The following is a 57,671-nucleotide window of genomic DNA, read 5'->3' on the forward strand; positions in this document are numbered from 1 at the left end:
TTATTTTTTTATAATCCGCTATTTCTTAAATAAAGATGAGATTGATGAAATCTACAAAAGAGTAGGTACTTTTATTTAAAGTAGGTTAAACTAGCTATCGTTGAAATAGATTAATGAAAAATTAAGAGGGGATGAGGTTTAGTCAGATATTTTTTGCAATGTCCAACTTGTTTAAGGTATTTGAGTCTGATTTAATAAGGAGAGTATATATAGTCAATATAACCCATGTAAAACACCAATTTTACCATCCAGTTGCCCCTATATTGACGGTGACTGGATTTTTTTATTCAATTCTCAATATGCACTTTTTTTGTGCAGATTGATAGATACCTTGATATTGAGAATCTTCTACGAAAAATTCGGGGAACCTTATTGATGTCCTAAACTTAACTTAGGGCGGATTGTTGCCATTACTAATACTTAAACAATTTCAGTATTAGGCTACTAAGTTAAGCTTAGTACGTTTAAATGGTGGGATTTCCTACATTTCTGTGTGTGTGAATATCAAACGAAATGGGTGTCATCAAGTGTAACCCTAAGAGAATATCAAATTGTAATGTCGTCACTATTCCGTGTCACCAAGTGACACGATTCCTACTCCGCGAAATCGCGGAAAATTCATTCATGAGTGAGGGAGTAAAATTGTGCTGTCTCACTTTTATTCTTCGCTGGACAGAATTGTCAATGTAACGATGTCGTTACAACTTAATGTCTGGTGAAATTAAAGTTTAGATTGGTCGCTGGTATTAAGCTAACGAGCAGGATAACGAGAAGAAAGGAATTAACCCAAATATGTCGAATACGATTGATTAAGAAAATGAAAGGGGGATTTACTATGTGGTTTTACAGTTACAGAAAACCAATAAGAATCCGTCACCTCACTCAATATTAAAAAAATTGAGGAGGATTACAATGAAAATAAATGATGATTATTTGAAGGAACAATTAAAGAATGTATATTGGTTAAATGGTGGTTGTTGTGCAGGGAAGTCCACAATGACAAAGAAATTTGTTAAAGAGTTAGGATTTCTAACACTGGAAGATAACGTGATGAATTACAGACCATTCACAAATCCAGTTGATTACCCTGCCCTAAGTATCCTCATTCGAGTTTAGATTGGGATAAATGGTTCAATAAACCCAATGATGAACATGTTCATTGGCTTTTTCAAATTGTCGAAGAGATGATGGAGTTTTTTGTTACGGATTTGTTAAAAATGCCTACTGATAAACCAATTATTATAGACTTAGGAATTATGCCCGAGCGTATATTACCCTTTATTCCAAAAGAAAGAATGATTTGCCTTTATACTTCTGACGAAGAAATAGAAAGGCTATATTTCTTTAGAGAAGACCATAAGATGATTTTGGATGTTATTAATCTTACATCAAATCCAGCGGCAACAATAGCAAATGGCAATAAAAACATGGTTAGATTTTCTCATGATGTAAGAAGTGCCTGCATTCGAAATGGCATCAAAACACTGGAAAGAACACCCGAATTGAGTGCTGAAGAACAGTTTAAATTAGTTCGTGAGCATTTTGGATTATGAGATAAAAAAAACAATTGTTGATTTCATTGGTAGGTAACATAATACAGGCTGCCCTTGGTTGGCAGCCTGTTGAACTAATGGGAAACATTAGTTTAATAAAAAAGCAGCAGTTTAGGACTTTATTCTCTTCGGACGCTTGATTCATTCAACGTAAAATTGCGTTCAATCGGGGTACAAAAACAAGCCTAGATGATTAAACATATCTAGGCTCTTTGCCGTGTCTATGTAGGTGATGATTATAGTAATCTGTAGATTTATTCTCCTGTTTCTTCTGCTATCTCGAACAACTCCCCTAAACCGATACCTAAATAACCACAAATGTTAGCCATCATTGAGGTAGAAAGACGAGAGTTATCAAGATCTTGATTATTTACTAATTTATAGATTGTTCCGATTCTTTCACCAGTCTCCTTCGATAATTTATAGGGGGTAATGTCTTTTTCTTTAAGTATCTTATCTAGATTACATGTAAGTGTGAATTTAGGCTTCATTATTTTCCTCCTAAATATGCTTAAATAAAACTATTGACATCAAACGTCTATAGTCGTATATTGTTTATATAGTCATTAAATGATTATAACCACTAAACGATTATACCATTATTGAGAAGAAATGTATATACATTTCCTTAGCTTTGATATTGCCGTTTTATCAATTTCTCAAGGAGGAAGATACATATATGTTCACTACTACCAACAAAGGGGTACATGATATGGACACTGCACTACAAAAGGTTATGACTGAACTCGAAATCTCACCTAAAGCAACGATCATTATTGACTTGATGAAGTTTCACCTTAAAACGATTAATAGACTGAATGAGTTTGTTGAACGGTTACTGTTTGAAACTAGCGGTAGCGTACCTGAATTGTCATTGCTTGCTAAAATGAGAAAAGAGGACATTGATTCCTACAGCTACACCGACAAAACAACTTTCGTTTACGATTATTATCGCGATAAACAAACTGCACTAGAAAAGTTATTTCAGGAACCAATGAAGGCGGTCAAGATTAGACGTTTTAAAACGGACAACCCTGAGCTTATCTATGATGTCTATTTTAATTGCGGCAAGTATTCTTCATCGCTAACTGTGGCATTATCCATCTAATTCAAATAATACATAGCAGGGCAGGTTGCAATTACATATTCATTATAGGTCATATTTGTCCTGTTAAAGCGCATAACAACTAATTAATAATATTTATGGGGTGTGGTTATGAATAATAATTTGCATAAATCATTATATGAAAAATTCATAAAAGAGCATAATGGTGCAGCTATGTTAGTTGTCTACATGTTCCAAGTTGTCAGCAGGTACGAAGAAAAAAGGTTTGATCCACTCGTCGATGTAATAGACAAGAACAAGCCTGTAAACAGCCCTGAACTTAATTTGCTTGATAGTAGTATCGCTGAATCATTTAAGCTTGCTGTTAAACATGCATTAGTTGACTTGGAGATTGAAAAGAAACAGAAGGAAATTGAAGAACTCCAATCAATGTAAAATTACTATTTCATCATAACATCGTACTGTAACAGGCTGCATTCTACTGGAATAAGCACTGTAGCGTGACACTACATTCTATAAAATCAAGGAGCGATAACCAATGTATAGATGCGGACGACTCATTAAAGGAAAACTTTTCCTACAGGCTTGGGATGGTCAATTAATCAGTTTGAAAGTGCTGGCTCAAGCCAATAGGTAGGGAGGATGCCAAAGGAAGCTGAAATAAGAAGGAGATGCCGTATTATCACCCCTTTGATGTGTAACCAAGCGCCTAGCAATAGGTGTTTTTTGTTACTATAGACCCATTACCCAAGACATGGTAAACTATTGGTATAATTTGAGAGTTGGAGGATTATAAATGAAAATTTGTCCGAATTGTAGTAATCAACTAGAGGAGGAAAGTCATTTTTGTAACAAATGTGGTACAAATTTGGCTGATAGTGGAGTTCCTGCAATTAAAAAGCCACGAAAAAGTAAGCTTAAAAAGGTTATGTTCATACTAACTACATTAATTCTGATTGTGGGATTAACAGGTGGGGTCCTTATTTACAAAGATCATCAACATAAAGTTGCTTTGAATACCTACAAAGAGAATGTTGACAAAGCAGCAACTCAGATAGTTGCATATTCATTGGCTTCAGAAAAGGTTTGTGATTTATATTCAGATGTTTGGAGACGTGCAATTGATGCAGATTATTGGATCGAGGTAGACGGAAAGAAAGCCTATGATTTTAATGAGGCTATACAATATCAACGTGAAGCTTTGGAATCCAAAAATGTTTTATCGGAAATTGAAAAAGGAACAAAATCAGTAGACGATTTAATGAGTAAGTTGAAAAATCCTCCAACTGAGTTTCAGGCTTCATATGAAAAACTGGTGGAATTATATGGACTTTATACACAATACGCAGATCAAGCAGATTCCCCTTCTGGGAGCCTAATTGAATTCAACAAGAAGACAGATGAGCTATCGTCAGAAATCGGCAAGGAATATAACCAGCTAAAAACTATCATCCCAGAAATTAAAGAAGGCAGCATTAAAGGTTATATATCGCAATTCAACATCTAGTACTATAATAGTCAATAGTCACATCAATATGGTATAATATCCCTACAACAGAAAGGCTTAGATGGGCGGTCGGCTAGTCTCCTGAAAAGGAGGTGATGCCTGTGGAGGTTAAAGATGCTCTGACATTAATGATGATGTTCGGTACGCTGATTGTAGCGTTGATCGGATTAATCGTCACAATTGTTATTGCATTGAACCAAAACAAAAAGAAATAGACCGCCCTGTGCAAAGGTAAACGGTCTATTTCGTTGAACCAAAACACTGCCGACCGCTCTTCAAGGCGGCTGTTGTAAAAGAGTTAGGATGTATGCGCATCCTGCTCTTTTTTAGTATATACATCTTGACTATATTTTATCACAGTATAAGAGCCAAAGAAAGTACTTAAGTAAAACGATGATTTCATACAGAAGGCGGTGGAACTAAAATGAATGAGAACAAGAAACGCGAAATTGTAATGTTTGTAATCAGAGAATTAAGGGAGTATTCCTGTTATTGTGGTAGAGGAAATATGAGTTTTCAAAAATTACAATGACTACTGGACTAATGTTGATATAAAATGCAAAACAAATACTTGTAATCATACAAGGACAGTTAAATGTATTATCCAGATGAATTATGTCCTAATTATTGGGCTAGATAAAATAACACTTTTACTAGGAAACGAGGTGTAGCAAATGGATTCTCAATCAAAATATAACTGAAGTATGATGGATTACAACAATTTAAGAGATAGCAATAATTCATCAGGATATTTTTTAGAGCAAATAAGGAAAGGTGAAATAGTAAGAGCAGTGAATTTGTTTGTTGGGGGTCACTATGTTGTTTCACCATTGAATTTTCTGAAGATCAAACACAGAGATAGAAGGTGTGTTATAGCTGAATTTGAATTAGATGAGTTGGATAATCCCATAAGGGCTAAAGTTCGTTTTGATGACAATAATCGATCAGGTATGGTTGATTTGCACGATTTAGATATTATTCAAAGTAGCTGATAAAGCAATTCTTTTATAGGAGATGTCTATATGAAGTTGTATATTGCTGGGATCAATCACAATGACCCTGTTTCAAGAACAGGGCTAATTCAATGGTTACATGAGATTAAAGCTGGAAACAAAACTGAACCCGACTTTATTGCTTCAGAATGGGACGAGGAGGTATATACAAAGGTAGCCGCCCAAAGGTCATATCTTTCGCAATTAATAGAAAAGGAGTGGCCAGATTTAAATCAAAGACAAATTGAATCTATCTCAAAAACATTGGCTTTTGAAGGGGATAGCCACAAAGGTATCTTTGATAATGTAAATGTTCTATGGCTTGACCATTCGAGAGATGTAGATCAAGAAGCTGTTGGTAAATTTGCGATTTTGAGACTTCAGACTTTGAAAATGCATTGTAACAACGATGCGAAGTTTAACTTTATTGAAGAACTGAGTCGAAATCTAAAAAAGAGCGAATGCATTGTTAAGCATTTTTGATTTCATTATTTGCAGATCAGATCAGTCTTTCATGAGGTGGCGGGGATAATTGAATAACGAATGGGAAAATGATGTTAATTGGAAAGTTCATACTGACAACAAAAAAGTTTACATAATGAGAGATCATAATTGGGCTTTCGCAGCATGGGAGTTAGCAAAACTTGATGAACGAATAAAGGGACAATCCTTAGTTGTTCATGTTGATGCACACCTAGATGATGTTCCTGATGGTGTTTTAGTTAAAAACCTATTGGAAGCTAAAACAGAAAGTGAAATATTAAGCTTAAGCAAAGGCCATGACTACACGACTGGTTCTTTATCATCTGAGTCGTATTTAATGCGAATTGACAACTTTATTTGGGCATCTCTTGCTCGTAAAACCATTGAAGAAGTAATTTATGTTTCAAGATACAGAGACGACATTTTTAAGCTGGAAGAACTGAGAGAAGAAGAAACCCAACTAAGCAAATTGATACGCTCTAAATTACCCATAAACTTTAACTATAAGCACCAGAGATTTAGAGAAATTGATGATTTTCTTCATGCATTTGATCAGGACTCTTTTAGTAAAAAGTCGGTAACAGATCTGCTATCCTAGATCTTGATTTAGATGTGTTTAATGAAGTTGACGATACAATAGAACCAGTTATTAGCCCCTTATTTGAAGTAAGAGACCAGGTCGAGAGGTTACTAAATTTATATCCTTGGGATCTTATAACAATTGCAATATCTCCAATATACTGCGGAGGACACTCAGAAGCAGAATTATTGCTAGATAATGTATTAAAGGTCATGAATATAGAGATAACGGATTTATCTAAATGGCAGTAAAACGAATCTTTGATTTGGGTAGCATCAATTAAAGGAGAGGGTTCCATGAAAAAAGGCATAAAAATTAGCGGAGCAGTTTTTGCTACTGAAGGAAACGTTGATCCCGATGAATTTATTGATAAGTTTATAGAGTTTGTTGAATCTAATGGCTGGGAATTTGGTGGAGGAAGTAGATTAATAGATGAAGATGGAAATGATATTAAAGAATAGCTAGCTAATAAAGTAGCTCTCAAGAAACTGGACGTTCTCTCGTTACTGTGTAATTAACGAACAAATGATTATGTAAGAAAGGATAAAACTCATGAGTTATCACGAACTAGCTGTTGAGAGAATTAAGAATATTGACGCGAAACAATACATTGGAGTTTCTAATAAAAGGTATTCTGAATTCAGATCGAGAGGTGAATACGAAGTAGATGCTAGGTTGATTGCTGAGTATTACCGAAGAGTTGGTGCTTATTTACAGTTTATCTCCAAAGAAGTCACAAGTATCTATGCAGGAATGGATATGTTAATAGGCTATAAAATGGTCGATAATGAATGGGATGAACTATTGGTAAAGTGTCCAAACTTTGTAGAAATTGATTGTATGCTTATGAAATTAATAAGCATACACTATCTACGATGGTGCACTTTGCTTGATAACAGCAACAATATTGCACTTCAGTTTCTAGACATATATGAACCGATGATAATATTGTTTGAAAGAGGTGGTGGACGGATTAGTACGCATCATCATGAGTTGGTTGGTGGATTTGGAGCTTTTTCTCGTTCAATTGATGCAAAAAGAGGGGACAAGAAACCTATTGATATTAGTGATAATGCTCTTAAAACAATAATTGAAGAGATAGAACTAGCAGAGGCTTATCTGGTAGAGCATAAAAAAGGAAATCTAACAGAAAAATACTGCATTCGCTGTGGGAATAGATTAATCATCCATTATAACAATAAATTTGGTCAACAATGGTACAAAATTAAGTGTGAAACCAAAGATTGTTTTGACAACAATTTTTCATGATGTATATAAAAAAACGAGTCTTTTATCAAAAAGAGAAAAAGGAGAGCAAGTGCAATGAGGGAAGGATTAGTACTACTAGAATTGTATGAGAACAAATTGATTTTTTTTGAATTCAAGAAAAAAGCCGTCACTCTGGTACCTGATATTATTCGCGCGGAATTCAAGGATGCACAAGTGATTAATGAACACAACAGTAAAGAAAAAGTGATTTATCAGGTATACCTTATTGAAAACCACGTTGAATTTACCATTCGAATTATCACTTCATATTTGAATGATTCCGTCACTATTGTTGCTGACGAGGCGAGTATAACAATCAGAGCTTATCAAGCCTTGCATAGAAAACTTGCAAATGACGCATTAGATTAAAAGAAGACTAATTTGGACTAAATACATTAAACGATTGGTGAAAGTGCTAGATTACTACGTCAATATTTAAACGCCATCTCAATAATTTTTCCTTTTGATGGTAAGACATGTTCAATCGACATAGATAGAAGTAGCCTGAATAATTTCTTAGGGTATAAAATCGAAAGTTTCAGCACCGAGGACAGATCTTGGAACGACAATTCTCTGATCCATATATCTATGATAAATGCAATCGGCAAAAATTCTTTGACACATTCGTTAAAATTAATTAATTGTAAGGGCGTGGGTCAACCGCGTCTTTTTTGTTTCCTATTTATAGTATAATGAACGTTATAAGATAGACTAAAGGAGCAGCTTCATATATAATCTAAACCAGTATTATACTATGACTTACACGCTAAATAGCGTTATTAAAGGAAGTGTAAACCTATCCACCAAACAAATACAGGACTGGATAGAATCTTATCGTGTTGGGAGTAAATATGTAACCACAGTTGGTAAAGAATACTTCGGATTGAATCCTGAGCTAGTTGCAGATTTTAAAGTACATAATGAATTTTCCGAGCAAAGGGAATATGTAGCAGCAATAGAGCAACCAGTAGTAGCGAGTAAGAGTAAAGAGCAATTAGCAGATGCATATAGTCAGCACAAGGTATTGATTCAGGTAGAGTGTAAATGTGGAGCTTCCTATATAGAAGAGTCAGCGTACAAGAGGAATAAATGGGGCTGTGAAGAGTGTGGTGATATTGTGTTCTTGGATAATAAGAAGGGTATGGTGGAAACTGTTAAGGGTAAGGCTTGGTATATGACTAATAGGTATTTTGTTGAGAGGTGAGGAGGCTTCTTTTAATTTTGAAATAACCCTCTACATGCAAAAGATTCAGCTTTCCTCAAGTTGGAGAAACCTTTATATACAGGCATGATACATAAGAAAATCAGCTACAGGTTTGTGACAAACTTTCATAACCCTTGATGATATGACTAGGTTTAACGTAGTGTTAAACAGTTGTACGGTGCGTATAACTGTTGGACAACGTCCAACTTTTGGGTGTCACCTAATGTCACCAAGTGACAAGATTGTTTGGGAATATCAATAATAGTGTGACACCGTGTAACGCTATTAAACATGACTCGTGTCCGAGATGAACACAAGTTTGGATATCCCAAAATGGGAAAGCTGAAAACTCAATTGTGTTTATATGTGAGTCGAATTTGGATGTCGCAAATCCCGACAACTGAATTTAAATCTTTCGTTTTAGTAAGGTTTGAACATTATTCGGACATGGTGAATCGCCATATCTAAGTATCAAATCGTTCAGGACGAAATTTCCTCCCATATATATCATTAGAGTTGAGTCCCAATTTTAACTTAGTGCTGAGTCAAATAATTTTACTCACCAATTTTATTTAAAATATCTTCCTGAGTTTTTGCCAGAGCAAAATTATTTTGGTCTGCCTCTTTGTCTTTGGATGGGAAATTGTTTCCTATCCTCTCATTATGATGCTTGCTTCCATGTTTAATACTGAATCAATTTAGTATAGAGGTCGATTGGGTTCATGATGAGTTAGATTTTAGTTTCTTCTATTATATATATGAGATGAACCAACTTGATAGAGTGAAAAAACATGAAAATAACACTTCCACTCCGCGATTCTTGTTACGATTTATGATTCGATTGAGCTACGATACAAAACATAGATAAATAAAGGTTTTTTTAAAAATTTAAATTTTGAATAAATCAATTGCTAAAAATAAAAAAATCCATTGATTCATTAGCCTTTTAGCGAATTTCCTTCCAATTCGTACGATTGAATCTACGATTCCAACTATTCTCACAAAAAATCCTTCATTTATCTATGTTTTAGCTATTGTCTCGATACGGCAACGATGTAAATATATTATGGTACAATTTTGAACTACAATGACTCAAAAAACCATATAGAATATAGTATTTATGCACATATTATCAATTTTGACGATTGAGGTTCGATACGGGTGTCGATATAGGATATCTCTACAGTGTCTCCAAAGTTGGTGATACCCTCATATGGTTGACACAGCGTCAACTTCCTATCCTCATTACTGATAACGTCAAAATATTACTTTCAAACTATGATTACAAATGTATTGAAAAAAGAGTTGAGCAATTTGACTTTTGTTGAATTCATGCATACAATTTGAATATATTGGTTATGAATACATATAAATTGTTAAAATATGTATGGAAATGGATATGCAATTAATTAATGAAGGGTGAGGAAAGAAGTGAAGGCTAAATTAAAATTTTTAGGGTTGGCTGCCCTTACTGTTACGTTTGCTGTAGTTATTAGTAATAATGTTTTTGCTAGTGATGATACTTCTGAAGAAATGAAAGACGTTACAAAAGAAATAGTCCCTGATAGTGTATTAGAAGGACTTAATCATCCTGATAAAATTTATACTAAAGATGCATTATTTATAAAAAAAACGCAATCTCTCCATGATGAAGATAAATTCAATCAAAATGAAGTAGTCTACGACGTTTCAAAGGCTACTGATGAAACTAAAGCGATCATTCAATATGAAGCTACTTATATCAAGGAAGAAGACAGTAAATAGATTTGCGTACTAAAGCATTTGAAAAGTTAATTTGTATAATTGGAATATCTAGGGCGACTTCGGTTGCCCTTTTTATTATGCTCAATTTAGCCAAGGCCTTTTTCAACACCATGTCATATAGTATACCTTTTGCAATAGTAGTCTAGTGTGTGTCATAAGTGGTTATGATGCATGTCAAATAGTATATAAATTATTTTGAAACTTTTCATATATATTGATATACATTTTGACATAGTGTTGTTATAATATAATCAATGACATAGCAAAGGATGATCCATATGAGTGAGATTAGACACTATGGTTACATAAGGGTATCGACGAAAGACCAGAACGAAGCTCGACAATTGGAAGCAATGCAAGATTTAGGTATCATGGAACGTGATTATTTCATTGATAAGAAAAGCGGCAAGAATTTTGACAGACCACAATATCAAGCATTGAAGAGTGTGCTTAGGAAAGGCGACATTCTGTTCATCAAGGACCTGGACAGACTTGGACGGAATGCAGAAGAAATCAAACGTAAATGGCAAGATATTACGCACGAGATAGGCGCACACATCGTTATTCTTGATATGCCAATTCTTGACACTAGACAATATCATAATGGCTTGGAGAAAGTTATATCCAGTATTGTGCTTGAATTACTCAGCTACATGGCAGAACGTGAACGTGAGAAGATAAACGGTAGACAATCTGAAGGTATAGCAGCAGCTAAGAACAATGGCGTTGTGTTTGGTCGTCCTAAACAGGCAATAAGCGATGACTTCATTATGGTATATGAGGAATGGAAGCAAGGTGGAATAACAGCAGTGGAAGCCATGAGACGTATAGAAATGAAGCCTAACACGTTCTATCGTAGGGTAAAGGAATATGAGCAACAGCAACAGGTAGGATAAAATAATATTCATGTGTACACTACGTACACACTCACAAGCCTAGTGTAAGCGAGCTAGGTTTCTTTATTTTTAATAACCATATATTGGTGTGTAATTTGAAGAAGGGGGATAGTTTACACCCAAAGCGCCTATTAAATTTCCAAATAATGCAGTAGCACATCTACCTGCACGCTGAAGTTATTTTATGAACTGATTTTGCTTCTATAGATACCCGGCGGTAGTTAAAATCAATTGACCATTCACTTTCTACAAATATACCCCTAGCACCTCTACTCCCCGACTCAGCCCAATTTATAGTCGATACCATCCCTAATATCATTAAGGTTGCTTCTATGCTATACATCCAATCTAAGCTCAAATCATAGATTAATTACAAGGGAATATGAACATAACTATTAATCAGGTAACTTTGTATTGGATGAGTTGTATTCTGATTTTCCCAATAAACTATACATCAATATGAGGATGATACTTTTAATTATAAAATCCTCGAAAACTATCCCAAAAGGTATCTAAAGTACATATATGAAAGGTATATGATTTTATGCCAAAAGATGGTATGATCAAGATCATTAGAATATTTTACTACTTGTTTCACAACTACATAATAATTTTAACTATGCATAGTATTGTTAGTCTACGTTGAAAGGGTGGTTTATCGATGAATATTACACCCACGATTAGAGCAGAATTGGAACAATTTCTACAACAAGAGGACTTAACATTATCGCAATTTGGACAAATTGCAGGGATGAATAGGGGAATAATAAGTAGCATTGTAACAGGTAATAAATCTATGTCTATTAATCAGCTTGATCGAATTACTGAAGCTATGGGTTTACCAGAAGGGTATTTTTACGATCTGTTTATAGATAACTATATCATCGACACTCCCCCGAATATGAGACGAATAGAACCATTTTTGTATCGCTGTGCGGAGTTGGATAAGCTGGATGCGATCCGTCGAGTGGTGGGGGCCATCATGGACAATCTTCTCTACTCACCCAAACTATTTGAAATTGCAGAAGGATTGTTGGCACAGGGACGACTAGGAGCGGCATTGATACTCTATGAGGGAGTTGCAGAAGCGGAGAAGTACCAGCACTCGGAACGGTTAGCCATCTGTCAATATCGTATATTTAAAATCCAGATTGGAGACGACCAAAGTAAAAACCTTAGTGCAGCTACGATTTTTGAAGTTTTTGTTGAGCGCCTTAATGAAGTAGACCAACTTGACGCATTAAAGGATTTGGCAAACGTATACAGGTCTTTACGTAAATGGGATAAGGTTGAGGAAATAGCTAAAAAAATGAGAGCTAAAGCTGAAATCCAATATACACTGAAACATAAACAGAACAGTCGAGAACGTGATGAATCTACTAAAAATCTAACTCGTCCCTTGTTTGTATACATTTCCTATGCTGACCTGTTGTGTGCAAGTGTCTGTGAAGCCCAAGGCGATTATCAGCAAGCTTTACAATATACTTACGCCTACGCGGATTTAGAATGGGTTAAAGAGGATGACGAGGATACCCAGCACTGGATTGGTTTATACAAGCAATGGTCAGAAGGTAATACTCACGTTAACAAACTCCTGTCTGGAGATACAAGTGTGCTTACGGAATATGTTGAATACATTGCCTCAACAAATGTAACGGATAAAGAAATGGTCACCAAACTGTTAAATGTTATGATGGCTGCTAATCGTTATCAGATTGATGTAGATAACATACTTCAGCGCTTTGAAGTTGAAATTGATTCTTTTACTCAGCAGGGACATCCATCATCTGATATGTACACTAATCAGGTAATACCAGAACAATTCGCACGTTTGAGTTATGAATTAGCTTATTATCAATTACATCGAGGTACATATGATGATGGCTTCAAATTCTTGATGTATTCAATGGTAAGTTATCATACACTAAATAATGAGACTTATTTCATTAATTGTATGGGGCTATTTTTACATTTTAGGGATCATGCAGTTCCTGAAATCAAAGTCGGTTTTTTAAATTTTATTGAAAAGGTGTGGATGAACAATGTCGAAAAAAGTGGTAATGCTGATCATCGCGGCTAGTTTTTTGTTAATTGTTACTGTGCCTATTCAGTCACATGTTGCAGAAATCCATCTTTACGATCAAATCGGAGGTTCTTAAACGTGTATTAAATTTCTGAAAAAGGCGTTAAATAATGCACCCCTAAAACAGTTATTGGAGAGAACCAGCAAGTTCAACCAATAAAAAATGGGGGTGCATTTTATATTTAATTAATCAATACAAAGATAAAAGTGCTGAGCAAAATAATTTTGGTCACCAAAAAATACAAACCAATATTGCTGATGATTTAAACATTACGACTCAGCAACTTAGAAACTATAAAAAAACTCTTAACGCTTATCCCTGAGTTGCAAGATATGGTTGAGGGACGAAGTTTAGGGCTAATAGTGCCACGTTGATAAATGTATCTTATAACAAAGGATTATAATACTTTAGACATAGTAAATCTGTTTAGCTCAGTTCAAAGGTCACATGGATTAAAAGGGAATATCAGGATAGTAGATGGGTTTTCCTAAATCATCCCTTCTGATAAGATTATTTCCATCAAAATTAAAGTGGGCGTGGTAGAATGGGGAGAATATTAGTTCCACCTGACAAACTGATGGAAGTTGCTGATCAGTTCTTACACGGAAAGCATGAATTGGAACGTATGCTGAATCATTTGAGTGGACGAATTGATTTTGTGCAACAAGGCTGGTCTGGAGCCACCCAAGAGAGATTTTTTCAGGAATTTCAGGTTTCTCGACAATCCATGAGCGTGACGCTTGAACGACTATCTATGGTTGCACAAGAACTCATCTTTATTTCAAAAAGTTTTACACAGGTAGATGGAGAGAAAGTGGTACTGGATGTGCCGTGGCTTGGCACCCCTGTTAAAACGGCATCCACAGGTGAAGGTTGGTTACATAAAATCTTTGAACAGATTGGAAAAGCGGAGATCACCAAGGCTGAAGCCCAGATGGAAGCTAGCAAACTTCAAGGAGAAATCCTCTGGGATACTGCACAGGGAGCAAAAAGTGCTATTCAGGAAGATTTAAGCTTAGGGATGTTACCTGATAAAGAACGGGATTATGATCATCCCATGGCAGCTAAAGTAGGTGAAATTCTCGGTCATGCAGCTACAACATTGCAGGGAGCTGGTGAGGTAGTAGCTGGATTAGGTGGAGAAGGATTATCAGTTGCAGTTTCATCTACAGGTGTAGGGAGTATAATCGGAGTACCAGGATTAATTGGATCTGCAGCTTTGACGGCGCATGGAGCTACAACGGCGGTTAAAAGTGCAAGTGGAGTAGGAGAAAAAACAGCGGAATTGTGGCAGATGGCGAGAGGAGAAGGTGGAGGCTCATCAAAATCCACTTCTTCTTCGGGAGCTAAGCCAGAGAGTACGCCTCATGCTCTTGAGGGGGGGGCGGAGGTGGAAATTATGCTAAACCCTATGACGGAACACGTAATCCAGAAGTGGATTTTATGAATGGTAAAGGTAAAAGTACATTAGATAGACATGTCAATAAGTACGATTATGATTCACCAGAAAAATATTTACATGATGCAAGAGAATTTTTAGAAAAACGCCCAACGTCAACAACTCAGACTTTTGTCTCAAACGAAGGAACATACTTCAGATATGATTCTGCTACAAATGAATTTGGGATAATTAATAAGTACGGAGGAATCTCAACTTATTTCAAGCCTGAAGATGGGTTGGAATACTGGTTAGAGCAAATTAGTTTATATAGTCCAAAATAAAGAGAGGCAATTAAAATGGATACGAAAAAATGCCCATGTTGCGGTAATTTTACAGTTGAAGAGGATTTTGATATTTGTGAAGTTTGTTATTGGCAGTATGATACTGTTGCGCACAATAATCCTGATATAGTCATGGGAGCAAATAAGATTTCTTTGAACATGGCGCAAAAAAATTATAAAACTTTTGGGGCTTCTGAAGAGAGATTCATAGATAAGGTCAGAAAACCAGTATCGGAAGAACTTCCAGAAAACAATACTGAGAGTGATTAATATAAAAGTGAGAGTCTTAGAGGATGAGATAGGTTTGGTGAGGATTACTATTACGGAATTTGGTGGATTCTAAGTGAAGTATGGAAAATCCCCTCTCCCAGGGTAATGGTAGGAATCATTTGTTTTTTAAGAGAGTACTGTGCAACAGCTAAATTCTGTGAAATAAGGTTATATAGAAGAAATGAATGGAACCCAATTGAAATATATCCTCTACTAGAAGATGAATATTATTCATAAATATGTAAAATATATGAAAAAAGTAAGGAAACAAACTCTGTAGAAGAATTAGCAGAACAGATTCATTTTGTATTTGCACAATCTTTTAAAAAGGAATTCGATAAAGGTATTGAAAAGTGTCGGTTAATTGCTGAAAAGATAATTAATGTTACAAAATAATTTATTTGTGAGCTTGCTCCTTTAACAATAAAAATGGGAGTAAGCTTTCTCCATCTGAGTTTGCTACAAGCAACTCCTATAACGGATAGAGCGCACAAATTAAAATAGAAAGAAAGTATTTGGGTACTGACGGGAATTTGTATAGGAACAATCAGCAAAATATTACCCATATACCAGTGGATCTTGGGAGGTAAACATGAATTTGAATGAAATTAAACAATTGCCTGATGTTATGTCAAAAGAACAGTTAGAGTCATATATTATTCAATATTTAGACTCCATTGAAAATTTAGAGAAATTAAATATTCTTGAAACGTTAGAATGTTTTTCGGAATTTGCTGACAGGAAGACTTATACTTACGAATTGTTAAGTGATTTGTTGAGAAAAAGATTAAATAGCTTTCTCCAGAAAATATGGAATGATACATCTACAGAGATAGTAGATGTATATTCTTCAGTTGTTGTTAATCTGAACTTAAAAAATAGCTATAACTTGATGAAAGAATCTTTAAACAAAGATTTGAATGAAGATGTAAGGGAAATCATCGAGGAAACTGTAGATGAAATTGGTGAAGATATAGAGGTTCCATTTAAAATGAACTAATATGTGAGAGTTCAGAGCTAAGTTCCAAATGCTTGCAAATAGAATGACTATAAAGATTGCTATTCCATGTTTCTTCATAACTATCTCCTTGTTTAGATTAAAAAAGTTTCTACTATAATCATTCTAACGCTTCCCTAGAAATATCATGATAATAAAAATAAGACATATTGCCTATTCCCTTCATTTGTCTTATGATAATTGTACTATTACCAGACAAGGGGATACATATGAAGAAAGCAATTCTACAATTATTAATGATTGTTGTTTTAATTCCATCACAAGTATTGGCAGCAACATCTACAAAAGCAATGTCAACAAGCGAAGTCGAAAAATTATAATTACAAAGATCGTGTAAAAGAAATTAAAGTTGCACAAAAAAAACTTAATGTTGCTCTGGGGGCAGAAGTTCGTGAGCTGACTCAGAGATTAAACCAAGCCTCTGCACGTTATAAAAATGAAGTGAAAAATAAGTCTAGTAAAGCGGTAATAGCTCAAGCCAAGGCTGATTGCGATAAATTAAAGAAGCAGCTCAGCGTGGCAAAAGTGGAACTAAGTAAAAGTATTAAAAATTACAAGCGAGAAAGTGACCAAGTTTTAAAGGATATTGCAAAGCAGAAAGCAGAGCTTATAAAATTCATTAAGAATCACACGGCAGGAAAAGACAAACTTACGGAATCTCAATTTAGCAAGCAAGTTAATGGAGAAATTATGTCGATCGGCAATTCATTTACTGAAGCTTTAAAAACATTAACGGAAGCTTAGACTCTTTTTTTGTTTCTAATATGACAAAATCAGAGCTTCTGATAATGATGTAAGAGCAATAGCTGAAAATTCTGGGATGAAAGAAAGTAGAGTTCAAAGAATCAAAAAAACACGTTTTCATAAACGACAAGCGGTTATGGCAGATTTCATTCTGATTACGAAATAGCTCAAGCATGGGATAGATTACAAAAAGGATTACAAACACAAAAAGATATGGATTTGCTTAACCATGAATTGTTTGAATCCCCATTTGAGAGTATATTTAAAACAAGCTAGAGGAGATTTTATAATGGGGGCATTTGTTTTACTTTTTAAAGAACATGAAGATGAGACAGTAGTTATTTATAGATATGGCCCAAATGAACACATTATGGGGAAAATTCAATTGAACAAGGAGACTAAGTTGTTCTCTGAAATTGAACCTTTATCAGATCCGAGTTATTCAAATAAATTTTATTTTGATAGGGCTGCACAGCGGATGGCACGTTGCTTCGTTAAAGAAGATGGTATATTTCCCGACGAGATGACATTTGAATCATAAAGTAGTTTAAGAAGTTCAATTACTATCTTTGCCTGTTGACGTTTAATTCAATTACACGGTTAGTTAAACGCAATAACTTTTAACGCATGATCCCTCAATTCGGTGAAATGCTCAATACTTTCAATCATGGTGGACTGTTTAAAAAATGAGAAGCTATATCTAAAATTCCAACTTTTTCTGCTGGAAGCGTAACTGACATATAATCCCGTCCATTAGAGTGTGGCTGACCAAGATTTCTTTCGCTAGAAGTGGGTTACTCTAAGGATAGTGAGTGGAATTTGATTGTGAAAGTAACATCAGGCAACTTCGCACGACTCATCAAGATTGATCGTTGGGATTAGTATTTAATAATTATCTTGGAAATATATAAAAGCTTGGGAAGAATCAAAATGAATTTTTCTGTTCATGAGGAGGGCGATTGTAATGAAAGAAGGGTTGACACTAGAATTTCATAAGAACAAATTAATTTTTTTTGAATTCAAGAAAAAGGCTGTCACTCTGATACCTGATATTATTCGCGAGGAATTCAAGGATGCGCAAGTGATTAATGAGCACAACAGTAAAGAAAAAGTGATTTACCAGGTATACCTATATGAAAACGACATAGAATTTACCATTCGAATTATCGCTTCTTATTTCTATGATTCCATCATCATTATCGCTGACGAAGTAAATATAACAATCAGAGCTTATCAAGTCTTGCATAAAATACTTGCAAATGGCTCATTGGCTTGAAAGATGGCTAACCTAGCTATACTATGGTGAGAGTAAAACAAGATTTGACATGAGAAAGGATAAATAATGAACTACATAATCTTTGATTTAGAAGCTACCTGCTGGGAGAATGATCGAACAAGGCAGAATGAAATTATTGAAATTGGTGCTGTCAAAGTAAATGTAAATTTAGAGATTATAGGCGAATTTCAAACTTTTATTAAACCTAAATTGAACCCACAATTATCTGACTTCTGTAAGAGTCTAACTTCAATTTCGCAGCAAGATATTGATATGGCAACATATTTTCCACAAGCTATCTATAAGTTTCAAGAATGGATTGGTAAAGAACCCTATTATCTTTGTTCTTGGGGATTTTATGATAAGAGTCAACTGAAGAAGGACTGTGAGTTACATAAAATCAGAACTGAATGGATTAGAAATCATATAAGTATTAAACATCAGCATGGAAAACTAATTGGAAATGATCGTGGAGTTGGTATGGAGAGAGCTTTAAAGATGCTTAATCTGCCATTGGAGGGTACTCATCATAGAGGAATTGATGATGCAAAGAATATCTCAAGGATTTTTGTTAAGATATTTGACCGTTTGAAGCTTTAATTAACCGCACATATAACAATGATTTTTTAGTTGGATAAAAGGAGACAAACATGGATATACAAAAAATTAATTCGATTACGAAGTACCCTAGCATTCTTACATATCATGAAATAGGCGAAAGAGGGCGGCTAAAAGGTACTCTTACTCAAGCTAAATCCTTTCCTTCTGATGAGATACTATATTGTTATGAGAAAGTAGATGGTGAGAACTCAAGAATGATATTCATCAACGATGGTGAAGAAGCGGATTATTTTATAGGTTCCAGAGAGGAGCTTTTAACTTCTAAAGGAGATAGAATAGCAAACCCTTACGGTAATATTGCAGAATTTTTAAAGCCATTAGCAGAAAAGTTGAAAGGATCTATTTTTAAGAATCGAAACGATCTTGCGTTAACTGTTATCTATCAAGAATCTTATGGAGGAAAAACTCCTAAATCTAAAAACTATACGCAGAATAAAACACAAGGTTATCAAGTATTCGATGTTTTTTCCCTCACATGGGAGCAGTTTAATGGATTGATGAATAGGGATGTATCTGCTATAGCATCTTGGAGAGACAATGGAGGACAGCCATTTTACAATGAGACAGAGAAGCGTAGATTGGTTGATGGCTTTAAATTGGATGCTAGCCCTATCGTAGACCATTTAAGTTCAGATCTTTTTCCTGAGTCAATTGATGATGTATACACGTATTTGAAGAGGTATGGATTTACTAAGGTAGGTATTGATGTAATCGGTAAATCCGAAGGAATTATTGTTCGAACAGAAAATAGAAGCATGATTCGAAAAGTTAGATTTGAAGATTATGAAAGAACCCTAAGAGCCAGATAAAAGATTAATTTGGCCAAGATCGCTTAGGCGGTCTTTTTTTGGTAATTTAAGTAGGAAAGATATTTGAAATCTAAATCCATTGACTTTATTAACCAGGAGCATATCAATCGTTCAAATTGTAGTGCGGTCGTACCTTCTTAAAAAATACGATAGAAACAAATTAAGGAAAAGACTAGATGGAATGATTCGTCTAGTCTTTTTGATATCGCCTGTTTTACTGTACATAAATAAGCTTCTTAATATTTTGAATGTATCCACGGGTGTCCACACTTACCCGCAAATGCCGCATAAAATATCCCGGATGAACAAAGAGGAGGTGCATGTAATAACCATGATACACATGGAACCCATTCAAGTGGGTGAGCATACATTTATCGGAGTCGAGGTCAAACTGTCTAAAACAACGCTATTGACGATCTCTAACTCCCGTGGTTACACCATGTGTGGTGCGTCTAATATGTACCGAATTTGGGGTAATAAAATTTACTGCTGTTTAATCCTTAAAGTCAAGCAGGACAAGCTTTCATAGCAATTTTCAATTTACTGTTCTGTACTGAATCATTCTATTAAAATCTTATAAATGACTGAATTTTGTGACCGCATTTGTGACCTTTTGGAGGAGGACAAGCATGTGACTGTGCATCATACTCCTGTGAGGTCTGCTCAAATGGTTGTTTGAGTTGAGCCATAAAAAATATATTAAAAAGAAGATATTTGTATATGGACAAAATGATTGTACGATATAGTATTCTTCGTAACAATGGCTTTGGAAAGTTTATTCTGGAGAAGAAAACTGCAACTGTGAATTGTGAAATGAACTTAAAAGACTACGAGTACTATCAAGAGAGCATAGTAAATGAGATAAGCTCAAAGGAAAGCGTACAAAGGACAACATATGTTTATTCATTCCAATTTCATATAAAGTATCAATTGTACACATGATATATTTTAAATTCAAAGAGCTGTTCACATTATATTCACTATTATTAACAATTAATTCAATTTTTTGTTTACTTTTGGTAATTGTTCTACTATGATAAATGTGTATTCCAAATATGAAAGGATGATAGAGATGAAAAAGAAACTATTAGTTGGTCTGTTGACTGTCGTTGCTTGTTTCACACTTGGATCAACATCTTTTGCGGCTAGTGCTACCACACAAACCTCCAATACTAACTCAAGTAAAATTTCATCAATAACACCTTTTGAAACAAAATATGTAACTCATCAAGAGGTTTTACCAAAATCATCTTTCCCTGATCTTGCTAGTTTGCCTATGTATTATGGTTACAATCAGGATGGATGGACGGGTACCATACCTTTGCGTTCTGTGGATGGACAAACAGGTTACACTTGGACAGTCACTTATGCAGGATGGGTAAATCGATAAGTTTAGTTAATTAATTTTATGAATAGTAGGCTCTATATCTATTTACCTGAGCCTACTATTCATATAGTGTACATACATTATCATCAAATCTTTATTTTGCTGGATTCTTTCTTCTTCAAATAAAGGTGAATTATTCTATATTATTTTCAGTACACTAGATAAAACACCAATTTTACCATCCAGTTGCCCCCATATTGACGGTGACTGGATTTTTTTATCCAATCTCAATATGCACTTTTTTTGTGCAGATTGATAGATACCTTGATATTGGGAAGCTTCTACGAAAATTTCGGGGAACCTTATTGATGTCCTAAACTTAACTTAGGGCATTGTTGCCATTACTAATACTTAAACAATATCAGTATTAGACTACTAAGTTAAGCTTAGTACGTTTAAATGGTGGGATTTCCTACATTTCTGTGTGTATGAATATCAAACGAAATGGGTGTCATCAAGTGTCACCCTAAGAGAATATCAAATTGTAATGTCGTCACTATTCCATGTCACCAAGTGACACGATTCCTACTCCGCGAAATCGCGGAAAATTCATTCATGAGTGAGGGAGTAAAATTGTGCTGTTTCACTTTTATTCTTCGCTGGACAGAATTGTCCAATGTAACGATGTCGTTACAACTTGATGTCCGGTGACAATAGAGTTTTAGACCAAGAAAACAAAGTTGTAGACTGGCTGCTGGTATTAAGCTAACGGGCAGTATGGCGTAGCCATGATATTTGAATATATGATACGGTTCACCGTACCGTAGTGTATTTAAACACAAAGTACAATTTGACCACAAAATATACCTCCATATAAAGACAAAGCCACTCCTTACAATGGAGTGGTTTCTTTGCATGGAACTTCTCTTTTACTTATGACTGAGTAACGGCTTTTTTCTATGTTTCGTTCGTTGTTCATATGCAAATGCTATACGAATTAGCATAGGTTCACTAAATGCCTTTCCTGCAAACGTAACTCCAAATGGTCTGCCGTTGTCTTTGAAGCCAGCGGGAACAGCTACTGATGGATACCCTGCCCTTGCACAAATTTCTGCTCCCACATATGATGGAAACATAATTGCATCCAATCCGTATTTCGCTATGGCATAATCTATGCCTTCATTCTGGGAATAATATAAATCAGTTAAAGACTCTAATATATAGTTCGGATTCTTCAATGGATTCACTAAATGTTGACGGTTCTTCAGTAAATCTTGTCCATATTTCAAAGCCTTCTCGGAGTTTTTTTCGTTCCACTCAACCAATTCACTAAAGGTATGTACAGGCATACTTTGTGGAAGGTTTCGGAGATAGTTATCAAGACCATGCTTAAATTCGTTATTCAACTTGTTCCAATTCCATTTCCTATCGAAGGCTGGCATTTCAATGTCTTCAATGACGATTGCTCCCGCTTTTGTTAGTTCCTCTACAGTATTATTAAATAATATTTTATCATATTCGTCAGGGTCACGAAATTGCTCTAATGGTACATCTCTATAAACCCCAATTTTCGCCCCTTCTAAGCCATTCTTGTCTAAGTAAGTTGAATAGTCAATCGTATCATCATTTTTCCATGTAGCAGGGTCATCATCGTCTTTGCCTGCAAGTACACTAAGTAAGATTGACGCATCTGATACTGTCCTTGCCATTGCTCCAGCGGTATCTTGAGAATAGGAATAAGGTATTATACCTGTACGACTTATAAGCCCAACTGTAGGCTTTATACCAACAATCGAGTTTTGAATAGCTGGACTTAAAATTGATGCTGAAGTTTCCGTTCCAACTGCAACACTTGTAAAATTTGACGCCACAGCTACAGCAGAACCAGTACTTGACCCACCCACGAAAAAGTCACCGTATGGATTTAATACTTGTCCGCCTTTAGAACTGTAACCTGCACACACTTTTGAGGATACACCGTTTGCCAATTCAGTCATGTTTGTTTTTCCAAGGATAATGGCTCCAGCTTCTCTAAGTTTTTTTACAAGAAAGGCATCCGTTTCGCTAATGTTGTTTTCCAGTGCCAACGCTCCCGCACTCGTCCGCATTTTGTCCTTTGTTTCAATATTTTCTTTCAACAAAACAGGTATACCATGTAAATACCCTCTAATTCCTCTTGTTTTTCTTTCTTTGTCTAGGGCTTCTGCAATGAAAATCGCATCTGGGTTGATTTCCATTATAGAATTTATATTTTGACCACTCTGGTCGTGTGTTGCAATACGATACATGTAGTACATAACAAGTTCCCTAGAAGTAACCTCCCCTTTTCTCATTGCTTCTTGCAATTCAAAAATGGTTACTTCCTCACCATTTAGATTCTTAAGTTTAAAATTAGGTTCCATTTAGTTGCTCCTTCAATGATGAACTTTTCTATTAGAAATTACATGAAATCCATGCTTTGTGTACTATCTTTTATACTACCATATGTTGGAACTGACTACAATATCCGTTATCTCTTCATATTCTGCTTATAGTCGGTCTATGGAAGTGCCTACGGTATATGTGATAACGACTAACATGGAAAAGGTGTACTCCCCCTATCCCTAACCACATCATGAGAACGACTAAACAGCCTTCACAGGCATGTTTCAATCCTACATTAAGATCTATCACAACCCTATCAAAAATTGTTCAGAAGACCACACAGACCCACCCCTGCTCAAACATACAATGTCAATAACTTCGAGGGTGTAGGAGTGTCAGAAAGTCTGCCTAATGGATTTGAAATGTTTCGTATGTCTATTAGTAACATCTGAAATGTAAAATTATCTAATTTATCTGATAAATTGTAGGATAACTCACGGTGAACCGCATCATAAAGAGTGTGAAGTCATTGAATTAACGGGATAAGTTAGTTTAATAAAACAGCAGCAGTCGCTATCCAAGTATTTGAGCATGGCAATGACGATAATTGGACTTGTATTATCGAGCCAGCACCGTACAATCCTAACTTGTCGATTAATGAGCTAATCAACATGCTCAATATTTCTCCTGAAGCAACTGGCATTCGCAATGACATGCAAATCATATTGAACACAGTTGAACGCCGCAATGAATATGTAAGTCGTATCGTCAATGTTAATGGTGAAAGTAGATTTCTTCTGCTTCATCAAATGAAAGATGAATATTTACAGCATGACCAACTGACAGATGAAAAGTTCATGTATTTGTGCGCTGTGAATCCTGTGGAAGCTCTGACCCTGTATTTCTTGCAGTCTATTGATATCATCATGTATTGGGAATGGGCTAACGCTAACGGCACTGCTGAGAAGGCTATACAGTACAAACGTGAGGAACCTTTGTTGCCGTTTATACAAGTTATTGAACGTGCTGAGGATGAATCGAGAGGAATTGTTTCAGGTTTCTAGGGTGTCACGTGACACAACTATTTTCCAAAAGGAGAAGATAAATAATGACAATCACATTGAACAACAAAGGGATAGTCAATTTGACCACTACTCAAACTCCATATCACTCTGACCTGACAATTGAAAAGCTTTGCTGGTTTCTCGAAGTTTCACCTAAAGCAGAGATCCTAGTTACCAAAATGAAATTTATGCTTAGAACCGTTGAGCGCATGAATGAATTTCTTCAACGTAAGTTGCCCACAATGACTGGATTGTCGTTGCTTACTGTTATGCGTAAAGAGGATATTGATGCACATGGATACACTTTTAAAGCTGACTTTGTATACGACTATTACCGCAACAAAAAAGGAGCGCTGGAGAAATTGTTTCAAGAGGAAATGCCAACTTGGAAAGTAAATAGGCTTAAAAAAGATGATCCAGAACGTACATATGACGGTTACGTTGAACGTGGAAAGTATTCATCCTCGTTGGAAGTGGCATTATCTATCTAACTGTTACCTATTGAGTTGATAAAGGAGCGATAAACAATGTATAGATGTGGACGACTCATAAAGGGTAAACTTTTTCTACAGACTTGGGATGGTCAATTAATCAGTCTGAAAGTGCTGGCTCAAGCCAACAGATAGGCATATGTAAAACAAGAGAGAATGTGTATATAGGAGTCAGGGAGGGTTAAATTTAGCCCCAAGTAAAAAAGGAGAAGTAAACAGGTATAGCTTTTTAGCATTTGTTGGATTTATTTAAGTATGAAACAAAATTCTTCCTTATTATTGGAACAATGTGCTAATATAATAGGTATATAATACCAAAAGAGAGTTGTAGAAAAGTAAAAAAATAAGGTATTAGCTAGTTCATTCGCCTTGGTGTTAATTCTTTCCAGTACTAGTGCATATGCTCATCCGGGTAGAACTGATTCAAATGGTGGACATTATTGCCGTACTAACTGTGCTAAGTGGGGACTCCAAGACGGGGAATGTCACTATCGTTCCTCATCTTCAAGTTCAAGTAAATTAACTCCTAAAAAGAGCGTTGCAAAGCCTAAAGCAGCAAAGCCAGCTTATAAAGAATCTGGATTAAGAGTTTACGTGAACGGAAATAAATTAAGCGTTAGTAGTGAGCCATTGATTTATCAGAATACCAATTTGGTTCCACTTCGCGAGATTGCTGAAGGCTTGGGTGCTACCCTGAACTATGATAATAATAGTGGCACAATTGGTGTAACTAAAGGAAATAGTAAAATGACACTTACCATTGGAAGCAAAATAGTGTTTTACAATGGATCATCTGAAACAGTGAGCGCAGCACCTAAAGTAATAAAGGGAGTTACATATGTTCCTGCTCAGGTTTTTGCTAGGGGATTAGGTGCAGGAATTGAATTAGACAGTATTATAACTCTTTGAAAATAACATATTAGAGCCCTGTAAATAAGATAGAGAAGTTTTGTGACTACCTTCAATATACCAATTAAAGTATCACAGGTTTTAGAAAAGTTACATAAAATCTGTGATGCTTTTCTGTTATATATTGATAACTGTGTTGTAAGTAAAAAGATAATTTTATAAGGAATTGATTTATATTAAAGAGCAGCTAAAGATGGTAGCAACCAAAGTAAGGAGAGCAATTGAGAGTATTGATCCAAACAAATTCTCTATGTACTGCCAGTTCCATCATGGATTTCCTGATGGGCATGTGGAGATTCAAGTATGATCATAGGGAAGTTGTTGCTGGATGAATTTGAAATTGATTGTGATTATGTTACTGGCAATTGTACTATTGAAGGTCACGAATCAAAGACTCACGTATGGTTAGAGTATGAAGGATATAAAATTGACATTACAGCGGATCAATTTAGAGATTTATTTAGAATAACTGAAGAGATTGTAGTCAGCGCAAATCATGAATTGTATAAATATTTTGAAGTAAAAGAAACAAGGAAAATATCTGAGCACTTCCCTAATGAATTAAGGACGCCTTATATTTTGATAAGAGATTTAATCTATAACTAAATTAATCTTACACAGGATAGGGTGAATTCATGAATAAGCAAGCGCTCAAAGGGTTTGCTCTGATTTGTATCGTTGCTTTACTCATACATAAGTGGCTATTTGTAACACTTTTGTTTGGTGGGATAGTTTTCTATGTTATTGGCAAAATCGACTTTTATCAAATGAAGGATGCCTATAAGTCAAAAAAGAAAAGGTAAAACGAATCTTTGATTTGGGTAATATCAATTAAAGGAGAGGATTCCATGAAAAAAGGCATAAAAATTAGCGGAGCAGTTTTTGCTACTAAAGGTAACATTGATCACGATGAATTTATTGATAAGTTTATAGAGTTTGTTGAATCTAATGGCTGGGAATTTGGTGGAGGAAGTAGATTAATAGATGAAGATGGAAATGATATTAAAGAATAAAATATGACTTTCATAAGCTGATATAAAGAAAACTAGATTTTGATTAGGAGGTTGTAAGATGAATTACCCTTAGAGCAAAGATATTGACTGGAAGCTACAGTCAAAAGACAAGCAAGTGTATATTATGCGAGATCATAACTGGTCATTTGCTGCTTGGGAAGTATCTAAAATAGAGAATAGAATTCAAGAGGGTTCATTGGTTGTTCATGTTGATTCACATTTTGATGATGTGCCAGATGGACTAGTAGTAAGAGGTTTATTTGAGGCGAAATCCAAAGAAGACATCATGAAGGTAAGTAGAAGCTATGACAGATCATTGGGGCAAGTTCCTGAGTCTAATTTGATGCATATAGACAATTTTATTTGGGCATTGATTGGAAGAGGAACCATTGAAGAAGTAATTTTTGTATCAAGAGACAAACTAGAACTTAATGTTCTGCCAGATGTGCGAGAAGAGTATGCACATTGCCTCCCTGAAAATTGAAAGTATAGTTCAAAGCTATTCCCTAATACTGAAGAATTTTTGATTCATATGATGGTGAAAAGTTTTGCAGAGTACATAGGTAATGGTCTGCTATTCTAGACCTTGATATTGATGCTTTCAACAATAGCGACACAATCGGAGAGTCCGACTTTATTTCGGAAGAAACAATAAGAGAATATATTAAAGGTTTGAAAGAGTTGTATCCATGGGATTTGATAACAATCGCCATTTCGCCCGATTATTCTGGTGGAACCACAGGGGCATCGTATTTGTAAAATATAGTTTTGAGTGAGTTGGGTATAGATTTAACCGATATGGAGAAGTGGTAGGACTATGTTTTATTCAAGTCGATGAAACAAATACTTCATAACAAGGAGTACATGAAAATGGGACACGATATTAGTGGGTTTAACAAGGAAAACAAAGAAGTTGTGTATACTCGATACGGATCTTGGAACGAAGGCGCAAGGTATTTATATAGAGTTCTAGATGTTCAATTATTAGACGGTGGGGTTAGTGGTGTAGGTGAAGAAATTTATTTCGATGAAAACCAAATTAGAGATGCTATTTTAAAGTCCAAAACAATTGATTGGTCTAACATTGAACAAACCGAGCCTGAGTATGAGAAAGACAAATTAGCCAAGTTTCTCGATGGACTTTTAAGCATAGCTACCAACGAAGGCAAGGTAAAAGTTTATTTTGGATAAATCATACATTTCATTGTGAGGGGACTTGGATTGGAAACAAACTACTGGAGTAAACTTTACAATTCTTTTGAGAGTGACTCAAAAATACTTGTATATTGGAACTTATTTATAGCGCTATCCATCCCTTTCATTATTTTTATAAATAGTAGAATGGGCATAGATATGTCTTTGATTTATAATCATTACTAGCATCATGTTTATTTATTCTTTTGTATGTACTATTAAGTTGAAGGGAGGAAATAAGCTTCCTTGGTGGACATATCCAATCTTATTAGTTCTTATTCCGATAGTAGCATCTTACCTTGTTCGTTGGATTGGCGATGATATGACTTCAGGAATTGTTATAAACTCAAATCCACAACAATTAAAATCTGCATCAACAGAAGATTTAAAATACTCTATATTTTCAGCGATACGTTCAGGCTCCGAAGAGGTATGGAGATACTCGGCAATATTCTCTGATATGTATTTTTTTCAGAAACAATTAAGTAAATTATATTCATGCTCATTGATGAAGTATCTATTCTTAATGATTTCATTTTTGATCATTACATTCCTTTTTGATCATTACATTCCTTTTTGGGTGGATACATACTCTGGGTTATTCCAATTCATACTTTAATTTCGATGTAATTATAGTGATCGGAATGATTTCCAATTAGCAAATAAACTGGATTGAAAGCGGGAGATGCATCGTTGTATGTTACACCTAAGTTAGTGTGCGAAAAGTTATCGTGGTGACTATTGATAATAGTGTGAAAAAATTAACTCGATTTTCCTAACTGTGAAAATGCCATCTTATAAGCCACAAACGTAATAATTGCGTAGATAAAACCATGTAGAATCCAAGCATCTATATTAACTGCAATGGTTTTTAAATTGGTGGCAATAAATATAAGAGGCAGTAACAAGGCTAGAATTAATCCTAAGTAGATGTTTCCTTTGAAATAGGCGAAACATACTCCGATCAAGATTGCAAGAATGGGGCAAAGTAAAAAAGTAGGGAGGAGAGGATTAAGTTTTGGAAATAACCAATAAATCATAATAATCACTCCTTAAAGTTATTTAGTCAGAAAAAAACGAATCATTTCCTTGTTTGATTTAAATGCTAGAGGAATGACATGTAATTCTTTGCCTGTCAATAAGTCATATTCTCTTCTTTCTCTTATTCTATCAACAGGAGAATTTTTGACATAATCATATAGGACAAAAACAGATCCCGCAAGATACTGTACTCCAGATATTATTCCTTTCTCATTTTGTATTTTTTCGGATACAGAATTGCTTTGTTTTAATCTCAGCTTTTTAGGATTTTTGTTGAGGTCATTGAAAATAGTATAATTTAAGTCTTCAGAGAGAATATATAATTTATCGTTGTAAATTTGGCTGTCATAAAACAAAAATGAAGTATCTGACAATGATGTTTCATTCTCTAACTTACCATTCCGAAAATGATGGGTCTGGTTACCCGATTAAATTTTCTGGGAATGGATATACAAATTAATTAATGAAAGGCTAGGGAAGAAGTGAAGGCTATATTAAAATTTTTGACCCTTACTGTTACGTTTGCTGTAGTTATTGGTAATAATGTTTTTGCTAGTGACGATACTTCTGAAGAAATGAAGGGCGTTACAAAAGCAATAGTCCCTGACAGTGTATTAGAAGAACTTAATCATCCTGATAAAATCTATACTAAAGATGGGTGAAAGTGAATCTGCTAGGGGCAATTTTAGAAATTAAATAGACGTTTATGATGTAAAATACCCCCCGTCCTTTTTATTGTACCTGCTAGTATTCGATCAGCAGACATAACAAAGAAACCTAGACATAATCATCTAGGCTCCATACACATGAACAATTTATCCTACTTGTTTCTGTTGCTCATATTCCTTTACCCTGCGATAGAACGTGTTAGGCTTCATTTCTACGCGCTTCATTGCTTCGACTGCTGTTATTCCACCTTGCTTCCATTCCTCATATGCTGTAATAAACTCATCACTTATTGCCTTTTTAGGCCGACCAAATACCACACCATTATTTTTGGCTGCTGCTATATCTTCAGATTGTCTACCGTTTATCTTCTCACGTTCACGTTCTGCCATGTAGCTGAGTAATTCAAGCACGATACTAGATATAACCTTTTCCAAACCATTTTGATATTGTCTAGTGTCAAGGATAGGCATATCAAGGATAACAATGTGTGCACCTATCTCACACGTTATATCTTGCCATTCACGTTTGATTTCTTTAGCATTCCGTCCAAGCCTGTCAAGTTCCTTAATGAACAGAATGTCTCCGTGTCTAAGTACGCTCTTTAATGTTTGATATTGTGGTTTGTCAAAATTCTTGCCACTTTGCTTATCAATGAAGTAATCACGTTCCATAATACCTAAGTCCTTCATCGATTCTAATTGTCTAGCTTCATTCTGATCTTTACTCGATACTCTTATGTAAGCATAGCGTCTAATCTCACTCATATGGATCATCCTCTACTATGTCATTAATTATATTATAGCAAAAATATGTAAAAATGTATGCTATATGACAAAGTATTGGAAAAAGACTTGGCTAAATTGAGCATAATAAAAAGGGCAACCGAAGTCGCCCTAGATATTCCAATTATACAACTTAACTTTTCAAATGCTTTAGTACACAAATCTATTTACTGTCTTCTTCCTTGATGTAAGTAGCGTCATATTGAATGATTGCTTTAGTTTCATCAGTAGTCTTTGAAACGTCGTAGACTACTTCATCTTGACTGAACTTATCTTCATCATGGAGAGATTGCGGTTTTTTTATAAATAAGTCAAGTTATTTTTTGACTCGATACCGTCCCTAATATCATTAAGGTTGCTTGTATGTCATACATCCAATCTAGGCTCAATTCATAGATTAAAACACAAGGGAATGCGAACCTGACTATTAATCTGGTACTTTGTATTGGATGAGTTATGTTCTAATTTTTCAAATAAACTATACATCAACATAAAGATGATATCCTTAATCATGAAATCATCGTAACTATCCCAAAAGGTATCTTGAGTACTATATGAAAGGTATATGATTTTATACCAAAAGATGGTACAATCAAGATCACTAGAACTTTTTACTACTTGTTTCACAACTACATAATAAATTTAACTTTGCATCGTATTGTTAGTCTGTGTTGAAAGGGTGGTTTATCGATGAAAATTACACCCACGATTAGAGCAGAATTGGAACAATTTCTACAACAAGAAGGCTTAACATTATCTAAATTTGGACAAATCGCAGGGATGAATAGAGGAATAATAAGTAGCATTGTAAAAGGTAATAAATCTATGTCTATTAATCAGCTTGATCGAATTACTGAAGCTATGGGCTTACCAGAAGGTCGCTTTTATGATCTATTTATAGAAAATTATATTATTGACCATCCTCCTAATATGAGACGAATCGAGCCGTTTTTGTTTCGCTGTGCGGAGTTGGACAAGTTGGATGCAATCCGTCGAGTGGTGGGAGCCATCATGGATAATCTGCTGTATTCACCCAAGCTATTTGAAATTGCAGAAGAATTGTTGTCGCAGGGAAGACATGCGGCTGCATTGCTACTCTATGAGGGGGTAGCTGAAGCGGAGAGATATCAACATTCTGAACGTTTGGCGGTTTGTCAATATCGTATATTCAAGATTCAGATTAGTGACGATCAAAGCCAAAATGTCGGGGCGGCAGCCGTATTTGAGGCTTTTGTCGAACGACTAGATGAAATAGACCAGCTTGACGCATTGAAGGATTTAGCAAACGTATACAGGTCTTTACGAAAATGGGACAAGGTTGAGGAAATGGCGATAAAAATGAGAGCTAAAGCCGAGATCCAATATACAATGAAACATCAACAGAACAGCCGAGAACAGACCGAATCTAGCGACAAGCTAAGTCGTCCCTTGTTTGTGTACATTGCTTATGCAGACTTGCTCTGTGCTAATGCATGTGAAGAGCAGGGTAATTATGAGCAGGCATTACACTATACATATGCCTACTCCAATTTAGATTGGGTTAGAGAGACCGATGAGGATACCCAGCACTGGATTGGTTTGTTTAAACACTGGTCACAAGCTAATATACTTGCATATAGGCTTTTATCTGGTGATGTGAGTGCGCTTCATGAATATCTAAACTTTATTGATGACTCATCAGATACGATTCAAGAAGATAGGGTAACTCAATTACTTAACATAATGACGGCGGCTAACCGTTATGAGCTTGATTTAAACGATATACTTAAACGATTTGAAACAGAAATTGGGTCTTTATCTCAGCGACCATCATCAGATGATATGTATACCCAGCAAGTAATACCGGAATACTCTGCACTTTGTGGATATGAATTGGCTTATTATTATTTAAATCATGGGATGCATTATGATGGCTTTAATCATTTGTTTTGTGCAATGGTAAAAGCGCATATACTAAATAATGAGACATATTTTATAAATTGTATGGGGTTGTTTGTGCGTTTCAAAGCCCATGCGGTATCTGAAACCAAAACAGAGTTTTACAATCTCATTGAAAAGGTGTGGTTAAACAATGTTGAAAAAAATGGTAATGTTGATCGTTGTGAGTAGCTTTTTGTTCACTTTAGCTGTGCCTATTTATCTGGACAGTCACAATGAAGGATTTCAAATCTTTGCAACACATGGAGGAGCTTAAATACGAATTGATTTGAAAATTTGTTAAAACTGCACCCCCTGAAATAGGTCTAATTACGGAACCCAACAGGCCACCGCAGGGGAATCTCAAAAATCTATTATTAAATAATGTCCTATTCCAAGACCTACAACTAAAGTAGGTCTTCTTTGTGATTCGTTCAGACTGTTTTTGTGAACTATCCACTATTAACTAAGATGAGGATTTGAATAAGGAGGTGCATTATGATAGGGGACGACGGTTTACGTCAAAGGATGGTGATACCTTCAATGTTGTGCGTAATTAAGGAAGTAGCAGGATACAGTTTTCTTAAAATTGTTAATATTTTAACACTTACAGGAAAATGATTAATATAGTTCTACTTGCTATTTTTGCTAGAATGTTGAATAAAATGTTATATTATTGTATTTACTGTGATATTATTGGATTGTATTCCAAATAAGAAGAAAGGAAGTGTCATTACATGAAAAAAAATCAAAAAGATAGCATTTGTGCTTATGGGGGTATTAGCACTTAGTGCTATCGCTCCATTAACATCAGCCCAAGAGATCAATTCAGACAAAAGCACGCCTAGTTACATAGATTACAAATCTCTTCATGTGCCTTCACATAAACAAGAAAAATCTAACTGGTGCTGGGCTGCTACTTCACAGATGGCTATAGAACATTTAGGTGGAAATAAAACTCAATCTCAAATCGTAAAATATATTAAAGGTAGTCTCGTAAATAAGGGAGGCTCGGATAAAGAAGTAAAAAGCGCGCTAGCATATGGGGGGGTGAGCTCTACAATTGATAAAGAGCCGATACCCTTTGGAACTATTATCTCTCAAATAAAAAGAAATCAACCGCAATTAGCGCATATCGTGTGGAAGGACGACTCTGATCTTGGACATATGTATCTAATAAATGGATATTCAGATAATACAAATTTAGGATTTCAAAAAGTATATTACAATGACCCTGCCGTTGGTGAGAAGATGGATAAAATAGATTACTATGATGGATTTGTTAATAACAGAGATTTTAGTTGGTATAGCACTATAAACGAAATTTATGTTGATTAAAAGCGAGAACTAAGGAGGACTGATAAAATTTATAAAAAAATAATTGGAATTGTATTTTCTTGTATCTTATTGTTTCCTATAGCGGTCTTAGCGGCAAATGAGGTTCCGCAAGAAGTTGAGCAATCTATTGAAAAGGATTTGGGGAATTTCAAAGATGATATTAGAAAGAATACGGGATTTAAAATAACAACTACTAAAGAAGGGGAAAATTTAACTCTTGATGAAGGTTTTAAGGTTTACACTGTTAATTCTAAAGCTGTTAGAACAGGGAATACAGATAGAGCTAATGACATTTTAAAATCTAAAGGGTACTTATTTTCCATAAAAAGTGGACAACAAAATAACGGTATTGTTTTTTCAGAAGATGGGAAAAGAATACGATCAGCTTATAGTGATCTTGAGTTTCCGAGTCAATTCGAAGAAGCAAAGAAATTGATTGGCTACGATGAAAGCAGCAAACTGATATATGATGAGACGGTTGCTCTAATTTCTGATATAGATGGAAAGAAGTTGTGGTTCCTCTTAGAGAGAGCGTATACATGGACTTTAAGCCAATGAAAGGGTACAATCTACAGGAATTTGTAGAGTTTCTATCTGCCAATGAGAAGGCTCGACAAGAAGCTGCTGAAAAAAATGATTCAGATGAAAGATCTCTGGAGGTAGTCCATCTAGTCTAAACTCGACTACTTCGCAGGTCATTACAAGCAAAATTAGCACAGAAAAAGTGTCACTATTTTCTATTGCTGGGTTAGCAATTATTGGTGGCATTATTTTCGTAATTAAGAGAAGAAAAAAGGTGTAGATTAATCTTTATATAATAAACCGTGTAATAGTTTTGACATAATTAAACGGGATTGGTGTGTTGGATGGATATAGCTGAATTAGTGCAGTATTTAAATCGGATGAGTTCTAGCATAAGTGAAATAGGGGATAAAACTAGTTCAGGTTTACAGAACATTGAAATTAGATTGAGTGACTTAGATAGCACCTTTACTATGACTAATGTTTTACTCTTCATTCTAATTATTGTTGTTGCCCTAAATACATTCCTAAAATGGAAAAATTCAAAAAATTAGCTATCAGCTCATTGCATATGTTCATACATGAATGCCCCTATACATGTCAGAAAGTTGCGGCGATCTGGTTAGGGGCTTATTCTTATGGATTGAGTATAGGAGCTACTAGTACATGAAGAAGAATGCGAGCCTAAAACACAAATATATGGAACAAGAAGTGAGTTATGAAAATTTGAAGTATTTTATAGAGAGTTACTTTAATTGGAGTATGGATTTTGCTGATTTAGAGAACTTAATTGAGGAGTTTAAAAGTAGGGAGTTACCTGCTTATGTTGAAGGTCTGACTCAGGAGATCGAAGTAATAAATGAACTAAAGAATTGGGATAATGTACAAGAATTTGTTTATTTATATGGACAAAGAAATTTGAACATTAAAAAGATTGAGTGCATAATTGAGTTGTTGCTGACAAAATTACATGGAGATAAATAAAAAATATTTTGTAGAGCGATAGAATAAAAATATGACGAAAAGGTCTAATTACGAACTAACAAGTCACCACGGAGGAATTTAAAGCACGATCATGAGTATTCTTCAGCAAAAGGACTCCAACCATGTATTATGTTGGAAGAGTCCTTTTGTGTTCATCTTACAGCTTATTCTCATTTACCAGTTTTAAAATAGGGTTTAGGAACTCCTCGGTATAAAAGAAACCGCCCTTTGAAGGAACATTCACTCGACTGTGGTCAAATACTTTGAAATCGTCAATGTTTGTTATCTCATGTGTTTCACTGTCATATACTAATTCAACTAAATTTTTATAGCCTTGCTTTGATCTAGGGAAGCACAGTACATCTTGAATTGTATCATGGGAATCCAAGACATAAACATGGGTGTCAGTAACTCTATAATTCATAATATCTCTCCTTATAAAGGTATAAAGATATAATAGTACAACTTTACCACTTACAAAGGTGCGATTAAAAAGTATGGTAGAGGAATTTCGGTATTCAAAATATATAATTAATTAAAAGTGTAACATATACTCTAAAGTTGTACACCTTACTTCAAACGAAGGTGCGTCAAAATTGACTCACCATGCTCCAATAACAATTTGAACTTGGTCAGTATTTATATCAAGGAAGGATTAGGAGGGAAAGATATGAGAAAAATAGGGATTCTTTTGTTGTCTTTTTCTTTGTTTTTTGTTTTTGGAGCAAGTATACAAGCAGCAGGTGTTAGTGATTCAATAGCCAAAAAAGCAGATCATGCGTACAACTCAAATCTTAAAAACACTGCTTTAACAATCTCGTATAAGCATAAAGGGAAACAGTTTGATTATAAGTCCCAATATATACCGATAAAAGATTTGTTTAGTGGTTATGTGGATTCAGTTTCATGGGATGCTAAGAAGAAGGTAGCACTTGTAGAAAATCAAGGTAAAGTGTTTGTTTTGAATGTCTCGGGGAAAGAAATAACTCCTTTAAGTACCCAGATTGTTGCACCGACAGAATGGACACGTATTTCAAAGGGGGGCGTTGAAATAAAAGCATCAGTTATCGCTTATGTTTTTGATAGATACGGTGACAGTTATAAAGATAAAGAAAGAGAAGCTTGGAGAGAAAAACTTAATTTTTTAGATATAAAAGAAACGGATGGTTTACCTGGTATAAGAGATGGTTATCTTCATGTTTCTCTAGCTTACAATGACAAATGATATTTAATTAGGTGTAGTCACCTTAATGACTACACCTTTTTTGATATTTGTGGAATATTTTCCCCTACAGTTATACACATCTTTAATTGTACATACAGTCTGGTTACAATTTTATCAAATAGGTTGCATCTGAAAGACAACTGTAGACAGTTTCGAACTCTGGTATTCAAGCTAAGGGCTAACATGTAGGAAGTTAGCATGTTTGTATAAATAGTATGGAATGCTTGTTCGTCTCTAATCTTGAAAAGATGTGGTTATGAATGTTAGAAAAATGGTACTTCTAATCATTGCGGCTAGTTTTTTTTTATCGTTATTATACCTGTCCAGTCGAATAGCCATCAGGTTAATCCATACTATGATCCAATTGGTGGAGCATGAACGTAAATGAAATTTGAATGAAAAAGTTTTGGAATAATGCAATCCTAAAATGGGTTTAATTGCGAACCGAACAGGTTACCGCTGAGGATTTTAATCATTCCTAAAACGAGTCAATGGGAAGCAAAGCAGATCATTAAATCATAAAAAATTTAAGTGAAGGTTAGGCGAGATTGTCCTTCTAGCCTTTTTTTATGTATGGTTGAAACGTATTGATGTTTTCCTCGAAAATAGTCTCAAAAATAAAAGCCCTCCTTTTACAAGGAAGGCTCTTGCCTTTAGAAAGCTGTGATACAGCATTCCCAACAATCCAATTGTATAGAATAGAGTGCATAGTCAAGGTCTTACGTTACTAATAAATTGATAATATCCCACAATAGCAAAAAAAACATAAAATAAAACAATCGCTAAGACGGAAAAGCAAGCTATCTTCCAAGCCTTCTTCTTATTCATGATACATCCTTGATTATTGAATTATTGGGAAGGCACATGCAGATTATTGACCGCCCACAGGTTTAAAAGGAAAAAGACGATAATGATTTCGTAAAATCCTAATTATGATAAAAATAGTTTTCTTTTACGTTGGTTTAAGTTGAATACCCAACCATCAAGTTGAGCCTTGCTATTACCATAGGTAAAAGGCAATTTATCAGTAAGAATAACTAGTTTTTTCAACTTCAATAAAAACACACCCTTTTCGATATTTTTTAACCACCATCTAACCGTAACAAAAAAGTAAATGTTTGTATTTTATAAATAAAAAACAGTTGCCTTGATAAGAGGTAAAGTCAAATGATTTTACTTTTGGCAAAAACTCAAGAGGATATTGCAAACGATTTGAACATAGCAACTCAGCAGCTACACAACTATAAAAAATTCCTGAGTTGTAGGATATGGTTGAGGGACGTAGTTTAAAGCTAATAGTGCAACTTTGATCCATGCAACTTAAAACAAGGGGTATAATACTTTTGACATAGTAACCTGTTTATTTCAGTCCATTGGTCACATAATATAAAAAGGAAATATCAGGATAATAGATGGATGTCACTAAACATCTCCTTCTGATAAGATTATTTCCATCAAAATTAAAGTGGACGTGGTAGAATGGGGAGAATATTAGTTCCACCTGATAAACTGATGGAAGTTGCTGATCAGTTCTTACACGGAAAGCATGAAATGGAACGTATGCTGAATTTTTTGAGTGGACGGATTGATTTTGTTCAACAAGGCTGGTCTGGAGCTGCCCAGGAGAGATTTTTTCAAGAATTTCAGGTTTCTCGACAATCCATGAGTGTGACGCTTGAGCGACTATCAGCAGTAGCACAAGAACTTATTTTCATTTCAAAAAACTTTACACAGGTGGACGGGGAGAAAGTCGTATTGGATGTGCCGTGGCTTGGTACCCCTGTTAAAACGGCATCCACAGGTGAAGGTTGGTTACATAAAATCTTTGAACAAATTGGACAAGCTGAGATCACCAAGGCTGAAGCTCAATTGGAAGCTAGTAAACTTCAAGGAGAAATCCTTTGGGATACTGCACAGGGAGCAAAAGGAGCTATTCAGGGGAATTTGACATTGGGGATGCTGCCAGATAAAGAACGAGATTATAATCATCCGATGGCAGCTAAAGTAGGAGAAATTCTCGGTCACGTAGCTACGACATTGCAGGGAGCTGGTGAGGTAGTAGCTGGATTAGGTGGAGAAGGATTATCAGTTGCTGTTTCATCTACAGGAGTAGGGAGTATAATCGGGGTACCCGGATTAATTGGATCGGCAGCTTTGGCGGCGCATGGAGCTACAACTGCGGTTAAAAGTGCAAAAGGAGTAGGAGAAAGCTCAGCAAAATTGTGGAAGATGGCGAAGGGAGAAGGTGGAGGCTCATCAAAATCTACTCCTTCTTCGGGAGCTAAGGCAGAAAGTGCAACTCCTACTGAAAGTAAGGGGAGAAATCAGGAAGAACTAAAGCAAAAATTGTCGCATGAACGTGAATTGAAAGCAGACAAGAAACCCGAAAATCGTATGGAAACATTAGCTCAAGCAGAAAAGAATATTGCTGAACATAAAATGCAGATGGAAAAACTAATCGACAGTGATGGGAACTTTAATCTTAGTAATGGACTAATAGAAAATGGAAAAATAAGCAAACACCAACTACAATCTTGGGTACCATCAGGAGCAAGTAATAATTTTAGACCTGATCCTGGTATTATTGAGAGTGGTTATAAGTATAATTTTAATTATAATGGGACAAAGGTTGAAATAAAATGGCACTCACCACAGCTTAACCTGAGCAGCAAGCTTTCTCCATCTGAGCTCGCTGCAAGCAATTCCTATAACGGATGGAGTGCACAAATCAAAATAGGAAGAAAGTATTTGGGTACTGACGCGAATTTGTATAGAAATAATCAGCAAAATATATATACCAGTGGATCTTGGGAGGTAAACAAATAATGAATTTGAAAGAAATTAAACAGTTGCCTGATGTTATGTCAAAAGAACAGTTAGAGGCCTATATTATTCAATATTTAGACTTCATTGAAGATTTAGAGAAGATGAATGTTCTTGAAACGTTGGAATGTTTTTCGGAATTTGCTGACAGGAAGACTTATACTTACGAATTGTTAAGTGATTCATTGAGAAAAAGATTAGACAGCTTTGTCCAGAAAATATGGGATGATACATCTTCAGAGTTAGTAGATGTGTATTCTTCAGTTGTTGTCAATCTGAACTTAAAAAGTAGCTATAACTTGATGAAAGAATCTTTAAACAAAGATTTGGATAAAGGTGTAAGGGAAATCATTGAGGAAACTGTAAATGAAATTGGTGAAGATATAGAGGTTCCCTTTAAATTGAACTAATATGTGAGTTCAGAGCTAGATATACATGATTTCAGCGATGTTGATTTGCCTCGAAGCTTGCTCCTTAAACATAAGGAGTAAGCTTAATTTAAAAGAAATTTTGCGCTAGATGAAGCTCAAGCTAGTATAAGAGCAGCAAGGTTTGCTCCCGATTTAACATCAATAGAAAGGATGACGCTACTAAGGGATGCCCTAACCCGAATAAAAAGTGCTGATTTGCGTATACGCGATGTGAAATGAAAGCTTTGTATTGAAAAACGATAAGGGGCATCGTTTGAAATGGAAAAAATAATGGATGTTAGTTTGACTTTTCAATCAAAAGATGAAGGTACAATCATTGTCGGAACAAGCAAAGGATTAGATTATTTAACCTACCCAGAAATAAAAAAATCATAGCAGATAAAATTCTTATTAAAAATGAAGATCAAAATGAGATGGTATTAAGCGTTAGCTTCATTCAAATTTCAACTTCAATGGCTGAAAGAAAAAATATTGGTATTTGTATTGGTAAGTTAGCATCTCCTGACCTTGTTCAAGTGGAGGCAAGTATTTATAGTTTGGAAACTATGGTAAGAACAGACTAATGAGACTGTTCGGTAAAGCTCAATCACCATCTTTGCGAGTTGAATCGTTTAATTCAATTACACGGTTAGTTGGACGTAATAACTTCCAACGCATGGTCCCTCAATTCGTTGAAGGCTTGGTACTTTCAATCATGGTGGACTGTTCAAATAATTGGATATATATACTTAAAATCCCAAAATAGATAGACAAATATTTTATTAGAAGGAGTATGTAATGTTAACGCCAAAACAAGAAGAAAGCCTTAGTAAATTTATGAGTAAGATTCTTAGGCATACACCAGAACAGTTTGGTCTTGAGCTAGACCATGAGGGTTATTGTGACATTTTAAGACCTGCTTCGAGGAATAAGATCAGAGAATAGATGGTCTGATGTCAGTGAGTCGGATATCAAGCAAGTAGTAAGCCATTGTCCAAAACAAAGATATGAGATGGTTAATGGGTACATAAGAGCTAATTATGGACACAGTGCAGGCAGATTAAATTATGAGGAAGCTACTCCACCAACGATTCTCTATCACGGTACAAACACAAAGGTAGTCCATAACATTTTCACTGAAGGAATTAAGCCAATGGGCAGAAAGTATGTACATCTGTCTGAATCCCTAGAGTTTGCAATTTTAGCAGGCAAAAGACGTGGAGAACTAGTGATCCTTGAAGTAGATACAGAAAAGGCATTGGCTAATCAAGTGAAGTTTTATAAAGCCAACCACGGTGTTTGGCTTGCCGACCTTGTGCCGCCACAGTACTTAAAAAAGTTTGAATAAAGCGTAACCCAGACCGTTAACGATGATCACCGAGACTAGATGAGGAAAAATTCGTCTGGTCTTTTTGATATCGTCTATTTTGCTGTACATACATTCCCCTCCTAATATTTTGAATGTATCCACGGGCGTCCACACTCACCCGCAAATGCCGCATAAAATATCCCGGATGAACAAAGAGGAGGTGCATGTAATAACCATGATACACATGGAACCCATTCAAGTGGGTGAGCATACATTTATCGGAGTCGAGGTCAAACTGCCTAAAACAACGCTATTGACGATCTCTAACTCCCGTGGTTACATCATGTGTGGTGCGCTGGATGTCGTATTGCTCAATGAACGGCTGGCGGATCGGAAAATTCTTGCCGCACGAGCTGTGGGGGTAAAAACGCTGAAGGAACTGTTGGAAGCACCGATGGAGTCAGTGACAACGGAAGCCGAGCAACTTGGAATTAAGCCAGGGATGCCAGGCTATGAAGCACTATTAAAACTGGTGTAGAAAGCCTAGTAATAGTTGTTGGATAAAAGCAAAAAAATTAAAAAACCGGGCGCTATGGTATTATCCCCTTCTAGTAGACAAGAGAGAAAAGACATCTGTTAAGATGGACTTAATCTTGTTGAACGGAGGGGATTTTTCATGGCTAAAAAGGGACAATCATTCCGGCAATACTCCTTAGATGTAAAGATGGAGGCAATCCGGTTGGTGAACGAAGAACATATGAGTATTCGTGAAGTGACGAAACACTTAGACATTCGTAATAAATCCCAAGTACAAAGCTGGGTGACGAAATATCGAGCGGGGGAGAACCTCCAGCCAACGACCACAAGACAGGGACGACCCAAAACGAAATTTTCCAGTATGGAAGAAGAGATGGCGTATCTACGGGCGGAGATTGAATATTTAAAAAAGCAGTATCCAAATCTACACAAGGAGTGACGAGGAAAGAAGCGAGGTTTGAAATTATTGAGGGAATGCGAACACGATATTCGTTGAAATGGTTACTTGAATTAGCCCATGTTTCTCGGGCAGGATATTATAAATGGAGAAAGACTCAGCAAACAACCCAGCAGCGTAAGCAAGAAGAAGAGCTTCTGGAATCGCATATGTTGTCGATCCACCGGATCCATCCCTATTTTGGTTATCTGCGGATGACCGTTGCTTTACGTAGAGAAGGTATCTTGGTCAATCACAAAAAGGTGTACCGCCTAATGAAGAAATTAGGGATCCGTTCCGTCATTCGAAAGAAGCGGCGTTTTTTTGGCAAACAGGCATCTGTGGTAAATGCCAACCGATTAGATCGACAATTTCAGGCAGATTCTCCTTTATCCAAGCTGGTTACCGATATTACATACATACGAGCTGGAGAGCGGTTTGTATATCTCTCTGTCATTCAAGATCTGTTTAACAATGAAATCGTGGCTTGGCGTCTTTCGGAACGAAATGACCTTGCTCTAGTTAGCGAGACGCTAGACGTTCTAAGTAAGAACGTGAACATGGAGGGTGTCATTCTCCATTCAGACCAGGGTTTTCAGTATACCTCCAAGCCGTTTAACCGCAAGCTTAAGCGGCTTGGCATGCTTGGGAGCCATTCAAGGCGTGGAAATTGCCTAGACAATGCCTGTATAGAATCCTTCTTCTCCCATCTTAAAACAGAGAAGATTTATTTAACGAAACCCGGAACCCTAGCGGAGGTAGAACAACACGTACGGGAGTACATTTCTTTTTATAATGAAAATAGATTTCAGAAAAAATTAAACAACCGTTCCCCGATTGAATACCGAGAAACGGTTGCTGCTTAAAGATGTCTTCTTAGTTCTGTCTACTTGACAGGGGTATGACCACTACGGTCCGGTTTTTTCTGTGAAAAGTTTCATTTTAACGAGTGAAACCATTTGAATTATATACCAACTATATAACCTGCAAGAACAATTAATCGGCAAACAAAGCGGTGAGGTTCTCGCTAAAGGGAGCTTGGACAATTCCTTTTTCGGTAATGATGGCGGTAATGTACTTATGAGGTGTAACGTCGAAAGCCGGGTTGTAGACTTTGATGCCTTCTGGGGCAGTTCTTTTACCAAAGCTCTCAGTCACTTCCTCTGCAGAACGCTCCTCAATCGGAATATCTGCACCTGTGGCAGTCTGCAAATCAATGGTAGATAGTGGTGAAGCAACGTAAAAAGGTATACCATGCGCCTTCGCCAGCACTGCCAGGCTATAGGTGCCGATTTTGTTGGCCACATCCCCATTAGCAGCGACTCTGTCTGTGCCGACAATGACCGCCTGCACCCATCCTTTGGACATCACCATGCCTGCCATATTGTCACAGAGCAAGGTTACATCTATGCCTGCCTGCTGAAGCTCAAAGGCGGTCAGACGCGCACCCTGCAATACGGGGCGAGTTTCGTCAGCGAATACTTTCAGGTGGATACCGTTCTCCTGAGCTAAATACAGAGGCGCGAGCGCTGTTCCGTATTTGGCTGTTGCCAAGCCGCCTGCATTGCAATGAGTGAGTACGCCCATCCCGTCCTCGAACAGAGGTAATGCATGGATACCGATTTGGCGACAAACTTCTTCATCCTCCGCCTGAATGGCTATAGCTTCACGCTCCAGCCCTGCATTCCAGTCTTCGATCTGACTTACCTCAGCCTCTGTGACAAGTTCGCAGGCTCGCTTCTTCATGCGGTCCAGAGCCCAGAACAGATTTACGGCAGTCGGCCGTGAGGTAGCCAAATGTCCGCACACCGCGTGTACATGCTCCAGCCATCCAGCAGCGTCGTTGCCGCGATAGGAGATAGCGCCCAGCACAACACCGTAGGCTGCAGCCATCCCGATGGCGGGGGCGCCCCGTACCTTCATGGCATGAATGCCCTCCCATACTTCCTCGGTCGTGAATAAATCCAGCATGACTATCGTTTCGGGCAGTAGACGCTGATCCAGCATGGACAAGTGGTTACCCTTCCACACCAGCGAAGATAGAGGCTGTCCGGTCGCAGATGCTTCTCGGGAGGATGCGGGCGTCCATTTTTTATTTTCACTCATATTCGTGATGCTCCTTTAGTTTGGATCGCTGTTGCTGTCCGAACAATATCCCCTAGTTCCCGAATCGAATGAAGCTTGCGATTGCAGAGAACCAAGGCTTTTCCGATCGCTAACGCGAGACGTTCCGCAGCTTCCTTGATATCAGGATCGGCAATGGTATCGATATCCGCCACATGCGACAGGCTGATGATCCGGCGGATCACTTTGCACCCTGCAAAACCAATCGTATCTTGCAGCACTTTCTGGAGATACAAGTCCTGATATCCGGGCGTTCGTGCCAAATGATCGGTGACGTGCTTGTCCCACAGGGTACGGAACCTGCTTTCAAACTGCTCCCATACTTGAATGACAGTCTTCAGGAGCCAGTCACGTTTTTCCTTTAGGGCCTTCTCTCCAGAAGTCCATCCGGGCTGTGCTGCGTAGTTCAACAGCAGATTGGCGATGACTGCTCCGATATCAAACCCCATGGGTCCATAGAAGGCAAATTCAGGATCAATGACTTTAGTCGATTCAGCCGTTACAAAAATACTGCCTGTATGGAGGTCGCCGTGTAGTAGTGCTTCTGTTCGTGTCATAAACCTTTCTCGCAGTAAAGCCACTTCCAGGTGAAGCACCTGATCTGTACGGAGTGCCTCTGCTTCGTCTTCAATGTACACACCATAGTTGTTATTATCTGAAAACCGGTAGGGCTCATCCAAAATCAGATCCTCAGTTATTTTACAAAGTTCAGGATTAATAAAGCGTTTAACCAGCTCTTTTTTATCCTGCTGATTCATGCCTAAATCTGAGGTGAAAAAGAGCGTGCGTGCCAGAAACTCCCCAATATGATTAGCAAAAAGGGGATATCTGTTGCCTTCTATTAGTCCCTTGCGCATGATTGTGTGTGAGCTAAGATCCTCCATCACGGTTAGCGCAAGCTCATCGTCATAGCCCAGTACCGCAGGAACCAATTCGGGGCAAAGCTGGTGTTCCTGCTGAAGTGCCTCACGTTCAATACGGGCACGATCCAGCGACAACGGCCAGGATTCACCCACAATTTTTACATAGGGAAGTGCCTGCTTGGCAATGATACTCTTGTTAGATTTAGAATCCGTAATATGAAAAACCAGATTTAAGTTGCCATCACCGATTTCTCGGCATTCCAGCTGGGCTTCCTGACTGAAAAATCCGGGGATGTTCTTCACGAATTCGATTGCTTCTTCGGTCGTTAAGGGATGATATTTGGACAATGAGGTCACCTCCGTAAATTGTGCACATGTAAATGGTAAAAAAATATCACAATATTAAACCAAGTATTTTGATAGGATAGAGAAAGTATAACGAAAATCACTGAATTTTTGTATATTTTTTTTATGATGGATTGGAAGAGAGAGAACTCTTCTTTTTGTTTCGTCTCTGTATAGAAAGGGTAAATATGAAACAGACGTCCGGCAGGTGATACTCAAATGCCCGCTGGCGTCTTACCGTCAGCAGTGACGGTGATGGATACGTAAACGCTTCTGAAAGTCAATTTGATGAAAAAGGAAGGGATTTATGATGGCTAAAACAACAAGTAACTCGAAAAATACGCAAACCAAATCGGTGGAGGAACTTTTAAACCGTCAAGTCGCTAACCTCAATGTGTTATATGTGAAAATTCATAACTATCACTGGTACGTGAAAGGCTCCAGTTTTTATACACTCCATGTTAAATTCGAAGAATTATACAATGAAGTGACATTGAAAATGGATGAGATTGCCGAGCGTTTGCTCGCCTTGAAAGGTTCTCCTTCTGCAACATTAAAGGAATACCTAGAGCTGTCCTCAATTGACGAGGCCACTGGCAATGAAGATGCTCCTAAGATGGTACAAACTTTGATCGAGGATTTTGCGACTATATGTGAGGAGTTTCAGGAAGGTATCGAATTGGCGGAAAGTAATTCCGATCAGCCTACTGCAGATTTGCTAATCGGTTATAAAGCGGATCTGGAGAAACATATGTGGATGCTGCGCTCTTATTTGGGCTAACTCCTCAAGCTTTCGTTCTAAAATAACCCTTTACATGTAAAACGCTACTGACGCATGCTGTCAGTAGCGTTTTTATGGCTAAAAAAGAGATGATGTATCCCATGGTTTTTTGTACTACACTATAACTATATAATCATTCGCAGGATGTATTTAGTCATTTGTGCGCTTGGTAGGATGAACATTTTATGAAGAAAGTTGGATAACGTGTGTCTGTTGGTTGCACCCTTAAAGATATTTATTATAAAATAACTTGAGAATCATTGAGAATCAGTTTAGAATGATTATAAATAAATTTTTAAATATTGCTTGAAATCAGGGGGCTCCCCTGTTTAAATATACTTTCTGATTTCGACACCACACTACATTTTTTGGAGGGTATTGCGAATATGGCTACAAACTTTAAGATTGAAGGTCTCAAAGCGACCATTGAAGGTAAAGAAATTTTGAAGGGTATTAACCTCGAAATGAAGGGCGGAGAAATCCACGCTATCATGGGTCCTAACGGAACGGGTAAAAGTACACTCGCATCTGCTTTGATGGGTCATCCTAAATATGAAGTCACAGATGGCAAAGTAACTTTGGATGGAGAAGACGTGCTGGATATGGAAGTGGATGAGCGTGCACGTGCAGGATTGTTCCTGGCGATGCAGTATCCAAGTGAAATTGCAGGGGTAACAAACTCCGACTTTTTGCGTAGTGCAATTAACGCACGCCGTGAAGAAGGACAAGAGATTTCCCTGATTAAGTTTATCCGCCAAATGGAAAGCAAAATGAAAGAGCTTGAAATGAATCCTGAGTTTGCTCACCGTTACCTGAACGAAGGTTTTTCCGGTGGTGAGAAAAAGCGGAATGAGATTCTGCAAATGATGATGCTTGATCCGAAAATTGTCGTTCTGGACGAAATTGACTCCGGTCTGGATATCGATGCTTTGAGAATCGTAGCTAACGGTGTAAACGCTATGCGTTCTGAAGACCGTGGCTTCCTTGTAATTACTCACTACCAACGTCTGTTGAACTACATTAAACCAGATTATGTACACGTGATGATGCAAGGACGTATCGTTAAATCCGGTGGTCCTGAGCTTGCAGAGCGTCTGGAAGCGGACGGTTACGACTGGATCAAGGAAGAGCTGGGTATCGTTGATGAAACTGTAGGACAAGAGGCGTAAGCCGGAAGCGAGGAGGAAAACTGATGACAACACAAACAATCCTTCCGGTAGATTCCGAGCAACTGCGTGTTCTGTCCGAACGTAATGGCGAGCCAACTTGGCTAGCCGAAGACAGACAAAAAGCACTTGAGCTTGCAGGCCAACTGGAGCTTCCGGTATTTGAAAAAACAAAAATCGAGCGTTGGAATTTAAACGATTACGGTCAACATAAACTGAGCGAGGTCATTACATCTGTAGGTCAGGTTCCTGCAGCCATTGCTGATCTGGTCAAAGAACAACAGGAGGGCGGTCTGATCATCCAGCGCAACTCCGGTGCGGTATACGTGAAGCTGAGCGAGGAACTGGCGGCGCAAGGCGTCATTTTCACGGATTTGCAAACGGCGGTTAAAGAGCATGCTGATTTGGTCAAAGCTCATCTGAATACTGTTATTAAAGCTGAAGAAAATTCATTATCTGCACTACATGCAGCACTCTGGAACGGTGGAGTATTTGCTTATGTGCCTAAAAATGTAGAGCTGAACGTTCCGCTTCAAGCTGTGTTCCTCACGGATGATGCGACTGCAACGTTTGCGCCGCATGTGTTGCTCATAGCTGAAAACCATAGTTCCGTGACGTACGTAGACAACTATGTATCTGCGGATTTGGCGGCACCTGTTCTTCATAACGGTGCGGTAGAAGTGGTTGCGAATGCAGGCGCTAAAGTACGTTATGCCACAGTGCATCAGTTTGGAGAGCAAGTAACGGATATTTCCATTCGTCGTGCCACGCTCGGAAATGACGCTGCTATCGAATGGATTGTAGGCGAAATGAACAACGGCAATACAGCTAGCAATACCATGTCCGTGCTCAAAGGCAATGGCTCCAACTCAGATGCCAAGGTTATTGCTGTAGGTTCTGGTTCGCAAAAGTTGAACTATACGACACAAGCACAGCATTTTGGTAAAAATTCCGCTAGTCAGATGATTACGCGCGCCGTTATGCGTGAAGAAGCATCTTCTATCATTAACGGAATTACGAAAATAGAAAAGGGTGCTACCAAAGCAGACGGTCAGCAAACAGAACGTGTTCTGATGCTCAGCCCGCAAGCACGTGGTGACGCTAACCCGATCCTGCTGATTGATGAAGACGATGTAACAGCAGGACACGCAGCCTCGGTTGGTCAGGTTAACCGTGAGCAAGTGTATTACTTGATGTCCCGCGGAATTAGCCGTGCAGAAGCTGAACGATTGATTATTTACGGCTTCCTGGCACCTGTCGTATCTGAAATTCCGCTTGAAGGACTTCAACATCAGCTGCAAAGCCTTGTTGAAAGGAAGTTAGGCCAATGAACACTGCATTGATCCGTGAACAATTCCCGATTTTACATCAGGAGATTAACGGTCATCCGCTGGTTTATTTGGATAATGCGGCCACTTCGCAAAAGCCGCTAGCGGTCATCGAGGCGATCAAGCACTACTATGAATTTGATAATTCGAATGTACACCGTGGTGTGCATACCTTGGGTAGCCGTGCTACGGATGCTTATGAAGGTGCGAGGGAGAAGGTAGCCCGTTTTCTGAATGCCAAACGCAGTCAGGAAATCATCTTTACACGCGGAACAACAACCGCGCTGAATCTGGTGGCTTCTTCGTACGGTAGAGCTAACTGTAAGGAGGGTGATGAAATTGTCATCACTCAGATGGAACATCACAGCAACCTGATTCCGTGGCAACAGGTTGCCAAAGCCACTGGTGCAACTTTGAAATATATTCCGCTTCAAGAGGACGGTAGCGTTGATCTTGCGGACGTGGAGAAAACCGTCACAGAAAACACAAAAATTGTAGCAATTGCGCATGTCTCCAATGTACTTGGCGTTGTGAATCCGGTCAAAGAAATTGCTGCTATTGCACATCGCAAAGGTGCAGTCATCGTTGTCGACGGTGCACAAAGCACGCCACATATGAAAGTAGACGTGCAAGACATTGATGCTGATTTTTATGCTTTCTCTGGTCACAAAATGTGTGCTCCTACAGGAATTGGTGCACTCTACGGCAAGAAGGCGTTGCTGGAAAACATGGAGCCCATTGAGTTTGGCGGTGAAATGATCGACGATGTGGGATTGTATGAATCCACATGGAAGGAGCTACCTTGGAAATTCGAAGGTGGCACCCCGATTATCGCTGGGGCTGTTGGCTTGGGAGCTGCCATTGATTTTCTGGAAAGCATTGGACTGGACGCCATTGCACAGCATGAGAGCCGTCTATCAAATTATGCACTTAAACGTCTCCGTGAAGTGGATGGTTTGAAGATCTACGGACCTGCTGAACGTCATGTCGGGCTTGTAACATTCAACTTGGATGATGTGCATCCGCATGATGTAGCTACTGTACTGGACAGTAAAGGGGTGGCCATACGTGCAGGCCATCATTGTTGCCAGCCATTGATGCGCTGGTTGAAAGCCAGTGCAACTGCACGTGCTAGCTTTTACCTCTATAACACAGAAGAGGATATCGACGCTCTGGTCAGCGCCTTAATCCAAACAAAGGAGTATTTTGGCGATGCAACTTGACGACTTGTACCGACGCGTGATTATGGATCATTATAAAAATCCGCGCAATCGCGGACGTTTTGAGGATGATGCTGTTACGGTGGATTTGAACAATCCTACTTGTGGTGACCGGATATCCCTTCAACTCAAAACGAAAGACGGCTTAGTTGAGGATGCTCGTTTTACTGGCGAAGGTTGCTCGATTAGTATGTCCTCGGCTTCGATGATGACAGAAGCGGTCAAAGGAAAAACGATTGATCAGGCCTTGGATATGGCGAGTCGCTTCTCCTCTTTGATGAAGGGCGAAGCCGTCGAATTTGATGATTATGAAGAATTGGAAGCTTTGTCAGGCGTTAATAAGTTCCCGGCCCGCATTAAATGTGCGACCTTGGCTTGGAACGCGCTGCGTAAAGGAATAGATGAAGATAAATAATTTAAATAGAATAGAGGAGGTTTGAGAAACATGGCCAAGAAAGCACCGGAAATGGAAGAGTATAAGTATGGCTTTCGTGACGAGCACAAGTCCATTTTCCAAACAGGTAAGGGTCTCACTCCGGAAATTGTAAAAGAAATCTCCAAAATTAAGGGTGAACCGGATTGGATGTTGGAGTTTCGTCTGAAAGCATTGAAGCAATTTGAAAAAATGCCAATGCCAAAATGGGGCGGAGACATGGATGAGCTGGATTTCGATGATATCCAGTACTATGTAAGACCTTCCGAGAAACAAGGGAAAACGTGGGAAGAGGTTCCTACAGAAATTAAGGAAACCTTTGATAAATTAGGGATCCCTGAAGCGGAGCAAAAGTTTCTGGCTGGTGTATCCGCGCAGTATGAATCCGAGGTTGTCTACCACAGCATGCAAAAGGACCTGGAAGAGCAGGGTGTCATTTTCATGGATACCGATACGGCGTTGCGTGAGCATCCTGAGATTCTGAAAGAGTATTTTGCCACAGTCGTACCTCCTGCGGACAATAAGTTTGCGGCCCTGAACAGTGCGGTATGGTCAGGCGGTAGCTTTATCTACGTGCCTAAAGGTGTAAAATGTGAAGTTCCATTGCAGGCTTACTTCCGTATCAACTCGGAAAACATGGGGCAATTTGAGCGTACGCTCATTATTGCTGACGAAGACAGCTTTGTGCATTATGTAGAAGGCTGTACAGCTCCAATTTACAGCACGAACTCGCTGCATAGTGCTGTGGTGGAAATTATTTGTAAGAAAAATGCACGCGTTCGTTACACAACGATTCAGAACTGGGCACCAAACATTTACAACCTGGTAACCAAACGTGCGGTTGCTGAAGAAAATGCAACCATGGAATGGGTCGATGGAAACATCGGTTCCAAACTGACAATGAAGTATCCTGCCGTTATATTGAAAGGTCGTGGAGCGAAAGGGATGGTCTTGTCCATCGCTGTTGCAGGCAAAGGCCAGCATCAGGATGCAGGTGCGAAAATGATCCACTTGGCACCAGATACTACATCCACCATTGTATCCAAATCGATCAGTAAGCACGGTGGTAAAGTAACGTATCGCGGATTAGCTTCCTTTGGTCGTCAGGCCCAAGGTGCAAAATCGAATATTAAGTGTGATACGTTGATTTTGGATAATCAGTCAACTTCAGATACTATTCCTTATAATGAGATCATGAATGACGATATCACACTTGAGCACGAAGCAACGGTGTCCAAAGTATCGGAAGATCAGTTGTTCTATCTGATGAGTCGCGGTCTGACCGAAGCTGAGGCAACGCAAATGATTGTTATGGGCTTTATCGAGCCGTTCACCAAAGAACTACCGATGGAATATGCGGTAGAAATGAACCGTTTGATCAAGTTCGAAATGGAAGGTTCTATCGGTTAAAATGCGGTAAGCCTTGGTGAGACAAGGTACTAGCGGTAATTAAGCTGTTAAACCTGGGACGTGCCGATTTTGTGCCGACTCGGATTTCCTTTTAGTATAGGAGGCGAACTTTTTAAGTTCGTCTTCTTTTATTTTTTCAGTGATGTCTAAGTATGTGTCTGCTGTGGTTTTAATGGTCTTATGACCTAATCGTTTCGATACAAATTTAATAGTAGCTCCAGATTCTAGTAAGAGTACAGCGTGAGTATGTCTAAATCCATGAGTTCCATATCTAAATATAAGACTGAACTAGAACAAATAAATAAAGCTATAGCTTCCCTTAAATAAAATCCGTAGTTATCCAGCAACAAACAAATTATATACTGTATACACAAAAGCCCCCTAAACTGGTATTATCCCCTTCTAGTAGACAAGAGAGAAAAGACATCTGTTAAGATGGACTTAATCTTGTTGAACGGAGGGGATTTTTCATGGCTAAAAAGGGACAATCATTCCGGCAATACTCCTTAGATGTAAAGATGGAGGCAATCCGGTTGGTGAACGAAGAACATATGAGTATTCGTGAAGTGACGAAACACTTAGACATTCGTAATAAATCCCAAGTACAAAGCTGGGTGACGAAATATCGAGCGGGGGAGAACCTCCAGCCAACGACCACAAGACAGGGACGACCCAAAACGAAATTTTCCAGTATGGAAGAAGAGATGGCGTATCTACGGGCGGAGATTGAATATTTAAAAAAGCAGTATCCAAATCTACACAAGGAGTGACGAGGAAAGAAGCGAGGTTTGAAATTATTGAGGGAATGCGAACACGATATTCGTTGAAATGGTTACTTGAATTAGCCCATGTTTCTCGGGCAGGATATTATAAATGGAGAAAGACTCAGCAAACAACCCAGCAGCGTAAGCAAGAAGAAGAGCTTCTGGAATCGCATATGTTGTCGATCCACCGGATCCATCCCTATTTTGGTTATCTGCGGATGACCGTTGCTTTACGTAGAGAAGGTATCTTGGTCAATCACAAAAAGGTGTACCGCCTAATGAAGAAATTAGGGATCCGTTCCGTCATTCGAAAGAAGCGGCGCTTTTTTGGCAAACAGGCATCTGTGGTAAATGCCAACCGATTAGATCGACAATTTCAGGCAGATTCTCCTTTATCCAAGCTGGTTACCGATATTACATACATACGAGCTGGAGAGCGGTTTGTATATCTCTCTGTCATTCAAGATCTGTTTAACAATGAAATCGTGGCTTGGCGTCTTTCGGAACGAAATGACCTTGCTCTAGTTAGCGAGACGCTAGACGTTCTAAGTAAGAACGTGAACATGGAGGGTGTCATTCTCCATTCAGACCAGGGTTTTCAGTATACCTCCAAGCCGTTTAACCGCAAGCTTAAGCGGCTTGGCATGCTTGGGAGCCATTCAAGGCGTGGAAATTGCCTAGACAATGCCTGTATAGAATCCTTCTTCTCCCATCTTAAAACAGAGAAGATTTATTTAACGAAACCCGGAACCCTAGCGGAGGTAGAACAACACGTACGGGAGTACATTTCTTTTTATAATGAAAATAGATTTCAGAAAAAATTAAACAACCGTTCCCCGATTGAATACCGAGAAACGGTTGCTGCTTAAAGATGTCTTTTTAGTTCTGTCTACTTGACAGGGGTATGACCAAACAGAGGGCTTTTACTTTTATAAAAGGGAATTAGTATTAGACTGCCTTCAATAACAGAAACAATCCTATGCCTTAATACGTCTATTGAATCGGAACGCAAATTTCGCAATAATGATTATTAATAAGTTCAACTGTATATCGCTCCAAGATAGGTCTGGTTTCATCTAAGCTGAACCTTTTAATTTCCAACTCCAGGAATATTTCAGTCCAAGCTTTTTGAACAGCTTCTGCTGTATGATTTATTTTAAAAACAGCGTATCTTCCTTCACTAATGTTGCTCAAGTTTACTTCATCAGTATTAACACAGTAATCATCAGGAAGAACCAAACATGCATCATAGCGACAATTTTCCGGCTTCACAAATGCAGGATTATCTTGGGCAATACCAAGAATAATAGATGTCTTATTAAATAAATTATTCGATTTAACCCAACATTTAAATTTCTCCATTAGTTGTGAATTTGCAATTCCATAAGGACCAATCTGTCTCATGTATGCAATTCTACAAGAGGGTATTTTTTCAATTTTAGCCTTCATATTTTCTTCGCTTTCTTTTTAAAGTACATCGATGTCTGAAACCATCATATAATGCTTTAAAATTAGAAACAAATCATATTTTTAAAATAGTCAATGAATAAATTTAGATTTCAGCCTGTTAGTTGAGAAAACGGCAGCCACTTTATCGGCTACCGTCTGTTCATGTTTATTGAGTTATTGTTCACGTTAGCTCTATATAAATTCATAATAATAGTCCGTTGGATATTGTATCGGAGTTTTAAACGTATAATCCAAACATTAAGCTTCACAGTCGTAACGAACGTTCTAACTTCTTCTAATAATAAGGCCAATTCTTTTATAACTTCATTTTCTCAGGTTCAACAACATAATCGGTAAAAACATAAAGGATTGACGCACTAAAAGAAATAGGTACATTTATTGCCTTAAATAAATAAGAATATTATAGACACTATGTGCAATCGTTGGAGCCCATATCGAAGAAGTCTTTTTATATATAAATCCAAGAATGTATCCTACGAGAAATATGGTCAAATAGTTAAGAAGTGAGTATCCTGAAATAATACCTATTGGAAAGTGTATCCCCATAAAAAGTATGGCTTGTATAAAGTTGTATCCTTTTACCCGATGGTCTCTTAGTTTATTCATAACGAATCCCCGGAATACTACTTCCTCAGAAAATGCAGTTAACGGTGTAATAATCCATCTGATTCCTATGTCCAATCTAAAACCATTAAAGATAGTAGCCTCGATTGCTACCAATAATAATCCAATAATTCCGCCAGTAAATACTCCCTTGATGATATTTTGTTTTAATTTTATGTAGTCAATGATTTGTTGCAACTTTACTCGATCGATATATACGAAATAAATGACCACCAGCCCAATCCAAAAAATCATTTTTATCAAGAAGGATATCAAATAAAGCTCCAAATCAGTTATTTTTGGATGGAATGTTAGCTCCTTAATTGTCCAGCCTATATAAAAAAACAATATAAAGAGAATAAGTTTACTTTTAGGCATCTTTTTGTTTCCCTCAATAAATTTCTGCTGATAGTTTGATATTACCATAAAATATTCAGAAACTCTAATATCTGTAGTGGTCTTGGATTGGAGTATCGTATTATCCTAAGTAGAGTTAAGGCCCTGCAATTGAGAAGGCATATCTAGAGTATAAGGCCAAAACAAAAGCGCTACTGGCTACTGAAGCACAGCCAAACAAGAATGCAGCACAGGCAGCAGCTAAGGAAGCTGTATCTGGTCTGGCTGCAAAGCTTAATGGTTTCTTGACTCAGGATACGGCAGAGGTATCATCCGGCTAAAGTTACAAAGTAAACACTAAACAGATAAGGAAAGCCGGAAAGATAGCGTAGACTTGCTCCTTTCCGGCTTTTTTGCATGTTGCTAATCAGAACAATTACTTATTCAACAGTATGAAGTTATTGATAAAACCCTCTTCCTGTATAAAGATCGGGGTTTGAATTTTCGATGTGAAATCATAATAATATACGCCGCGCCCTTCCTCCTCATTTTTCTCAGAGGCGCTACCCAAATAGTAGACACCCTTGCCGTCGGGGGACATATAGACAAATTGGCGGGTTAAAATAGGCAACTTTATTTTGGTACGTTTACCTTTTGCAATATCAACCAGACTATACTCGGGTTTGCTGTGATTAGTTAGATTGGTAGTTACGAGAAGTAGTTTATCATTACTGCTGGACATTGATGATATTTTCTCTTTTTTCAGTGTGATGATAGAGCGTTCCTGCTTGGTGACGCTATTGATTTCTGTAACCTTGTTGTCCGGAGGGGCCATGATGGTTTGTGTTCGGTTTGAGATGACTCTTTGTTTCTCGTGCTCCTTATCTAAATACTGTGAACTGTAAATTGTTTTTTTGGCTAGATTATAGGTGATAGACCAAGTTGTAGTATCATCCTGATTTTCATCATGCATAATTTGCATGGTACGGGTTGTTTTGTTATAGAACATAGTCTTAAGTATCCGTTCTCCTTTTTTGACTGCAACCAGAACAAGGGGACCATCCGGAGTGGTTGGTACGATATCATTGATGGCAAACAAATTATCGGTAAGCTGTTCGCTTTTTTTGGTATTCAAGTCATACTAAAATAATTGGTCTCCCTTAATCAGCAGAATAATAAATTTTGTGATCAGGCAAGGACACCACAGAAAGCGGGTATTGAGAGGTATACGGAACATCAGCCAGCTTGGTCATTTTTTTACTGCTTAAGTCGTACGTCATAACTCGCATAACCATGCCTTGATCTGCGTTCTTCCCATTCACATATTGTGTGTAGGTCATGGATAGATATTGGCCCTGACCGGCTAGAGCTGTCTTTTCCCCTGATTGGGTCTTTTGGGGTACAGCAGATTCTGCTGGTGGGGTATAAGAAGGGGAGCAGGATGACAATAAAGCGGGCACGAGCAGGGAAAGTATAAAGAATTTGTAGCGGCGTGTTCTCAAAACGATGCATTCCTTTCTGAAATAAGTGATGAATCAAACTGAATATAATGCGAAAGGGAAAAAGGATAGGACACGAGACCCTATCCTTTTTGCTATAAATATATCAGAAATTATAGGAATATCTACCTGAAAATGAAGTATACGAATGCCATGTTAAACCTAGATCCTCTACACCCGTTTTCCAAATATCAATGATTGCATCTGGAAGAGACCCATTATCGGCCTTCGAAAATTCATGGACTATATCCTTATCAGTATTCCTTACCCGAATTATTGTCCCAAACTCCGGATTATCAATGTCTCCTTTTGTTGCGCAGTCACATCTTCGGAGAGTATTTCCATTCTCACCTTGCTCGTCCGTGAAGTTGGTTCCTCTCCCTGTGCCTATAACAGAGCCATGCTTGTCTCCACTAATAGAAATTACATTATTAGATGCTCCGTATCTGTAATCCCCAGCTGGGTTTCGTGTTCCGTGTGGCAATGCATTAAGTCCATAAACATCCGAAGCCAGTCTATTTTCTTTTGGCAGGATCATGTCCTTGATAAGACCTTCGCCATCTTTAGTCCAGGTTGTGGGGCAGGGTTTTCAAAATGGTATACGGGCCGGGGTGTCTTGTCTTTTTCTCACAAATGGGGGTCAGTCCCGAAAGCTCTTGTTAAACGATGAGTAGGAAATCATAAATCAATGTGATTTACTTCGTCTTTTCAAAAAATTTACAAAAAGCATAACAAGCAGTATACAGACAAATACTGCAAAAGCAATCACGATCCACCACTGAGGGTCAATTATATACAACACGATTCCAATAAGAAGAACTATTGTTGTTATTGCAATTCTCACTTTCAACATTGTGCTTTTACTTATCCGAGGCTCCAATTTTCGTATTGTAATTTGAATTATTATAGCAAGTACAATGAAAAATATTGAAGTGAATGAATTATAGATAATACCAGCTCCATTTAGTCATTATGCCTATCACATGCTCCAGCGGGGACTGTTAAAGATGGGAATTAAGAGTTGCTTGTGATGGAGTATCCTGTCTACATCAAGTTTATCGTAATTCCCTTTCCCCCATCTTGGATTTTAAGGGATTGTGCAAGAAGTCCTGCTTC

The 57,671-nt window shown here is 37.4% G+C and carries 66 protein-coding genes and 4 pseudogenes; 56 read left to right on the forward strand and 14 right to left on the reverse strand.

Features of this window, described 5'->3' with window-relative positions; all coding sequences use genetic code 11:
- Positions 1–912: 912 nt before the first annotated feature.
- The gene (locus tag PPM_RS07710; protein ID WP_013370223.1) at positions 913–1,116 is read left to right on the forward strand and encodes a hypothetical protein; all 204 of its coding nucleotides are present in this window, start codon (positions 913–915) and stop codon (positions 1,114–1,116) included.
- 101 nt (positions 1,117–1,217) lie between these two features.
- Positions 1,218–1,553 (forward strand): hypothetical protein, encoded by a 336-nt coding sequence (locus PPM_RS07715; protein ID WP_148266400.1) that lies wholly within the window; start codon positions 1,218–1,220, stop codon positions 1,551–1,553.
- Positions 1,554–1,807: 254 nt separating this feature from the next.
- Here PPM_RS07715 and PPM_RS07720 read toward each other — a convergent pair whose 3' ends face one another.
- Positions 1,808–2,044, reverse strand: a complete 237-nt coding sequence (locus PPM_RS07720; protein ID WP_025675269.1) for a helix-turn-helix domain-containing protein — start codon at positions 2,042–2,044, stop codon at positions 1,808–1,810.
- Positions 2,045–2,232: 188 nt separating this feature from the next.
- Between PPM_RS07720 and PPM_RS07725 the strand changes: the two genes are divergently transcribed.
- The 25 genes and pseudogenes from PPM_RS07725 (at position 2,233) to PPM_RS28405 (ending at position 21,248) form a co-directional block, all read left to right on the forward strand.
- On the forward strand, positions 2,233–2,661 hold the full coding sequence (locus tag PPM_RS07725; RefSeq protein WP_013370225.1) for a hypothetical protein: 429 nt from the start codon (positions 2,233–2,235) through the stop codon (positions 2,659–2,661).
- Positions 2,662–2,769: 108 nt separating this feature from the next.
- Entirely contained in the window at positions 2,770–3,054 is a 285-nt protein-coding gene (locus tag PPM_RS07730; protein ID WP_013370226.1) for a hypothetical protein, read from the forward strand.
- 361 nt (positions 3,055–3,415) lie between these two features.
- Complete coding sequence (locus PPM_RS07735) at positions 3,416–4,126, forward strand: zinc ribbon domain-containing protein (protein WP_013370227.1); 711 nt, start codon at positions 3,416–3,418, stop codon at positions 4,124–4,126.
- 101 nt (positions 4,127–4,227) lie between these two features.
- Positions 4,228–4,341: a putative holin-like toxin gene (locus PPM_RS29900; RefSeq protein WP_013370228.1), complete on the forward strand. Its 114-nt coding sequence runs from the start codon at positions 4,228–4,230 to the stop codon at positions 4,339–4,341.
- Between the two features lie 489 nt (positions 4,342–4,830).
- Positions 4,831–5,118 (forward strand): hypothetical protein, encoded by a 288-nt coding sequence (locus PPM_RS29175; RefSeq protein ID WP_148266401.1) that lies wholly within the window; start codon positions 4,831–4,833, stop codon positions 5,116–5,118.
- Between the two features lie 30 nt (positions 5,119–5,148).
- The gene (locus tag PPM_RS07740; protein ID WP_013370229.1) at positions 5,149–5,601 is read left to right on the forward strand and encodes a hypothetical protein; all 453 of its coding nucleotides are present in this window, start codon (positions 5,149–5,151) and stop codon (positions 5,599–5,601) included.
- A 49-nt stretch (positions 5,602–5,650) separates the two neighbouring features.
- Entirely contained in the window at positions 5,651–6,199 is a 549-nt protein-coding gene (locus tag PPM_RS07745) for a UPF0489 family protein (protein ID WP_013370230.1), read from the forward strand.
- Between the two features lie 278 nt (positions 6,200–6,477).
- Complete coding sequence (locus PPM_RS29580; RefSeq protein WP_013370231.1) at positions 6,478–6,642, forward strand: hypothetical protein; 165 nt, start codon at positions 6,478–6,480, stop codon at positions 6,640–6,642.
- Positions 6,643–6,733: 91 nt separating this feature from the next.
- On the forward strand, positions 6,734–7,450 hold the full coding sequence (locus PPM_RS07750; protein WP_013370232.1) for a hypothetical protein: 717 nt from the start codon (positions 6,734–6,736) through the stop codon (positions 7,448–7,450).
- A gap of 54 nt (positions 7,451–7,504) precedes the next feature.
- Entirely contained in the window at positions 7,505–7,819 is a 315-nt protein-coding gene (locus PPM_RS07755; protein WP_013370233.1) for a hypothetical protein, read from the forward strand.
- A 385-nt stretch (positions 7,820–8,204) separates the two neighbouring features.
- Positions 8,205–8,654, forward strand: coding sequence for a hypothetical protein (locus PPM_RS07760; RefSeq protein ID WP_013370234.1), 450 nt, complete (start codon positions 8,205–8,207; stop codon positions 8,652–8,654).
- Between the two features lie 1,431 nt (positions 8,655–10,085).
- Positions 10,086–10,418 carry a hypothetical protein gene (locus PPM_RS07765; RefSeq protein WP_013370236.1) on the forward strand — a complete coding sequence of 111 codons (333 nt, stop codon included), beginning with the start codon at positions 10,086–10,088 and terminating at the stop codon, positions 10,416–10,418.
- A 278-nt stretch (positions 10,419–10,696) separates the two neighbouring features.
- Complete coding sequence (locus tag PPM_RS07770) at positions 10,697–11,314, forward strand: recombinase family protein (protein ID WP_013370238.1); 618 nt, start codon at positions 10,697–10,699, stop codon at positions 11,312–11,314.
- Between the two features lie 661 nt (positions 11,315–11,975).
- Positions 11,976–13,394 (forward strand): helix-turn-helix domain-containing protein, encoded by a 1,419-nt coding sequence (locus PPM_RS07775; RefSeq protein ID WP_013370239.1) that lies wholly within the window; start codon positions 11,976–11,978, stop codon positions 13,392–13,394.
- A gap of 548 nt (positions 13,395–13,942) precedes the next feature.
- A pseudogene (locus PPM_RS07780) lies at positions 13,943–14,794 on the forward strand (WXG100 family type VII secretion target); the annotation flags it as partial.
- Between the two features lie 47 nt (positions 14,795–14,841).
- Positions 14,842–15,120 carry a hypothetical protein gene (locus PPM_RS29905; RefSeq protein ID WP_013370242.1) on the forward strand — a complete coding sequence of 93 codons (279 nt, stop codon included), beginning with the start codon at positions 14,842–14,844 and terminating at the stop codon, positions 15,118–15,120.
- Between the two features lie 15 nt (positions 15,121–15,135).
- Positions 15,136–15,390 carry a CPCC family cysteine-rich protein gene (locus PPM_RS07790; RefSeq protein ID WP_013370243.1) on the forward strand — a complete coding sequence of 85 codons (255 nt, stop codon included), beginning with the start codon at positions 15,136–15,138 and terminating at the stop codon, positions 15,388–15,390.
- A 592-nt stretch (positions 15,391–15,982) separates the two neighbouring features.
- Entirely contained in the window at positions 15,983–16,390 is a 408-nt protein-coding gene (locus PPM_RS07795) for a hypothetical protein (RefSeq protein ID WP_013370244.1), read from the forward strand.
- A gap of 459 nt (positions 16,391–16,849) precedes the next feature.
- A complete protein-coding gene (locus PPM_RS29915; protein ID WP_014599593.1) occupies positions 16,850–17,152 on the forward strand; it encodes a hypothetical protein in 303 nt (100 codons plus the stop codon).
- 289 nt (positions 17,153–17,441) lie between these two features.
- Positions 17,442–17,693: a hypothetical protein gene (locus PPM_RS07805; protein WP_013370247.1), complete on the forward strand. Its 252-nt coding sequence runs from the start codon at positions 17,442–17,444 to the stop codon at positions 17,691–17,693.
- Between the two features lie 423 nt (positions 17,694–18,116).
- Entirely contained in the window at positions 18,117–18,428 is a 312-nt protein-coding gene (locus PPM_RS07810) for a hypothetical protein (protein ID WP_013370248.1), read from the forward strand.
- Positions 18,429–18,494: 66 nt separating this feature from the next.
- On the forward strand, positions 18,495–19,028 hold the full coding sequence (locus PPM_RS07815) for a 3'-5' exonuclease (protein ID WP_013370249.1): 534 nt from the start codon (positions 18,495–18,497) through the stop codon (positions 19,026–19,028).
- A gap of 50 nt (positions 19,029–19,078) precedes the next feature.
- Positions 19,079–19,858: an RNA ligase family protein gene (locus tag PPM_RS07820; RefSeq protein ID WP_013370250.1), complete on the forward strand. Its 780-nt coding sequence runs from the start codon at positions 19,079–19,081 to the stop codon at positions 19,856–19,858.
- A 331-nt stretch (positions 19,859–20,189) separates the two neighbouring features.
- A pseudogene (locus PPM_RS30585) lies at positions 20,190–20,309 on the forward strand (DUF1805 domain-containing protein); the annotation flags it as partial.
- 621 nt (positions 20,310–20,930) lie between these two features.
- Positions 20,931–21,248: a hypothetical protein gene (locus tag PPM_RS28405; protein ID WP_014599594.1), complete on the forward strand. Its 318-nt coding sequence runs from the start codon at positions 20,931–20,933 to the stop codon at positions 21,246–21,248.
- 866 nt (positions 21,249–22,114) lie between these two features.
- On the opposite strand, the gene PPM_RS07835 is transcribed toward PPM_RS28405, so the two are convergent.
- The gene (locus PPM_RS07835; protein WP_013370255.1) at positions 22,115–23,587 is read right to left on the reverse strand and encodes an amidase family protein; all 1,473 of its coding nucleotides are present in this window, start codon (positions 23,585–23,587) and stop codon (positions 22,115–22,117) included.
- 633 nt (positions 23,588–24,220) lie between these two features.
- On the opposite strand from PPM_RS07835, the gene PPM_RS07840 reads away from it, so the two are divergent.
- From PPM_RS07840 to PPM_RS07865, 9 genes and pseudogenes are all read left to right on the forward strand, one after another.
- Complete coding sequence (locus PPM_RS07840) at positions 24,221–24,613, forward strand: hypothetical protein (RefSeq protein WP_013370256.1); 393 nt, start codon at positions 24,221–24,223, stop codon at positions 24,611–24,613.
- A gap of 44 nt (positions 24,614–24,657) precedes the next feature.
- A complete protein-coding gene (locus PPM_RS07845) occupies positions 24,658–25,104 on the forward strand; it encodes a hypothetical protein (protein ID WP_013370257.1) in 447 nt (148 codons plus the stop codon).
- Between the two features lie 372 nt (positions 25,105–25,476).
- Positions 25,477–25,563, forward strand: a pseudogene (locus PPM_RS29920) (YHYH domain-containing protein); the annotation flags it as partial.
- A gap of 135 nt (positions 25,564–25,698) precedes the next feature.
- Entirely contained in the window at positions 25,699–26,013 is a 315-nt protein-coding gene (locus PPM_RS29925) for a copper amine oxidase N-terminal domain-containing protein (RefSeq protein ID WP_013370259.1), read from the forward strand.
- Between the two features lie 303 nt (positions 26,014–26,316).
- A complete protein-coding gene (locus PPM_RS07855) occupies positions 26,317–26,619 on the forward strand; it encodes a hypothetical protein (RefSeq protein WP_013370261.1) in 303 nt (100 codons plus the stop codon).
- Positions 26,620–26,648: 29 nt separating this feature from the next.
- Positions 26,649–26,816 (forward strand): hypothetical protein, encoded by a 168-nt coding sequence (locus PPM_RS29585; protein ID WP_013370262.1) that lies wholly within the window; start codon positions 26,649–26,651, stop codon positions 26,814–26,816.
- A 45-nt stretch (positions 26,817–26,861) separates the two neighbouring features.
- Positions 26,862–27,026 carry a hypothetical protein gene (locus tag PPM_RS29590; protein ID WP_013370263.1) on the forward strand — a complete coding sequence of 55 codons (165 nt, stop codon included), beginning with the start codon at positions 26,862–26,864 and terminating at the stop codon, positions 27,024–27,026.
- A gap of 124 nt (positions 27,027–27,150) precedes the next feature.
- Positions 27,151–27,510, forward strand: coding sequence for a UPF0489 family protein (locus PPM_RS07860; RefSeq protein ID WP_013370264.1), 360 nt, complete (start codon positions 27,151–27,153; stop codon positions 27,508–27,510).
- Positions 27,511–27,896: 386 nt separating this feature from the next.
- Positions 27,897–28,217, forward strand: coding sequence for a hypothetical protein (locus tag PPM_RS07865; protein WP_013370265.1), 321 nt, complete (start codon positions 27,897–27,899; stop codon positions 28,215–28,217).
- 764 nt (positions 28,218–28,981) lie between these two features.
- Here PPM_RS07865 and PPM_RS07870 read toward each other — a convergent pair.
- Positions 28,982–29,260 carry a hypothetical protein gene (locus PPM_RS07870; protein ID WP_025676608.1) on the reverse strand — a complete coding sequence of 93 codons (279 nt, stop codon included), beginning with the start codon at positions 29,258–29,260 and terminating at the stop codon, positions 28,982–28,984.
- Positions 29,261–29,278: 18 nt separating this feature from the next.
- Positions 29,279–29,635: a hypothetical protein gene (locus PPM_RS07875; protein WP_013370267.1), complete on the reverse strand. Its 357-nt coding sequence runs from the start codon at positions 29,633–29,635 to the stop codon at positions 29,279–29,281.
- Between the two features lie 108 nt (positions 29,636–29,743).
- On the opposite strand from PPM_RS07875, the gene PPM_RS07880 reads away from it, so the two are divergent.
- A complete protein-coding gene (locus PPM_RS07880) occupies positions 29,744–29,923 on the forward strand; it encodes a hypothetical protein (protein ID WP_013370268.1) in 180 nt (59 codons plus the stop codon).
- Between the two features lie 153 nt (positions 29,924–30,076).
- Here the strand turns inward: PPM_RS07880 and PPM_RS07885 are convergent, their stop codons facing one another.
- The gene (locus PPM_RS07885) at positions 30,077–30,694 is read right to left on the reverse strand and encodes a recombinase family protein (RefSeq protein WP_013370269.1); all 618 of its coding nucleotides are present in this window, start codon (positions 30,692–30,694) and stop codon (positions 30,077–30,079) included.
- 708 nt (positions 30,695–31,402) lie between these two features.
- Here PPM_RS07885 and PPM_RS07890 point away from each other — a divergent pair.
- The 6 genes from PPM_RS07890 (at position 31,403) to PPM_RS07910 (ending at position 35,473) form a co-directional block, all read left to right on the forward strand.
- A complete protein-coding gene (locus PPM_RS07890) occupies positions 31,403–32,821 on the forward strand; it encodes a helix-turn-helix transcriptional regulator (protein WP_013370270.1) in 1,419 nt (472 codons plus the stop codon).
- A 579-nt stretch (positions 32,822–33,400) separates the two neighbouring features.
- On the forward strand, positions 33,401–33,967 hold the full coding sequence (locus PPM_RS07895; protein ID WP_014599596.1) for a C39 family peptidase: 567 nt from the start codon (positions 33,401–33,403) through the stop codon (positions 33,965–33,967).
- 69 nt (positions 33,968–34,036) lie between these two features.
- The gene (locus PPM_RS07900) at positions 34,037–34,525 is read left to right on the forward strand and encodes a hypothetical protein (protein WP_013370273.1); all 489 of its coding nucleotides are present in this window, start codon (positions 34,037–34,039) and stop codon (positions 34,523–34,525) included.
- Positions 34,507–34,644: a hypothetical protein gene (locus PPM_RS29930; RefSeq protein ID WP_013370274.1), complete on the forward strand. Its 138-nt coding sequence runs from the start codon at positions 34,507–34,509 to the stop codon at positions 34,642–34,644. The genes PPM_RS07900 and PPM_RS29930 overlap by 19 nt, the downstream gene beginning before the upstream one ends.
- 47 nt (positions 34,645–34,691) lie before the next feature.
- Positions 34,692–34,769 (forward strand): LPXTG cell wall anchor domain-containing protein, encoded by a 78-nt coding sequence (locus tag PPM_RS30590; protein WP_414056451.1) that lies wholly within the window; start codon positions 34,692–34,694, stop codon positions 34,767–34,769.
- Positions 34,770–35,155: 386 nt separating this feature from the next.
- Entirely contained in the window at positions 35,156–35,473 is a 318-nt protein-coding gene (locus tag PPM_RS07910) for a contact-dependent growth inhibition system immunity protein (RefSeq protein ID WP_013370275.1), read from the forward strand.
- Between the two features lie 157 nt (positions 35,474–35,630).
- Here the strand turns inward: PPM_RS07910 and PPM_RS07915 are convergent, their stop codons facing one another.
- Complete coding sequence (locus PPM_RS07915) at positions 35,631–35,897, reverse strand: hypothetical protein (protein WP_013370276.1); 267 nt, start codon at positions 35,895–35,897, stop codon at positions 35,631–35,633.
- A 246-nt stretch (positions 35,898–36,143) separates the two neighbouring features.
- On the opposite strand from PPM_RS07915, the gene PPM_RS07920 reads away from it, so the two are divergent.
- The 6 genes and pseudogenes from PPM_RS07920 to PPM_RS07955 all read left to right on the forward strand — a co-directional run bounded on the left by PPM_RS07920 (position 36,144) and on the right by PPM_RS07955 (position 43,079).
- On the forward strand, positions 36,144–36,698 hold the full coding sequence (locus PPM_RS07920) for a flagellar biosynthetic protein FliO (RefSeq protein ID WP_013370277.1): 555 nt from the start codon (positions 36,144–36,146) through the stop codon (positions 36,696–36,698).
- A 1,479-nt stretch (positions 36,699–38,177) separates the two neighbouring features.
- Positions 38,178–39,524, forward strand: a complete 1,347-nt coding sequence (locus PPM_RS07925) for a WXG100 family type VII secretion target (protein WP_013370281.1) — start codon at positions 38,178–38,180, stop codon at positions 39,522–39,524.
- The gene (locus PPM_RS07930; protein ID WP_013370282.1) at positions 39,524–39,931 is read left to right on the forward strand and encodes a hypothetical protein; all 408 of its coding nucleotides are present in this window, start codon (positions 39,524–39,526) and stop codon (positions 39,929–39,931) included. The genes PPM_RS07925 and PPM_RS07930 overlap by 1 nt, the downstream gene beginning before the upstream one ends.
- A 798-nt stretch (positions 39,932–40,729) precedes the next feature.
- Positions 40,730–41,279: pseudogene (locus PPM_RS07940) on the forward strand (RNA 2'-phosphotransferase).
- Between the two features lie 196 nt (positions 41,280–41,475).
- Positions 41,476–41,778, forward strand: coding sequence for a YunC family protein (locus PPM_RS07945; protein ID WP_013370286.1), 303 nt, complete (start codon positions 41,476–41,478; stop codon positions 41,776–41,778).
- 138 nt (positions 41,779–41,916) lie between these two features.
- Positions 41,917–43,079 (forward strand): IS3 family transposase gene (locus tag PPM_RS07955; RefSeq protein WP_414056383.1). Its coding sequence is split into 2 segments (ribosomal slippage): positions 41,917–42,181 and positions 42,181–43,079, totalling 1,164 coding nucleotides; the frame shifts between segments, so codons are not numbered across the junction.
- Positions 43,080–43,209: 130 nt separating this feature from the next.
- Here PPM_RS07955 and mtnA read toward each other — a convergent pair.
- Both mtnA and mtnK read right to left on the reverse strand, forming a co-directional pair.
- Positions 43,210–44,319 carry an S-methyl-5-thioribose-1-phosphate isomerase gene (gene mtnA, locus PPM_RS07960; protein ID WP_013370287.1) on the reverse strand — a complete coding sequence of 370 codons (1,110 nt, stop codon included), beginning with the start codon at positions 44,317–44,319 and terminating at the stop codon, positions 43,210–43,212.
- Positions 44,316–45,548 (reverse strand): S-methyl-5-thioribose kinase, encoded by a 1,233-nt coding sequence (gene mtnK / locus PPM_RS07965; RefSeq protein WP_013370288.1) that lies wholly within the window; start codon positions 45,546–45,548, stop codon positions 44,316–44,318. Before mtnK ends, mtnA begins: the two co-directional genes overlap by 4 nt.
- A gap of 307 nt (positions 45,549–45,855) precedes the next feature.
- Here mtnK and PPM_RS07970 point away from each other — a divergent pair, with 307 nt between their 5' ends.
- The 6 genes from PPM_RS07970 (at position 45,856) to sufB (ending at position 51,883) form a co-directional block, all read left to right on the forward strand.
- Positions 45,856–46,326, forward strand: a complete 471-nt coding sequence (locus PPM_RS07970) for a Dps family protein (protein ID WP_014599598.1) — start codon at positions 45,856–45,858, stop codon at positions 46,324–46,326.
- Between the two features lie 386 nt (positions 46,327–46,712).
- Positions 46,713–47,495 (forward strand): Fe-S cluster assembly ATPase SufC, encoded by a 783-nt coding sequence (gene sufC / locus PPM_RS07975; RefSeq protein WP_013370290.1) that lies wholly within the window; start codon positions 46,713–46,715, stop codon positions 47,493–47,495.
- A gap of 23 nt (positions 47,496–47,518) precedes the next feature.
- On the forward strand, positions 47,519–48,823 hold the full coding sequence (sufD, locus tag PPM_RS07980) for a Fe-S cluster assembly protein SufD (RefSeq protein ID WP_013370291.1): 1,305 nt from the start codon (positions 47,519–47,521) through the stop codon (positions 48,821–48,823).
- On the forward strand, positions 48,820–50,043 hold the full coding sequence (locus PPM_RS07985) for a cysteine desulfurase (protein WP_013370292.1): 1,224 nt from the start codon (positions 48,820–48,822) through the stop codon (positions 50,041–50,043). Before sufD ends, PPM_RS07985 begins: the two co-directional genes overlap by 4 nt.
- Positions 50,033–50,455 (forward strand): Fe-S cluster assembly sulfur transfer protein SufU, encoded by a 423-nt coding sequence (gene sufU, locus PPM_RS07990; RefSeq protein ID WP_013370293.1) that lies wholly within the window; start codon positions 50,033–50,035, stop codon positions 50,453–50,455. Before PPM_RS07985 ends, sufU begins: the two co-directional genes overlap by 11 nt.
- Positions 50,456–50,485: 30 nt before the next feature.
- Positions 50,486–51,883, forward strand: coding sequence for a Fe-S cluster assembly protein SufB (gene sufB, locus PPM_RS07995; protein WP_013370294.1), 1,398 nt, complete (start codon positions 50,486–50,488; stop codon positions 51,881–51,883).
- Between the two features lie 39 nt (positions 51,884–51,922).
- On the opposite strand, the gene PPM_RS28415 is transcribed toward sufB, so the two are convergent.
- Positions 51,923–52,162, reverse strand: a complete 240-nt coding sequence (locus PPM_RS28415; RefSeq protein WP_080567895.1) for a tyrosine-type recombinase/integrase — start codon at positions 52,160–52,162, stop codon at positions 51,923–51,925.
- A gap of 191 nt (positions 52,163–52,353) precedes the next feature.
- Here PPM_RS28415 and PPM_RS08005 point away from each other — a divergent pair.
- Positions 52,354–53,516 (forward strand): IS3 family transposase gene (locus tag PPM_RS08005; RefSeq protein WP_414056383.1). Its coding sequence is split into 2 segments (ribosomal slippage): positions 52,354–52,618 and positions 52,618–53,516, totalling 1,164 coding nucleotides; the frame shifts between segments, so codons are not numbered across the junction.
- 124 nt (positions 53,517–53,640) lie between these two features.
- On the opposite strand, the gene PPM_RS08010 is transcribed toward PPM_RS08005, so the two are convergent.
- The 5 genes from PPM_RS08010 to PPM_RS08030 form a co-directional block, all read right to left on the reverse strand.
- Positions 53,641–54,096, reverse strand: a complete 456-nt coding sequence (locus PPM_RS08010) for an AraC family transcriptional regulator (RefSeq protein WP_013370295.1) — start codon at positions 54,094–54,096, stop codon at positions 53,641–53,643.
- Between the two features lie 396 nt (positions 54,097–54,492).
- A complete protein-coding gene (locus tag PPM_RS08015) occupies positions 54,493–55,098 on the reverse strand; it encodes a CPBP family intramembrane glutamic endopeptidase (RefSeq protein WP_013370296.1) in 606 nt (201 codons plus the stop codon).
- Positions 55,099–55,492: 394 nt separating this feature from the next.
- Complete coding sequence (locus tag PPM_RS08020) at positions 55,493–56,191, reverse strand: hypothetical protein (RefSeq protein WP_013370297.1); 699 nt, start codon at positions 56,189–56,191, stop codon at positions 55,493–55,495.
- A 25-nt stretch (positions 56,192–56,216) separates the two neighbouring features.
- Positions 56,217–56,558: a hypothetical protein gene (locus tag PPM_RS08025; protein ID WP_025677280.1), complete on the reverse strand. Its 342-nt coding sequence runs from the start codon at positions 56,556–56,558 to the stop codon at positions 56,217–56,219.
- Between the two features lie 103 nt (positions 56,559–56,661).
- Positions 56,662–57,093: a hypothetical protein gene (locus tag PPM_RS08030; protein WP_025677281.1), complete on the reverse strand. Its 432-nt coding sequence runs from the start codon at positions 57,091–57,093 to the stop codon at positions 56,662–56,664.
- Between the last annotated feature and the right edge of the window lie 578 nt (positions 57,094–57,671).

This window comes from Paenibacillus polymyxa M1, assembly GCF_000237325.1.
GTDB classification, from domain to species: domain Bacteria; phylum Bacillota; class Bacilli; order Paenibacillales; family Paenibacillaceae; genus Paenibacillus; species Paenibacillus polymyxa_C.

Bases quoted from the DNA above. Each gene is read 5' to 3' on its own strand.
- PPM_RS07820 (WP_013370250.1), top strand. From the start codon at position 19,079: ATGGATATACAAAAAATTAATTCGATTACGAAGTACCCTAGCATTCTT.
- PPM_RS29930 (WP_013370274.1), top strand. From the start codon at position 34,507: ATGGACTTTAAGCCAATGAAAGGGTACAATCTACAGGAATTTGTAGAG.
- PPM_RS29580 (WP_013370231.1), top strand. From the start codon at position 6,478: ATGAAAAAAGGCATAAAAATTAGCGGAGCAGTTTTTGCTACTGAAGGA.
- sufU (WP_013370293.1), top strand. From the start codon at position 50,033: ATGCAACTTGACGACTTGTACCGACGCGTGATTATGGATCATTATAAA.
- mtnA (WP_013370287.1), bottom strand. From the start codon at position 44,319: ATGAGTGAAAATAAAAAATGGACGCCCGCATCCTCCCGAGAAGCATCT.
- PPM_RS07860 (WP_013370264.1), top strand. From the start codon at position 27,151: ATGCGAGATCATAACTGGTCATTTGCTGCTTGGGAAGTATCTAAAATA.
- PPM_RS08010 (WP_013370295.1), bottom strand. From the start codon at position 54,096: ATGAAGGCTAAAATTGAAAAAATACCCTCTTGTAGAATTGCATACATG.
- PPM_RS07895 (WP_014599596.1), top strand. From the start codon at position 33,401: ATGGGGGTATTAGCACTTAGTGCTATCGCTCCATTAACATCAGCCCAA.
- PPM_RS07890 (WP_013370270.1), top strand. From the start codon at position 31,403: ATGAAAATTACACCCACGATTAGAGCAGAATTGGAACAATTTCTACAA.
- PPM_RS07945 (WP_013370286.1), top strand. From the start codon at position 41,476: ATGATACACATGGAACCCATTCAAGTGGGTGAGCATACATTTATCGGA.
- PPM_RS07920 (WP_013370277.1), top strand. From the start codon at position 36,144: ATGAGAAAAATAGGGATTCTTTTGTTGTCTTTTTCTTTGTTTTTTGTT.
- PPM_RS29590 (WP_013370263.1), top strand. From the start codon at position 26,862: ATGAAAAAAGGCATAAAAATTAGCGGAGCAGTTTTTGCTACTAAAGGT.
- PPM_RS07915 (WP_013370276.1), bottom strand. From the start codon at position 35,897: ATGAATTATAGAGTTACTGACACCCATGTTTATGTCTTGGATTCCCAT.
- PPM_RS07795 (WP_013370244.1), top strand. From the start codon at position 15,983: ATGAATTTGAATGAAATTAAACAATTGCCTGATGTTATGTCAAAAGAA.
- PPM_RS08030 (WP_025677281.1), bottom strand. From the start codon at position 57,093: ATGATCCTGCCAAAAGAAAATAGACTGGCTTCGGATGTTTATGGACTT.
- PPM_RS29175 (WP_148266401.1), top strand. From the start codon at position 4,831: ATGATGGATTACAACAATTTAAGAGATAGCAATAATTCATCAGGATAT.
- PPM_RS07870 (WP_025676608.1), bottom strand. From the start codon at position 29,260: ATGATTTATTGGTTATTTCCAAAACTTAATCCTCTCCTCCCTACTTTT.
- PPM_RS07865 (WP_013370265.1), top strand. From the start codon at position 27,897: ATGGGACACGATATTAGTGGGTTTAACAAGGAAAACAAAGAAGTTGTG.
- PPM_RS07930 (WP_013370282.1), top strand. From the start codon at position 39,524: ATGAATTTGAAAGAAATTAAACAGTTGCCTGATGTTATGTCAAAAGAA.
- PPM_RS07810 (WP_013370248.1), top strand. From the start codon at position 18,117: ATGAAAGAAGGGTTGACACTAGAATTTCATAAGAACAAATTAATTTTT.
- PPM_RS07710 (WP_013370223.1), top strand. From the start codon at position 913: ATGAAAATAAATGATGATTATTTGAAGGAACAATTAAAGAATGTATAT.
- sufD (WP_013370291.1), top strand. From the start codon at position 47,519: ATGACAACACAAACAATCCTTCCGGTAGATTCCGAGCAACTGCGTGTT.
- PPM_RS29905 (WP_013370242.1), top strand. From the start codon at position 14,842: ATGAATGGTAAAGGTAAAAGTACATTAGATAGACATGTCAATAAGTAC.
- PPM_RS07735 (WP_013370227.1), top strand. From the start codon at position 3,416: ATGAAAATTTGTCCGAATTGTAGTAATCAACTAGAGGAGGAAAGTCAT.
- PPM_RS07725 (WP_013370225.1), top strand. From the start codon at position 2,233: ATGTTCACTACTACCAACAAAGGGGTACATGATATGGACACTGCACTA.
- PPM_RS07730 (WP_013370226.1), top strand. From the start codon at position 2,770: ATGAATAATAATTTGCATAAATCATTATATGAAAAATTCATAAAAGAG.
- PPM_RS07985 (WP_013370292.1), top strand. From the start codon at position 48,820: ATGAACACTGCATTGATCCGTGAACAATTCCCGATTTTACATCAGGAG.
- PPM_RS07815 (WP_013370249.1), top strand. From the start codon at position 18,495: ATGAACTACATAATCTTTGATTTAGAAGCTACCTGCTGGGAGAATGAT.
- PPM_RS07750 (WP_013370232.1), top strand. From the start codon at position 6,734: ATGAGTTATCACGAACTAGCTGTTGAGAGAATTAAGAATATTGACGCG.
- sufB (WP_013370294.1), top strand. From the start codon at position 50,486: ATGGCCAAGAAAGCACCGGAAATGGAAGAGTATAAGTATGGCTTTCGT.
- PPM_RS07770 (WP_013370238.1), top strand. From the start codon at position 10,697: ATGAGTGAGATTAGACACTATGGTTACATAAGGGTATCGACGAAAGAC.
- PPM_RS07835 (WP_013370255.1), bottom strand. From the start codon at position 23,587: ATGGAACCTAATTTTAAACTTAAGAATCTAAATGGTGAGGAAGTAACC.
- PPM_RS07840 (WP_013370256.1), top strand. From the start codon at position 24,221: ATGCTCAATATTTCTCCTGAAGCAACTGGCATTCGCAATGACATGCAA.
- PPM_RS07855 (WP_013370261.1), top strand. From the start codon at position 26,317: ATGATCATAGGGAAGTTGTTGCTGGATGAATTTGAAATTGATTGTGAT.
- PPM_RS07740 (WP_013370229.1), top strand. From the start codon at position 5,149: ATGAAGTTGTATATTGCTGGGATCAATCACAATGACCCTGTTTCAAGA.
- PPM_RS07925 (WP_013370281.1), top strand. From the start codon at position 38,178: ATGGGGAGAATATTAGTTCCACCTGATAAACTGATGGAAGTTGCTGAT.
- PPM_RS29585 (WP_013370262.1), top strand. From the start codon at position 26,649: ATGAATAAGCAAGCGCTCAAAGGGTTTGCTCTGATTTGTATCGTTGCT.
- PPM_RS07885 (WP_013370269.1), bottom strand. From the start codon at position 30,694: ATGAGTGAGATTAGACGCTATGCTTACATAAGAGTATCGAGTAAAGAT.
- PPM_RS07845 (WP_013370257.1), top strand. From the start codon at position 24,658: ATGACAATCACATTGAACAACAAAGGGATAGTCAATTTGACCACTACT.
- PPM_RS07715 (WP_148266400.1), top strand. From the start codon at position 1,218: ATGCCTACTGATAAACCAATTATTATAGACTTAGGAATTATGCCCGAG.
- PPM_RS07790 (WP_013370243.1), top strand. From the start codon at position 15,136: ATGGATACGAAAAAATGCCCATGTTGCGGTAATTTTACAGTTGAAGAG.
- PPM_RS08015 (WP_013370296.1), bottom strand. From the start codon at position 55,098: ATGCCTAAAAGTAAACTTATTCTCTTTATATTGTTTTTTTATATAGGC.
- PPM_RS07720 (WP_025675269.1), bottom strand. From the start codon at position 2,044: ATGAAGCCTAAATTCACACTTACATGTAATCTAGATAAGATACTTAAA.
- PPM_RS28405 (WP_014599594.1), top strand. From the start codon at position 20,931: ATGAAAAAGAAACTATTAGTTGGTCTGTTGACTGTCGTTGCTTGTTTC.
- sufC (WP_013370290.1), top strand. From the start codon at position 46,713: ATGGCTACAAACTTTAAGATTGAAGGTCTCAAAGCGACCATTGAAGGT.
- PPM_RS07970 (WP_014599598.1), top strand. From the start codon at position 45,856: ATGGCTAAAACAACAAGTAACTCGAAAAATACGCAAACCAAATCGGTG.
- PPM_RS07760 (WP_013370234.1), top strand. From the start codon at position 8,205: ATGACTTACACGCTAAATAGCGTTATTAAAGGAAGTGTAAACCTATCC.
- PPM_RS07805 (WP_013370247.1), top strand. From the start codon at position 17,442: ATGGGGGCATTTGTTTTACTTTTTAAAGAACATGAAGATGAGACAGTA.
- PPM_RS07755 (WP_013370233.1), top strand. From the start codon at position 7,505: ATGAGGGAAGGATTAGTACTACTAGAATTGTATGAGAACAAATTGATT.
- PPM_RS07910 (WP_013370275.1), top strand. From the start codon at position 35,156: ATGAAGAAGAATGCGAGCCTAAAACACAAATATATGGAACAAGAAGTG.
- PPM_RS07775 (WP_013370239.1), top strand. From the start codon at position 11,976: ATGAATATTACACCCACGATTAGAGCAGAATTGGAACAATTTCTACAA.